The following is a 57,245-nucleotide window of genomic DNA, read 5'->3' on the forward strand; positions in this document are numbered from 1 at the left end:
GTCCGCGGGGCTGCCGGGTTGGTGGACCCCGCCGGCCCCGGGGGGGTCCCCGCGGCGGGGCGCGCGGGGGCCCGGGCACGGTTACACCCGGGCCCGGGGCCGCCGGTTTCAAACAGTGTTTGAAACCGGCCTGGGTCGCGCTATTGTCATGATCAGTAAATCGCACACGGCTCGGAGGGGGGTGGTGACGATGGACATCGTTCTGTTCAACGTGACCACGGCGGCACTGATGGTGCTGATGTTCAAGGGCGGTCTCGCCCTGGTCGGCCAGCACACGCTGACCGCGCGGCGGATCCCCTGGGCGGCGGTCGCGCTGACCGCGATCGCGCTCGGTGGCGTCGCCCTCCAGCTCTGCTGGTCGGGGGCGATGGGAGCGTTCGACGCCGACCCGGCGAAGTCCGGCTGGTGGCGCGTGGTCACCTCGGTCTTCCTGCAGAACGGCGGCATCGGCGGCGCGGCCTGGAACATCGCCACCCTCGCCGTCGTCGCGGCCTTCGCCGACTGGTTCTGGGGCGCGCCGCTGACGCTCGGCCTGTTCGCCGCGGGCATCCTGCTGCCCGAGCAGATCGACAAGCTGTGGGGCCAGACCTCGCACAGCACCGACCCGCGCAACTTCGCCGGCAGCTCGGGCGCCACCTACTTCCTCGGCGCGACGCTGGCCGCGGCCCTGCTGCTGCACGGCGGGGCCGACCAGCGCCTCGGCCGGGCCGGGGGCGAGGGCGACCGGGCCGCGGCCGGCAAGGCCGTCCGCATCGACCGGCTGCTCGCCCTCGGTGTGCCCGCGCTCGGGCTGGCGATGTGGTTCGCCCAGGAGAACGGCCACGGGCTGGTCTCCGCCTACGGCTTCGTCCTGGGGGCGCTCGCCTGGGCCGCGTTCCGCACGGTGCTCCACCCGGACCGCGACCTGCGGCAGGCGCCGCGCAGGACCGTCGGCGCGCTGACCGGCCTCATCGGCCGCCGGGCCGGGAACGCGGGTTAGCCGCCGACGCCGCCCCCGCGCGCCGGGCCACCGTCACCACGAGCGAGAGGGCATGTCGGAAGACCTGCGCCGGGACGTGTCGAAGCTCGTCGACCAGCAGGTGGCCAGGATCCTCGAAGCGACCGACCGTGACGTGACCCGGACGGTCGGCCTGACCAGCCCGCCCGGCGTCACCATGTCCTACTCCAGCACCGCCTAGAACGTCCTCGGCCGGATCGTCGACGTGGTCACCGGCGGAAGGTGGGACGAGGTGCTCAGGGAACTGCTCCGCACCCCGCTCTTCGGCGTCCGCGCCACCGCCCGGTCGGGGCGGGGCGCGGAGCACCTCCCCGCGGACGAGCAGTCCGGGACCCGGGCCGTACCCGCCGATCGGCGGGTACGGCCCGCGGTGCTGTCGGGCTCGCGCTGCGTGGCCCTACGATCCGGCCCGCTCGCCCCGGCCGGTCTCCGCGCCCGGGCCGAACTTTCGGTTATCCCGGCGCCCCTCGCCGGTCTCCTGTTCAGTGCGGCCGGTTCCCTCGGCTCGCACGGCACCGTGCCGTCGGCCGAAGAGGAGGAGGGAGCGCCCCGTGAGAGGCCGCACCGTCGGCGGCGCCGACCGGGCGTCCCGCTGTCCGCCGCCCAGGCCTGACCGAACCCGCCCCGCACCCGCTCGTCCAAGCGCCGTCCCGGCGCGCACACCCGGAAAGATCCGCCGATGTCCGCTGCCGTTCGTTCGTTCTCCCCTGGTTGGGCACTGGCGTCCTGCGTGCCCGCGCTGCTGGTCGCCGGGCTCGTCGGGCTCGTCGCGTGCGGTCCCTCCGCGCAGGCCGGGCCGGCGGTGGCGTCCGGCACCTCGGGCACCTCGGGCGCAGCCGGGAAATCCGGGATGTTCGGGATGTCCGGAATGGACCACGGAGCGATGACCGCCGGGTCCGCCGCGATGCCGGGGATGCCCGGGACGCCCGCGACCGCACGGGGCCTCGCAGCCGAACAGGACGGCTACCGCCTGGACGTCAGCAGCGCCGAGCTGCCCGCCGGCCGGGCGACGGCCTGCTCGTTCACCATCACCGGCCCGGACGGCGGGCCGGTCACCGACTTCGCCGAGCACCAGAGCAAGAAGCTGCACTTCTACGCGATCCGCTCCGACCTCACCGGCTTCCAGCACCTGCACCCGACGATGGCCGCCGACGGCACCTGGACCGCCGACCTGTCCGCCCTCGCCCCCGGCGACTGGCGGCTGTACACGTCGTTCCTGCCGAACACCGGCCCGCGCGCCGGCGAACTCGTGCTCAGCCGCACCGTGACCGTGCCCGGCGCGGCCTCGGCGGTGCCGTTGCCCGCTCCGGCGGGCAGCACCACCGTGGACGGCTACACCGTCGACCTCCGGAGCGAGCCGATGGCCGGTGCGCACCGGCTGACCGCCACCATCAGCCGGGACGGCCGGCCGGTCACCGACCTCCAGCCGTACCTGGACAGCTACGCCCACCTCACCGCCTTCCACCAGGGCGACCGGGCGCTGGCCCACCTCCACCCGACGGACCGGGTCGACGGCGAGCACGGCGGTCCGACGCTGACCTTCATGGCCCTGCTCGGGGCGCCCGGGAACTGGCGAGTCTTCCTGCAGTTCCAGACCGCCGGGCACCTGCACACCGCGGAGCTGACGCTGAACGTCGCCGAGCCCGAGGAGTAGCGGGCCGCTGCCCCGCAGCCACCGGCTGGAGGCCCGAACGGGCGGCCGCGGACGGGGTCGCCCCGCTCGCACGTCTGTCGGGTCCCTCGCCCCGGCCCGGTCGACGGAGCGTCCGTGCGGGGCGGCTCCGGTGGTTGGGCCGATCGGATGGCGGTTCGTCCGCGCTGCGCCGCCGCGCGAGTGGTGCTGGCTACGGTGAGCGCATGCGACGAGGTGTGCGGATGTGGCCGGCGGTCCTGGGGGTGTGTGCGGCGCTGCTGGCGCCGGGGCCGGTGTCCGCGACACCCGCGACGCCCGCGCCGACCGGCGGTTCGGCGTCGGCGGGGCCGGACTGCGAGCGCCTGGCCTGTGTGGCGCTGACCTTCGACGACGGGCCCTCCGCGGCGACGGCGGAGCTGCTCGACGATCTGGCCGCCGCCCGGGTTAAGGCGACGTTCTTCGCCGTCGGGGATCAAGTGCGCTGGTGGCCCGACCGGTTGAGGCGTGAGGCGGCGGAGGGCCATGTGATCGGAAACCACAGCATGACCCATCCGCGTCTCGGGGCGTCGACGCCCGCGCAGGTGCGCGCCGAACTGGCGGGCGGCGAGCAGGCGATCGCCGAAGTCCTCGGTAAGCGGCCGGAGTTGGTGCGACCACCGTACGGCTCCTTCAGTGCCGAGGTCCGCCGGTTCGGGCACCCGCTGGTGCTGTGGGACATCGACACGCGGGACTGGGACCACCACGATCCGGCGCAGGTCCTCGCCCGGGTCGAGGCCGGTGTGCGACCGGGGTCGGTCATCCTGATGCACGACACCGAGAACCAGCGCGAGACGCTCGCCGTGGTACCCGAGCTCGTCCGCCAGCTGCGCGGGGCCGGCTACACCCTGGTCACCGTGCCCGAACTCTTCGCCCCGGCCACGCTCGTGCCCGGCGGCGCCTACCGCGACCGGGCCTCCGCCGTCCGCCCCGTCGAGCACCCGCAGCCCTGGGACACCGCACCGGCGAGCAAGGAGCAGGACTCCGCCGACGCGGTCGCCGGCACCCTCGTCTGGCAGCACCCCACCGGCGCGCCGGACGGCGCGGCCGAGGCGGAGACCGTGGAGAGCGGCCTGCGTCCCGGCGAGTGCCGCACCCTCGTGTCGCCCGGTCCGCCCGCGTACGCCGTGCGCAATCTCACCGGTCACGACATTGAGCTGCACGACCGGCCGGACTGCACCCGTCGGACCGGGACCGTCACCCCGGGCGAGGAGATCGTCGGCGAGCTGTACAGCGTCCGGGTCCTCTGAGCCCGATGGGCCACGACTCCTTCTCCCGGCGGCTGGTGGCGATCGCGACCGGCCGGTGGGCGGCCACGGCCGGGCCCGCCGCCCCGGCGCCACCGGGCCGTCCTTCGCGCTCCGGAGGTGCGGCCCGGCGCCGGGGCGCGGCCGTGCTGACCGCCCTGGCCACCGTGGCCTGCGTGGTCTGTCCGGCCGCCGCCCGCGCCGACGGCGGGCCCGCGCGGGAGCGTCTCCTGCAGCGGCAATTCACCTCGGCCGCCCGGGAGTTCGGCGTGCCGGTCGGAGTACTCCTGGCACTCGCCTACCAGGAGAGCCGCTGGGAGTCCCACCAGGGCAGGCCGAGTACCACCGGGAACCACGGCGTGCTGGGGCTGACCGACGTCGACGTCGCCGCCGTCAACGCCGTCAACGCCGTCAACGCCGACCACCCGGCCCGGCGCGGCGCGGCGGGCACCGCGAAACCCCGGGTCACGGACTCCCCGGCGCTCCACACGCTCCGTGCGGCGGCCGCCCTGATCCACCGCCCGGCCGAGGAGGTGAAGCGGGACACGCTGCAGAACCTCCGCGGCGGCGCGGCCCTGTTGGCGGGATACCGGAACGCGCTGCCGGGACCGGTCCGCGACGGCGCCGGCGGCTGGTACGAAGCGGTGACGCGCTTCGGGCGCGGGGCGGATGAGGACGAGCCGGGCCGTCGGTTCGCGGACCGGGTTTTCGAGACCCTGCGCGTGGGCGCGGAGCGGACCACCTCCGAGGGGGCACGGGTGAGGCTCGCCGCCGAACCGGACCTCGTGCCGCCCGCCGCCCGGCCGCACCGGCCCGCCGAGCAGCCTTCGGCGCGGCCTTCGCGCCGGGCCGACGGGCCGGTCGCCGAGTGCCCGGACGAGCTCGGGTGCGACTTCGTGCCCGCCGCGTACGCCCTGGCCGACCCCGCGGACCCGACGTCATGGGGGAACTACAACCCGGCCGACCGCCCCGCCGACGGCCTGCGGATCCGCACCCTCGTGCTGCACGACACCGAGGGCGGCTTCGACGGGGCGATCGAGTACTTCCAGGACCCCCGGGCCCGGGCCAGCGCGCACTACCTCGTCCGTGCCTCCGACGGCCACGTCACCCAGCTGGTGGCCACGCACGACATCGCCTGGCACTCCGGCAACAAGACCGTCAACATGCACAGCATCGGGATCGAGCACGAAGGCTTCGCGCTCCCCACCGACCGGCCCACCTGGTACTCCGAGCAGTTGTACCGGTCCTCCGCGGAGCTGGTGCGCCACCTCGCGGCCCGGTTCGCCGTGCCGCTGGACCGCGAGCACGTCATCGGCCACGACGAAGTCCCGGCGCCGACCCAGGCGGCGGTGTCCGACATGCACTGGGACCCGGGCCCGTACTGGGACTGGGAGCACTACTTCGCACTGCTGGGGGCGCCGCCCGGGCCGGCCGACGGTCCGCCGCGGCCGGGTGACCCGGTGGCCGTCGTCGCGCCGCTCGTGGCGACCGGGCCGCTGCCGCCGCAGGCCCGGGAGCTGCAGGCGCGCAACGCCGTCCTGCTTCGTACCGGTCCGGCCGCCGACGCGCCGCTCGTCAACGACGGGTCCACCAGGCCCGACGACTGGAGCGACACCGCCGTCACCGGCGCCCGCTACGTGGTGGCCGGGCGCGAGGGCGACTGGACGGCGATCTGGTACGACGGGCAGAAGGGCTGGTTCCCCGATCCCGCGGGCCTGAGCACCCGCCGCGTGGGAGCGGCCGGCCGTACGCTGCTCACCCCGCGCCCCGGACCGGCCTCGGTCCCGGTGTACGGCCGCGCCTATCCGGAGGCCTCCGCCTACACCGACCACCCGGCCGTCGACCCGCCGCCGGTGGTCGCCCTGCGGGCCACCCTCCCGGCGGGCCAGGTGTACGTCGCGGCGGACGAGTCACCCCGGCCGGCCGACTTCTTCCAGCAGCGGACGATCCGTACCGACACGCCCGACAGCCGGATCCTGGTGGTCGGCCGCGACACCTACTACGCGATCCGCTTCGACCACCGGCTCGCCTTCGTGCGGTCGAGCGACGTGCGCGTCGTCCCGCCCACGGAGTCCGGGTGACGGCCGCCGGTCAGGCAGTCGGGACGGTGAACCGGTACCCGGCGTCGACGAGCCGGGGCAGGTAAGGCCGGACGGCGGCGACGGTCTGCGAGCGGTCGGCCGGCCCGCCCCGGGCGGGCAGGAACTCGGGGGTGAGGCAGCCGTCGTGGTTGAGGACGATCGAACCGGTCCGGGCCTCGGCGAGCACCCGGTCCACGATGACGTCGGCACCGGGGTTCGACCAGTCCTCCGGGTCCACCGACCAGGAGACCGGCCGCAGTCCGAGGTCCGCGCAGACGGCCATGGTGGCCGGGGTGAAGTGGCCGCCGGGGGCCCGGAACAGCGTCGGCCGTCGGCCGGTGACGCCTACGACGAGCTCGGTGGTGCGCTCCTTCATCCGCCCGGATCTGCGGCTCGGACAGGTGTGGTTGCCCAGGACGTGGCCCTCCTCGCGATTCGGCGGGCCAGACGGGGGTCCTTCTCGACGTTGGCGCCGATCACGAAGAAGGTCGCGGTGACGCCGTACTGCCTTAGGACGGTGAGGAGTTCGGCCGTGGCGTAGGGGCCGGGGCCGTCGTCGAAGGTCAGCGCCATGGCCATCGGTCCGGCGTCCACGCACTCCTGCGGCCCGGAGGGGGCGCCCGTGGCCTTGCCCGTGCCCCCGCCCGGGCCCCGCCTGTGGTCGCGGTCTCCGCGCCGGGCGCCCGGGGCGGACGCGGCCCCGCCGCGCCGACGGTGGCGCCCGCGCCGCAGGCCGTGGCGAACGCCAGCTCCTCGGCCGCAGGGCGGCGGCCCTGAGCAGGGGGCGTCGTGCGAGCTGTCCGCGGTGAACCGTCCTGGCCGCAGTATCGGCGTCGGCGCCACGGCGCCGGGCCGCACGACCACCCGGGCGGCGCTTGCGCGGTGAACGGCGGGGCAGGGCGCCCGGATCCACGCCGCACGCGTGGCCGGGCGCCCCGGTGGGGCCTACTGCCACGGGTCGGTGAACGACCGCCCGGGTACCGGCTTGGCGATGAGCGCCACCGCGATGAAGAAGTTCACCTGGCCGATCGCGAACATCAGGGTGGCGAGCGCCCGGGCGTCGTAGTGCTCGGTCGCCCGGCCGTACAGCTCGTCGGAGACCCGCTCGCCGTGGACGGACGGCTGGAGCACCGCTTCCACCAGCGCCAGCGCGGCCCGCTCCGCACCGGTGAAGTACGGCGAGTCCGCCCAGGACACCACCGAGGTGATGCGCTCCTCGGACTCCCCGGCCTTGCGCAGGAAGCCGGTGTGCAGCACGGTCAGGTAGGTGCTGCCGACGATCTGGCCGGCCCGCAGCTGGACCAGGCTGATGGTGGAGCGCGGCACCGAACCGTTGCCGGTGGCCCTGAACAGCGCGGCCGACACCTCCGCCAGCTCGGGCACGAGCTGCGCCGGGTCCTCGGTCATCCGCGGCGCCATCGGGACCTCTGCCGTGATCGATCGCGTTTCCATAAGTGCCTCCTCGGGGCTTTCACACGGTCACTGCTGCTTCGACGGACGGCGGCGGGAAGATGTGACAGCGGCCGGACGCCAAGTTCGCCGGAGCCGTGCGGCTCCCGGGCGGCGTCGCCAGGCGCTGCTGCCTCTTCCCGCGACCGGACAGCGGACCTTCCGGTGACCGCTCCCCTCAGGTGGGGGTGCGCCAGCGGCCGGTGACGAAGATCTCCGGTCTGACCCGACGGGTCACTTCGACCGCGGGTGCGCTGGGCCGGGCTCCACGCACTCCCCCCGCGCGCCGAAGTGCGCCCTGCTCCGACGGCTTGTACCGAGATAGGTTCGCGCTCAACCAACCCGTTGGGCGGGCTTTCCCGCCCCGATCGAAGGGCTCTCGGTTGCGTCAGCGCTTGAGACTTCCCCTCCTCGCCTCCGCGGTACTGGCTGCGGCCCTGCTTCCGGTCGGCTCCGCCGGTGCCGTTCCGGCCGCACCCATCACGGCGCAGGCGCCACCGGCGGTGGCGGTGAACTGCCGCGGCACCGTCGACGTGGGGACCTACTGCGGCTATGACCTCAGCAATGCCTACACGAGCCGCGGCGACTCCGGCGCGCGGGTGAAGGAGCTTCAGGCGCTGCTGATCTTCCACGGCTACTCGGTGGGCTCCACCGGGGTGGACGGCCAGTTCGGAGCCGCCACGGAGTCCGCGGTGAAGCGGTTCCAGAGTGCGGAACGGATCACCGTCGACGGCATCGTCGGTCCGGCCACCTGGGGGTACCTCCGGGCCTAGGTGATCGGTCCACCGCAGGGGCCGGCCCGATGAGCCGCGCGCTGGTCCGGCCCCTTCGTAACCCGGCCGATCTACCCGGTGAGGGGTCAGCCGATGACCTGGTCGAGCTCGAGGTCGCGGAGGACGGCGTCGTCCAGCCTGACGCCGGTGGCCTCGGTCAGCCCATGAGGCGGGGCGCCGGTGAGGACCAGACCCAGTCGTGCGCCGGTCAGGTCTGCCGCTCGGAGGTCGGCTCCGGTCAGATCGCAGCCCGCCAGGGAGACCCCGCGAAGGGAGTCGCCGCGCAGGTCGGCCCCGCGAAGGTCGCACAGCTTGAAGCTGCAGCCGTCCAGGGTGGCTCGGCGCAGATCGGCCCCACGGAACGAGCACCGTGTGAACCGCAACTGCCGCAACGAGACCGATGCGAGGTCACCGTCGTCGAAGGAGACCCGTTGGAGAGCCGCGTACCGACGGTGCGACGCGAGGTCTTCCTTTGTCGTCACCACTCTGTCCATGGCGGACATCGTGTCAGCCCTGGAACGCGACTGTCGTCGGCAGTCGCGGGCCCCGGCGGTGCCGACCGGGCCAGAAGGACGCGCGCGGGTCTGACAGGGGAGTCCGGTGCTGTTCCGGGTCGACGGGACCCTCCGATGAACTCGACGGGGTGCGGCTCCCGTTGGTACCGGTGAGGGCCCGGCGGGTGGGCGCCGGGTGGGCTGTGGCCCGGGTGGACCGGTGCGCCGACGAGGCCCGGTCCCGACCAGTCAGGAGCAGACGCATGAACAAGATCAAGGCCGCGGTCGTGGCCGCCGCCGCCCTCGCCGGAGTCGGGCTGGGCGCGGCTCCCGCGTCGGCGGGTGACATCGGTGTCCCCGGGCACTGCAGCGACCGGCAGTTCGGCGGCACCTACCTGTGCGGCGGCGCCTACGGCGACGGCGTGACGTACTTCGGTTTCCGGGACGGCACCAGCGAGATCTTCGTGATCGGGACCGACCACGCCGTGTGGACGCGCTGGACGACCAACAGCTCCGGCAAGCTGAGCTCCTGGACCTCCCTGGGCGGCTCCTTCACGAGCAAGGTCGAGATCACCCGACAGACCCTCGGCGGCGCCTTCACCATCACCGCGCGCGGCGACGACAACCGCCTGTGGTCCCGCGACCGCGACCAGAACGGGAAGTGGAACGGCTGGCACAACTAGGAACGGCCGGCACCGGCACGTCCTGATCGTGGTGGGGGAGACCCGGAGAGCCGGTTCACGGCCGCTCCAGGCCTCCCCTTCGTGCGTCAGTTGCCGGTGCGGACGCGGTCGGTGCTCACGGTCCGGGTCGTCGGAGACCCAAGGACCAGGACGTGACGGAAATGTGTTCGCGTGTGAGGGGTGGTGTCGCGATACGATCCCCCGGCCGACCACCGCGCAGCCGCGTCGGGGTCGTCCGTATCCAGATCCTGAGGTGACCGTTGAAGATCCGTCGTTCGCTCGCTACCGCCGTCCTCCTGGCCACGGCCGCCGCGCCCGTCGCCCTGGGCAGCACCCCGGCGTTCGCCGACAGCGCCCCGGCGGGGCAGGAGCAGACGGACCCGGCGGGGACGAAGACGGACGACGAGAACCGGGCGGCGATCGAGAAGCTGCTCGTCTACCCGAACAGCTACCTGCTGACGGCGCCGAGCGGCTACCTGCGCGAGCACGCGGCGGCGGCCCTCGCGGGCACCCCCGAGGACCGGGCGCGCTTCCTCGCGTCGGAGGTGGACCGCATCCGCCGGGACGACGCGCGGATCGCGATCCTGCGGATCATGAGCGCCGGCGGTCCGGTCGTGCAGAAGGCCGCCAACGCCGTGCTCGACCTGGACGACATCGAGGTGTTCCGCGCCTTCCTGAACCAGGGTCAGTACGAGGCCCGGGCCGAGGACGAGAAGCGTGCCGAGGTGCAGCGGATCCTCGACGACCCGAAGAGTGGGCCGGGTGTGCGCGAGGGCGCCCGGAAGGCGCTCGCGGGGACGGCCGGGGATGTCGAGCAGTTCCTCACGGTGGGCCTCAAGAAGGCCGGTGAGGACGACGACCGGGTCCTGCTCGGCCAGATCATGGCCGTCGGTGGCCCGGCGGTGCGGGCCGCCGCCGGCGCCGCGCTCGACGGCACCATCGACGACGTCCGTGCCTTCCTCAAGGTCGGCCAGTTCGTCGCCCGGGCCGAGGACGAGAACCGCGCCGAGGTCCGGCGGATCCTCGACGACGCGGGTACCGGCCGTCATGTCCGGGAGGCGGCCGAGAAGGCGCTCGCCGGCAGCGCGGCGGACGTCGAGCGCTTCCTGAAGGCGCAGCTGGAGCCGCTGCGGGAGAGCGACGACCGGATCCGCGTCTCCCAGCTCGTCGAGACCGGGACGCCCGAGGTCCGGAAGGCCGGCCTCGCCGCGCTCGAAGGCACCGCCGCGGACGTCCGGGCCTTCCTGGCCGAGGGCCGGTTCACGGCTCGTGCCAAGGACGAGGCCGCCGCGAAGGCCGCCGCCGAGGCTGCCGCGAAGCCCGCCGCCGGGGCGGTGCAGAGCACGTCCGGCACCACCCAGCCGGTCCCCGCGGTGGCCCCCGCCGCGGTCAAGTCCGGTACGACGGCCGCGACGGCCGCGACGGCCGCGACGGCCACCTCGGCCACCGTCCCCACCGGGGCCGTCCGGGGCACCGGTACCGGCACGCTGGCCGCCACCGGCTCGACCGCTCCGCTCGGGGAGCTCACCGCCGCCGCCGGCGCGGCCGTCCTCCTGGGCGCCGGCGCGGTCGTCGCCTCGCGCCGCCGCTCGCAGGCCTGATCCACCCCCTCGCCGACCGGTGCGCCGCCCGCACCGGTCGGCGAGGTGTTTCCCGGGCCCCGGCCGGGCCGGCCGAACCGGCTGCGCGGACCTACCCCTGGGCGGTGGGGCGGACGACGATGTCGCCCACATCGACCCCGTCCGGCTGCTCGATGGCGAAGGCGATGGCGCGGGCCACCGCGTCCGGCGGGAGGGCGATCTCCATCAGCTTGTCGATCTGGGGCTTCACCGACGGGTCCATGTGCTCCGCGAAGTCCGTGCGGACGGCGCCGGGCGAGACGACGGTGACGCGCAGGCTGTCACCGGCCTCCTGGCGCAGGCCCTCCGAGACGGTCCGTACGGCGTTCTTCGTCGCCGCGTACACCGACTGGAGCGGCACGATGCGCAGGCCGGCGGTGGAGACGGTGTTGACGAAGTGTCCGGAGCCCTGCTCCCGGAAGACCGGCAGGGCCGCGGCGATCCCGTACAGGACGCCCTTGAGGTTGACGTCGATCATCTGCTCCCAGTCCTCGACGCGCAGGTCGTCCAGGCGGGAGATCAGCCCGACCCCGGCGTTGCCGACGAGGACGTCGAGCCTGCCGTAGCGGTCGCGGGCCAGCTGGACGAGGCCGGTGAGGTCGCCCTGCCGCGTCACGTCCGTGCGGATCCAGGCGGCCTCGCCGCCGGCCTGTTCGATACGGGCGGCCAGGGCCTCCAGGCGCTCTGTGCGCCGTGCCCCGAGGACGACCTTCGCGCCGCGCGCGGCCAGCAGGAGTGCGGTCGCCTCGCCGATGCCGCTGCCGGCGCCGGTGATCGCCACGACCTTGCCTTCGATTCCCGACATACGGGACCGTCCTTCCGAACAGGGGAGTAGGGGGCGGGGGCAGGCCGGGCCGTGCCCTAGAGTTGAAAGTGGAGGGTCCGCCACTTCGCCCAGACTAAGCGGAGGGCCCTCCACTTAGCAACGGAGGAGGGAGAGGCCGCCGATGACCCGAGCTTCAGGGCGCCCGCTGAGGGCCGACGCGCAGCGGAACCGGGACAGGATCCTGGCCACCGCGGTGCGCATGTTCACCGAGGAGGGGCTCGACGCGACCTTCGAGCGGATCGCCGCCGAGGCGGGTGTCGGAACCGGCACCCTGTACCGCAACTTCCCGACCAGGGAGGCGCTGGTCGAGGCGGCGTACCGCAACGAGGTGGCCCGGCTCTGCGACGCCGTCCCCGGACTCCTCGCGACCATGCCGCCCGCCGAGGCCCTGCGTGCGTGGACCCGCCGCTTCATCGACTACGCCACCGCCAAGTTCGGTATGGCCGACGCCCTGCGGGCGGTCGTCGCTTCGGGCAGTGACCCCTATGCCGACAGCCGCGAGATGATCCAGGGCGCCCTCGCCGCCCTGATGGACGCCGGTAACGCGGCCGGAACGATCCGGTCCGACATCAGCGCGAGCGACGTGTTCGCCGCGCTCGCCGGCATCGCCCTCACCTCGGCCGGGCCGGACCAGCGCGAGCAGGCCGAACGCCTCCTCGACCTCACCCTGGACGGACTGACGGCGGCCCCGACCCGGCTGTCCGGCGACTGACGACGGCCTCCCGGGCGGTACCGGGTCGGGTGCGGAACCTCAACGGGAACAACCCGACCAGGCCGGACCCGTTCGTCGCCGACAGCCCCGGCCGGCAGGTCGCCTTCCTCTTCCCGACAGCTGGAACTTCGCGTTCCGTAGCGGCTGGTGCCGCTCGGGGCGCCCGCGGGCACCACCTCTCCACAACGACGTGCGTGACCCGGCGTGCGCGGTGCCGTGCGCCCCCGGCAGAGGGGAGCGGCGGACAGCACGGCGGCGCCGCCTACAGGCGGACCGGCAGGGCGACGAGGCCGCGCACCAGCCGGGAGTGGCGCCAGGAGAGTCGGTCGGGCGGGACGGCCAGCCGCAGGGTCGGGAATCGCTCCAGGAGGACCCGCAGGACGACCTCGATCTCGGCGTGGGCGAGCGGTGCCCCGACGCAGCGGTGGATCCCGTGCCCGAAGGCCAGGTGGCCGGCCGCGTCGGGCCGTTCGAGGTCGAGCCGGTCGGGGTCGGCGAACCGCGCGGGGTCGCGGTTGGCCGCGCCGGGGCAGACGAACACCGGGGAGCCGGCGGGGACTTCGCGGTCGCCCAGGCGCACCGCCTCGGGAGCCCAGCGCCAGGTGGCGATGCTCACCGGCGCGTCGTAGCGCAGCAGTTCGTCGACCGCGGCCGGGATGCGGTGCGGGTCGGCCACGAGGCGCCGCAGGTCGTCCGGGTGCCGGAGCAGCGCGAGGACGGCGTTGCCGATCGCCGCGGTGGTGGTCTCGTGCCCGGCCACCAGCAGCAGCACGGCCAGCGACAGCAACTCCTCCTCGCCGAGGCGGTCGGCGTCGCTGTCGCGGACCGCGATCAGCTCGGAGAGCAGCGAACCGTCCGGCCCGGACCGCTTGGTGGCGATCAGCTCCGCCAGGTAGTCGGCCAGCGCGTGCGAGGCCGAGTCGATCCGCTCGTGGTCGCCGGTCGCGAACAGGTCGGTGGACCAGCCGCGGACGGCCGGGCGGTCCTCCGGCGGGACGCCCAGGAGTTGGCAGATGACGGTGACCGGGAGGGGCCCGGCGAGGTCCTCGACGAGGTCGACCTCGCCACCGGGCGCCCAGCGGTCGACGAGTTCTTCGGCGAGTGAGCGGACGTACGGGCGGAGTCCGTCGACCACGGCGGTGGTGAACGCCCTGGTGACCAGGCGGCGGAGCCGGGTGTGCTCCGGGGGATCGGTGGCGAGCATGGTGCGGGCGACGGCCGGGTGCAGGGACCGCTCGGACGGCTTGTCGGCGAAGTACGCGCCGGTGTCCTTCGACAGCGGGGCGGTGAGGGCCTGGCGGGCCGCGTGGTAGCCGGTGACGACGGTCGCGGTGCCGGGGCCGGCGCCCTCCATCGGGACGCGCAGGACCGGGGCGGCCTCGCGCAGGGCGGCGTAGGCGGGGTAGCGGTCGCGGTAGAACGCCGGATCGGCGAAGGGGGAGGCCATGTCGGTCCCTGGGCTGTGTCGAGCGGGCCGCCGCCGGGCGGCGGCGACGGAGCGGACGGTGTCGGAGGTGGCGCACTGCTGGGCTACCGGTCGTGGCCGGGCGGCCACGGCTCGGATGCTACCCGCGCGGGCGCCGCCGCCGGTCGGCCGCCGGTCGGGACGGCCCGGACGCGGGGCCCCGTGGAATGCACAGCCGTCGGACCGGTCTCGTAGAGTGGCGGAAGCGGCGGGGGCCGTGCGACACGGGGGATTGCGAGGCGCCTTGAACGCTGTGGGGACGCGGATCGCCGACCGGTACCGGCTGGAGGCACTGCTCGGGCGCGGCGGGATGGGCGAGGTCTGGCGGGCCCACGATCCCCGGCTGGACCGCGGGGTCGCGATCAAGTTCCTCGCCCCGCAGTCGGCGGCCGGCGCGGTGGCCGCGCAGCGGTTCCATCGCGAGGCGCAGGTCACCGCGCGGTTCCAGCACCCGGGCATCACCCAGATCTTCGACAGCGGCGAACAGGGCGGCCGGCTCTACCTGGTGATGGAACTGCTCCGGGGCCGCGACCTCGGCGAGGTCCTGCACGGGCGGCCGTCGGGGCTGCCCGTCGACGAGGCGGTGGAGCTGACCGCGCAACTCGCGGGCGCCCTGTCCTACGCGCACCGGCTGGGCATCGTCCACCGGGACATCAAACCCGCCAACCTCGTGCTGCTCCCCGACGGCACGCTCAAGGTGTGCGACTTCGGACTCGCCGGGTACGTCCGGGCCGACTCGGGTCTCACCCGGGAGGGCAGCGTGATGGGCACGCCGGAGTACATGGCCCCCGAGCAGTGGCGGAGTCCCAGGGTCGACGGACGGGCCGATCTCTACGCGCTGGGCTGTGTGCTCTTCGCGCTGCTCACCGGACGGCCGCCGTTCCCGGCGCGCGGCGGCCTCTGGACCCTGATGGTCCAGCACCTCCAGACCCCGGCCCCGCGTCTCGCCCCGCTGCGGCCGGAGGTCCCCGACGAGCTCGACGAGCTGGTCGCGGAGCTGCTCGCCAAGGATCCGGCGGACCGCCCGGCCGACGCGGGAGCCGTCGTGGCGCGGCTCCGGGGGGTCGGCCGCCGCCCGTCCGCGCCGGAGCCGCGGACGCCCGCCGTTCCGGCCACTGTTCCCACCGCAGTACCCACCGCCGTTCCCGCCGTGGTGCACTCCGGCGGTCTCGGGCTGGAGCTGCACCGCAACGAGTTCCTCGCCCCGGGTGCCACCGAGGCGCACACGATCCTGACGGTGACCGGCCCGAGCGGGGCCGCCGACCGTGCGGCGGCCGGCGCGCCCCGCGCGCTCGTCCTCCTGGTCGGACTGTCGCCGGAGCTGCCCGAGGCGGACTTCCGGGCGGTCGGTGCGGCGGTCGCGGCCGTCATCGACGGCCTGGACGAGGACGCCTCCTTCGCCGTCGTCGCGGGGTCGGCGTACGCGCGGATGCTCTACCCCGACACCCAGCGGCTGGTCCGGGCGACCGCGGCCGCCAAGGCCGGGGCGCGGGCGGCGCTGGCCGGGCTGGAGCCGGTCGGCGCGGCGGCGTTCGGCCGCTGGATCCGGCTGGCCGACCGCCTGTTCGCCGGCCACGCCGACGCGGCGCGCACCGCGATCCTGCTGACCGACCTGGAGGCGGCGGCCGAGAGCGCCGACGACCTGGCCGCCGCCCTCGCCTCCTGCGCGGGCCGCTTCCCGTGCCACGCCCGGGGCATCGGCGAGCGGTGGTCGGTGGCCCAGGTGCGGTCCGTCACCTCCGCGTTGGGCGGCACCCTCGACATCGTGCCCGCCCCCGCGTCGCCCACGGGGACACCGGGCCTCCACCGGGAGCTGGCCTCCCTGGTGGACCGGACCCGCCGGGCCGGGCTGCGCGACCTCGCCCTGCGGATCACCACGTACGACGACGGCGGGGTGCGTTACCTCAAGCAGGTCTCCCCGCGGTTCGAGGACCTGTCGGAGCGCGGGCAGCCCGTCGGCCCCGGGGTCACCGAGTACCCCGTCGACATCGCCGACGACGAGTCGCTCGACTTCCACCTCTGTGTCGGACTACGGCCCGGGCGGGAGGGGGAGGAGGTCGTCGCGGCCGAGCTGGAGATCGTCCAGCTCCCCCCGACGGGTGACGGCCGGACCCTCGTCCGGGCCCGGATGCCGGTCCACCGGGGCGGAGATCCCGCCCGGCCGGCCGCCGCACCGGTCGCGGTGGACCGGGAGGCGCTCCTGCGCGCCATCGAGGAGGGGCTCCGGGCCGACGGCCGTTCGCGGCCGGCCGAAGGCTGATCAGCGGGCCCGGGCGGCGCGACCCGGCGGCCGCGACGGGTCAGCCGGCCTCGGCCGGGAGCCGGCCCGCCGCGACCGCCTCGACCAGCGCCCGGTGGTCCCGCTCGTTCCGGTCCGCGTACGCCTCCGCGAACTCCACCAGGGCCCGGTCGAAGGCATCCCGCTTCCCCAAGTAGGCGGCGATGGCGATGCGGTCGCCCGACCGGGCGTGCGCCCGGGCCAGCGTGGCGCCGCACAGTTCGCCGAAGGCCCGCATGCCGCGCGGCACCATCCGCTCGGCCACGACGATGCCCTTCCAGTCGCGGAGCTGACGGATGTAGAAGTCCCGCCGCCTGCCGTCGATGCCCTCGACCCGCTCCCAGCCCAGGAAGATGTCGCTGGTGGCCTGCATCAGCCGCTGGCCGGAGACCACCCGCTCGCCCTGGTTGTCGTACCGGCTCGCGCCGACGTACGGCGCCAGCACCGATTCGCCGGCCTCCTTGGCCTGGAGGAACAGCGGGTCCTCGCCGTCCCGGCCGAGCAGCAGGAAGATCCAGCACCGGGTGCCGACGCTGCCGACACCGACGACCTTGCGGGCCGCGTCCACCAGCCGGAACGCCGAGAGCAGGGTGCGCCGGTCGGCGGGCATGGTGCTCGCGTAACGCCGCACCAGGCCGTGGAACAGCTCCATCAGCGCGGTCCGCTCCACCTCCGGCAGGAGGTCGGCGATCGGGACGAGCAGCGGCGGGTCGGCGGCGATCCGGACCAGGCCGTCCGTCACCTCGGTGAGCTTGCCGAAGGCCTGGAGGCTGTCGCGGGTGCGGGCCTTCGACATCGCCTCGTCGAGCCCCCGGCGGGCCCGTTTGGAGACCCGGCCCACCGCCAGCTCCCGCAGCCGCTGCGAGTCCAGCTGGGCGTACCAGACATCCAGGTTGCGCATCCCCGCGAACCGCCGCATCGCCTCCCGGTACGAGCGGACCGCAGTGGCGACGATGTCGGCGCGCTGCGCCCCGTCGAAGCCGTTCGCCCGGCCCGCGATCACCAGGCTCGACGCCAGCCGTTTCACGTCCCACTCCCACGGGCCGGGCAGCGTCTCGTCGAAGTCGTTGATGTCGAAGACCAGCCGCCGCTCCGGCGAGGCGAGCAGCCGGAAGTTCAGCATGTGGGCGTCGCCGCAGAGCTGGACCCGGATGCCCGAGTCGGGGGTGCCCGCGAGGTCGGACGCCATGACCGCGGCCGCGCCCCGGTAGAAACGGAACGGGGACTCGGCCATCCGGGCGTACCGGATCGGCACCAGCTCCGGCACGCGCAGCGCCGACTGGGCCGCCAGGATCGTCAGCGGGTCGGGCCGCTCCGGGCCCGGCCGGTACTCGGCGTGGGCGGAACGCGGTGTCGACCGGCGTGCCGCACGGCCGGCCGCCGCCCGCTCCTCGGGGGTCGCGCGCCGCACGGGACGCGCCTGGTCCTGGCCCATCCGGTCCTCCTGTCCGACCGCGGCCGCGCTCCCGGCCGCCCACCTGCGGAGGATCGCCGGCCGGCCCCCCGGGGGGAGGGAGGCAGGCGTCGGCGGCCCTGCTCCGATCATGGCCGCCCCGGGCCGATCCGGCTCGCGGTGAGCCGGCTCGGGCCGAGCGTGGCAGGCCGCGACCCTGCCGGCCGGGGGTCAGAGGCGGACGATGACGAGCGCCGTGTCGTCGGTCGCGCCGCCGGGCGGGAGCAGCTCGGTGAGGACGAGGTCGGCGAGGGCGTCGGGATCGAGCCCGCGGTGGCGGACGAGCGCGTCGGCGAGCCGGTTCAGGCCGGTGTCGATGTCCTCGCGCCGCCGTTCGACGAGGCCGTCGGTGTAGAGGACGAGCGTGTCGCCGTGGGTGAAGCCGGCGACGGCCTGGGGCCGGGCCTGGTGCTCGGGGCGGGCGCCGAGCGGCGGGTCGGTGGCCCGGTCGAGGAACTCGACGGTGCCCTCGCCGTGCAGCAGGACGGGCGGCGGGTGGCCCGCGCTGCTGTAGGTGACGGTGTGGGCGTCGCAGTCGATGAAGGCCGTGGCGACGGTGGTGGATTCGGCGCCGTCGACGAAGCGGGCGTAGAGGCCCAGGACCTCCAGCGCCTGGGCGGGCCCGACGGCGACCCGGGAGGCCGCGCTGAGGGCGCTGCGCAGCTGGCCCATGACGCCCGCCGCGGCGAGGCCGTGGCCCACCACGTCGCCGACGGCGACCGCCACGCGGTTGCCCGGCAGCTCGACGAGGTCGTACCAGTCGCCGCACACGTTCAGCGCCCCGACGGCGGGCCGGTAGCGGACCGCGGCGAGGTGGTGCTCAAGCGGTCGGGGGCCCGGGAGCATGGCCTCCTGGAGCGCGAGCGCGACCTCCCGTTCGCGGTCGTGGGCCTCGCGCAGGCGCTCGTTGACCTCCTGGAGTTCGCGTGCGCGGGTGTAGAGCTCCGCCTCCAGGACACGGGCGCGGTTGCCCTCGGGCAGACCGTGGGCCCGGATGAGTTCGGTGATCTCCTCCACCCGGTGGACGAGCAGCACCACTTCGCCGCCCGGGGCCAGGACGGGAGCGTTGACCGGGCTCCAGTAGCGCTCCTCCCACTCGCCGGCGCTGCCGGCGGACTGGACGTCGTAGCGCTGGAGGGCCATGGTGTCGCGTTCGCCGGTCGCCAGGACCCGCTGCAGGGAGACCCCGAGGTTGCGGCTGCCGGTGGCGTCCGGATCGTTCGGATTGTCGGGGAAGACGTCGAAGAGGTACCGGCCGACGAGCTGCTCGCGGGTACGGCCGGACATCCGTACGAAGTCCTCGTTGACGTCGACGTACACCAGGTCCGGGGTGAGGAGGGCGACCATGCCGGGCAGGGCCTGGAACACCGCGCGGTAGTCGACGGCCGGGAGGCTCATGGGTCCGCACGGGGGCCGGGCGCGGAGCCATCAGCCTCCCGGCCCACCCGTCCGAGGAGGGCTCCGAGGGACCCGCCGCGGCCGTGGCAGCCCGTGACGGGCCGGCTCCGCCGGTCGAGTTCCTGGTCCATCGCATGCCTCCGACAGCTGTGGCACTCCCCCTGCCACCATCAGTGATCCGGGCGCGCCACGCCAGCCGGGCCGGGCGGCCCCTATGGCGGCCGCCCGCGGTCGGGGCAACGCTGGAAGGGAAGGCCGGGCGGGGAACCGCCCGGCACCCACGCCCGACGGGGGCGACCAGGTCGCTGACGACCACGGAGCGTGACCCCTGGCACCGAGGAGTCGATGTGGACCAGAACCCCGGACCTGACGCCGCCCAGGGGGTGGATCCGGCCGTCGTCGCCCGGCGGATCGATGACCGCCGTCGACAGCTCGGGCTGACCGAGGAGGCGCTGGCCCGGCAGACCGCGATGGCGCCCCGCTACCTCCGGCACCTGATGGAGGCCGGCCCCGCCTTCGACCCGGCCGCCTTCGTCAGGATCGCCGCCGTGCTGCGGACCACCTACGGCGAGCTGCTGTCCGGCCGCGCCGACGCCCCGCCGGGGCAGGGCGGCGCCGGCGCGCGCCCGCTGCTCCTGCACCTGACCGAACCCGAGTGCTGGGACCGCGTCGGCACCCACGGCATCGGCCGGATCGGCCTGCCCACCCGGCCGGCGCCGGCGGTCTTCCCGGTCAACTACACCGTGGACGCCCGCACGATCGTCTACCACACGTCCGCGCACGGCACTTCGGCCCCGCCCGACGGCTCGCCCGTCTCGTTCCAGGTGGACCACATCGACGAGAGCCTCAGCCGGGGCTGGAGCGTGCTGATCCTCGGCCGGGCCCAGTACGTCGAGGACCCCGACGAGATCGCCCGGCTCAAGGAGCTGCCGGGGAGCACCCCCTGGGCCGGCGGCGGCCGCGACCTGTGGGTGCGCATCCGCCCGGACGAGACCAACGGCCGCCGGATCACCTCCGGGTAGGGCCGCCACGCCGCTGCGCCCGAGGCGCGGGTCGGGGGAGGGGCGGTGACGGCCGGGGCGGGCGGTGGCCGGGACAAGGGTGGCGACAATCCCCCGGAAGTACAGAGAATGCGAACCCCCCACATGGATCTCGGCGTGCGCTGGAAGCTGCACGGTGACGGGCGTACGCCCGCACCGGGAGCGGTCGTCGCTCCGGACGAACGACTCTCCTGGCCCCGGACGGCGGGGCCCGGCGCCCAGCACGTGGTGGGCATGTTCGGCGCGAGCTTCGTTGCGCCGGCGAATGCATGACGAGCCGGAGCGGATGCTACGCCGCCGGTGATCGGTGTCAAGCACGGTCGGCAGGGCAGGGCGGACGAGGTCGCGCTTCGTCGCTCGATCGCGTCCGCCGCACCGAACTACCGCCCGTCGGATCGCTCGACCGCCTACGCCGCCCGCGCGGGAATGATCTCGTACCACGTGTGACTGCCGCAGGTACTTGTCACTGCCGCAGTGTCGCGTCCTGAACAGGTGTCAACCCGGGCTGGTTCTGGATGTGCTCCGTTGCCGAGGTTGCCTGTCACTTGGGTAGATGATCTGGCAGCGCACCCGCTGTCGCCGCCGAGGAGTAGGGGCGCGGGCCGCAGGCTGCGGCCAACGCGACAGTGCCGTGGGAGAGGATCCGATCGGTCCTCTCCCGCGGCACTGTCCGTCGCAGGGATCGACTCGGGGACCGGCAGGACGTCCCCGATGAAGGCGGCCGATCTCGGCAAGAACGGCCGCGTGGTCCCTTGAGGGCCGCCCGTGCAAGGGTGGCTGGACCGGCCAGGGCGGTCAGGGTTTTGCCAGGGCGGTTCGCAGGGCGTCGAGGGCGGCGGCGCGGAAAGCGGTCATTGAAGGTGCTTTGCCGTCGAGCAAGGCATCAGCAAGGTGGTACATGCCTGGTTCGAGCCGCAGCTCGCACGCGACGCCGGCCTCGCTCAGGCGTCGGGCGTAGTCGACGTCTTCGTCGTGGAACAGGTCGAGGTCGCCCACGCCGATCCACGCGGGCGGCAGCCCGTCGAGGTTCCTGCGCCTCGCCGCCGCGATATAGGGGCGATCGTCGCGGTCCTGTGGCGGGTGGCCGAGGTAGGAGGTCCAGGCGAAGCGGTTGGAGGCCGGGGTCCACATGTGGATGGCGCTGCTGGGAGGGTCGACACGTAGAGCCGTGCGGTCGTCGAGCATGGGGTAGATGAGGAGTTGGAACCGGACCGGCACTCCTGAATCGTGGGCGCGCTGGACGACGGCGGCGGCGAGTCCGCCTCCGGCGCTTTCGCCGCCGACGGCGATGCGAGTGGGGTCGATGCCGAGGGCGGCGGCACTGGCGTGAAGCCAGCGGAGCGCACCGAAGCAGTCGTCCAGAGCTGCGGGGTACGGATTCTCGGGTGCGAGGCGGTAGTCGACGCTGACGACCAGAGCGCCGAGTTCGTCGGCGACGCGGCTGCACCAGGTGTTCTCCTGCCGAGCGGCACCCATGACGGTTCCTCCGCCGTGGATCCAGAGCAGTGCTGCGCGCGGCGCTTGGCCTGATGCCTGGTAGGTGAGCACCTCGACGGAGGGGCCGTCGGTCGTGGCCGGCAGTGTGCGCCGCTCGACGCGGACGCCGGGCCTCAACGCGGCGCCCGCCAAGGGCACGACGCGGCGGGCGACGGCCAGAGTGACCGGGTTGCCGAAGTTCAGCGGGAGGAGGAGCGCTGGGTGCCGTAGCTCGCGGGGGACTGCCGCCAGAGCGCGGCGACGTGCGCTGATCGCCGCGGCGGCGCCGAGGGTCGCTGCGGCGCCCAGTCCGCTGAGAACGCGTCGGAGTGTCATGTACTGAGCACCTTTCGTTCGGGGCGGTCACGGTTCCCGGCTTCCAGGGACGGTGCCTCGCCGGCCGGCCGCGGTTTCCAGGTCGGGCAGTGGCTGCCGGCAGACCTCGTGGGCCTGGTTGCCGGGAAGGCCAGACATCCGCAGCGGATCCTCGGTGACCTGGTCGACTGCTTTCGGCGTCGTCGCGTTCGGGGTTGTCGTGCAGGAGTCGGCCCGGGGCAGGGTGCCGCGCCCGCGACGAGGGCGTCCGCTTGACACGACCACCTTATCGGTAACAGTGTATCCATTATCAGTCCCTGATGGCACGACGGGATCCCGCAGCACGCTGATCGCCCGTCCGGTCGACCGGCGATGTGCTCGCGGCAACCTGACCGAGCCCGACCCATCCACGAACAGTCTCGTGACGACCTGCGCGCCATCGGGCCGTCGCTCTTGACACCCCCGCCCGCCACGACGCCGACACCCGGGAATCACTTCATGATCCTCACCATCACCCTCGCCTGCATCGTCCTGATCTTCGGAGCAAGCGGAGTGCTCAACGCACTCGCCTTGCCGAAGGCGCGCGAGCTGGCCGCCGAGACCGGCTTCTCCGTCGCCGCCTACCGCCGCATCGGCGTACTGCAACTGGCAGGAGTCGCCGGCGTGGCGCTCGGCCCAGCCGTGCCGTCGCTCGGCGCCCTCGCGGGGGTCGGGCTTCTCATGCTGCTCGCCGGAGCCGTGGTCGTACACCTGCGCAACGGCGACCCGTTTGCCAAACTCGTGCCCGCCGCCGTGTGCGTGGTGCTTGTCGCCTCATACCTTGCGGCCTTGTTCGCCTGAAACGCCACGGATCGGGTCCGCACCTCCACGGATGGGCAGCTCCGGGCGGTTCTGCCCTGAAGGCCGCCGACGAGGGCTTCGGGTCGCCATGTCCCGGAGGGCGGATCCAGGGCCGGTCGGCAGGCATCCGAATACACCACTGGACCAAGACCAGATAAACGGATATGTTGCAGCCAATATTAGAGTGGGCAGGAACCGCAGCCACCTGGGCTCGATGGCGCTCAAGCCGCGACCGTACGGTCCGCCCGACTTCACCGCGCCCCTTCCTCCACAGTGCCGACTCCCACGGGGTAGACGATGCCCGTCCTGATCGTGATAGCGATCTACGCTGTCCGGATCGCGCGCGCTCCCTTGGACGCGCGCCTGAAGAAGCGCCACGTCGGGCCCCTGTCGGTCACGACCGGAGCGGTCATGCTCTACCTGGCCTGGGACTGGCTCAGGCCCGAGGGCCTCAGCACGGTCTATTGCGTCGGCGAGTTCGCCGGCGTCCTGTCCGCCTACCTGATGTCCTGCACCCTGGTGCTGGCCACCCGCCTGATGTGGTTGGAGCAGTGGTTCGGCGGCCTGGACCGCATGTACCGCCAGCACAAGCGGTACGCCGTATGGTCCATGCTCCTGCTTACCCCCCACCTGCTCCTCCACTTCTTCTCCGGGTTCGACGGGAGCCAGTACGGCTACGCCCACCAGACGGCGTCGGTAGGGATGGGCCATCTCCTCGGCGCCGTCTCCGCCATCGGCCTGCTGCTGCTCGTCCTCATCTCACTCGGCCAGGTCGGCCGCATCCTCCGACTGCCCTACCAGCGCTGGCTGTTCCTGCACCGCCTCACCGGCCTGCTGCTCCTGTCGGCACTGGTGCACGGCTGGTTCCTCGACCTCGTCATCAACGGATCCACGCCCCTCCTGGCGATCTACGTCACCGTGGCCGCCATCGGCATGACCGCCTACGCCTACGACGAACTGGTGCTACGGCGCAGGGAGCCCCGGGCGGACTACACCATCCACCGCGTCGAGCGGCCGACACCCGACATCCTCGACCTCACCCTCACGCCCACCGGCAAGACGGCGCTTCCCGTGACCGGAGGCCAGTTCGTCTACCTGCGCGTCGGCGGCTGGCACGAACACCCCTTCAGCGTCGCAGGAACGCAGGCCGACGGCTCGGTACGCCTCACCATCCGCGCCCTGGGCCGCGGCACACGCGCCCTCTACACGGACGTGAGCGAAGGACACCCCGCAACCCTCAAGGGCCCTTACGGCATGTTCGACCACACCCTCGGCGGACCCCGGCAGATATGGATCGCGGGGGGCATCGGCATCGCGCCGTTCCTCGGCTGGCTCACCCACCCCGGTGCGGCGCCGGCCCAAACCGACCTCTTCTACTGCGCCCCCACCGCCGAAGACGCCCCGTTCCTCCCGGAACTCACCGCAGCGGCAGCACACCGCCCCGAGTTCCGGCTCCACCCGACGTTCAGCCGCAGCCACGGCCGTCTGACCGCCGAAAGAATCCAGGCCGAGGCCGGACCGATCACCCCCGACACGCACGTCTTCCTCTGCGGCCCCGCCTCAATGATCGAAAACCTCACCCGCGCCCTCCACCGCCAGGGCGTCCCCCGCCGGCACCTCCACGCCGAGCACTTCGCCTTCCGCTGACGAACCGCCGACCACGCGGGTCACGACAGCTGTGGGCCTGACCGTCCGGCGACCGGTTGCCCCCGGACGCCTGTGCGCCGGCCGAGACGACTCCGTAGGCGGGCGGCTCAGGTTCACGTCGTCCTGGCTGGTCAGGCGTCGTCGCGCAGGTGGGCAAGCCCGCCGAGAAGGAGTTCGAGTCCGAAGGAGGACTCGTCCTCGATCGGAACGGGCATCGACCCGGCGACGGTGACCGTTGCCGGGAACAAGGCTGGATCGACGCTCTGAAAGACGGCGGACAGCTGTGCGCCGTCGAGTTGCCCGCCGCCGCCATGACCGTTGACCTGTATGGCGAATCCGAGGACGTAGCGGGCGAGGGTGGCAAAAGCGTGCGCGGCCAGTCGCGGCGGGAAGCCGCTGTCGAGCAGCGCCGCGACACAGTGCTCCCGCAGCGCCATGGCGTTCGGCCCCAGGGGTATCTCGTCGACCAACGCCCTGATCGCCATGGAGGCGCCGGTCTGCCCGGGCTTCGATGCGCTGTGGGACCGGGCGGGTCGATGTCTTCCGGGCCATGTCCGACGTTGATCCGTCCCGCTGCCTGCGCGGCCAGTACGCGGGCTACCTCGGTGTCCCCGGGGTCAAGCCCGACTCGACGACCGAGACCTACGTCGAGCTCGCCCTGGGAGTGGACGACTGGCGCTGGAGCGGGGTGCCGTTCTTCGTCCGGGCGGGCAAGGCGCAGGGCGCGCGGGCCACCGAGGTGCGGGTGGTCTTCGAGCGCCCGCCGCGGCTGGTCTTCCTGGACCGGCCCGAGCACCCCGTCCCGAACGAGCTGGTCCGGCGGATCGACCCGGGCCCGGGCCTGCGGCTGCGGATGGTCTCCAAGAAGGCGTCCGGGCACTCGGCCGAGCCGGTGCACCTGGGCCGGTCCTTCGCCGCCGAACTCGGCAAGCCCCGCGAGCCGTACGAGCGGGACCGCTCAGCTGCGGCGCCTGTCCGACGTCCGCGCCGACACCTGACGGCGCCGCCCAGGCCCGGGCACGCTTCCGAGCCCTCGCCAGCGGCTGAGCCGGGCACGCGGTCCTCTTCGACACGAGCGGCTGGGACTCAACACCCCTGCCACGCAGCCGGTGCTGTCAGTCCTGCGCCGTCGGCCGCGGGCCGGCGGCCAGCCCCGCAGGACGGCCCGTGTGGGCTCGGGGCAGGAACAGTGCCAGAAGCACACCCAGTGCAGTTGGGGCCATCAAGGTGTAGAAGGTCCACCGAACCGGCATGCCGGAGGCGATGATCCAGCCGAGCAGCAGAGGCCCCAGGACACTGCCCAGGCGGGAGATGGCGAAGTACGACCCCACCGCCGAGGCGCGGACCGGCGCGGGGAACCAGGTGCCGACAAAGGCGTTCACGATTGCTGCGGTTCCCGTACCGCCGACGCCGGCCAGGGCCACCGCCGCGTAGACGGCCAGTGAGGGCGGGGCGGAACTGAGGACCCCCAGCGCGATCACTCCTACCCCGAGACCTGCGAGCAGGACGGGGCGAGGCCCGAGGCGGTCGGCGAACAGCGACATGGTGACGCTGCCGACAACGGCGCCTGCCGACATCGTCGCGAGGAAGGCCAGGGAGGAGGTGACGCCGTACCCGGCGAGCACCATGATCTGCGGCAGCCAGGTGTGGAGCCCGTAGATGAACACCTGCACGGCGATCCCCACCGCGCCGAAGATCATGAGGTTCGCGAACAGCGGCCGCCGGACCAGGGACCGCGGACCCGCCGGGCGCCGGCTCTCCGCCTCCAGCTGGTAGTCGCTGCCCCGCGGCGCCGGAACGGGGAGGCCGAAGCGGCGCGCCACCTCCTCGGCTTCCCTGAGGCGCCCCTTGGCCACAAGGAAGTCCACCGACTCGGGGAGCGTCACGGCCGCGATCGGCATGAGGAGCAGCGGCAGACCCGCGACCGCGTACATCGGGCGGAACCCCCACTCCGGCATGACGGCCATTCCGAGCACGGCCGATGCGATCGCGCCCACGGCGAAGCCCGCGTTGCCGACCGCGTTGAACAGGTATCGGCGGGAGGGGGGCGCGAACTCGACCGCCAGGGCGATGCAGACGGGCATCACGCCGCCGAGCCCGAGGCCGCCCAGGAAGCGGAGTGCGCCGAAGACCCCGCTCGTCGGCGCGGCGGCGCAGGCGAGCATGCACGCGGAGAACCACGTGGTGCACAGGATCAGCATGCGCTTGCGCCCCAGCAGGTCCGTCGCGACACCCCCCACGAGCGCCCCGAGCAGCAGGCCGACCAGGCCGAGGCTCGCGATCAGCCCGACATCCGCCTCGCCGAGGCCCCACGACCGGTACTTCAGCAGTGCGGGAACGGTCGCGCCGAAGACGGTGACGTCGTACCCGTCGAAGAAGATGATCAGACAGCAGAAGGCTGGCACGAAGGCTCTGAGCCCCGCGCCGAGTTCGAGTCGCGACCGTGTCACTGCCGTTCTCCTCATCCAGTGGGCGTGGTGTCGCAAGGAGCGGACGGAGACGACGCGCACCGGACGGGCGTGGTCGTTCCCGCGCAATGCCGCCAGGCATCCCGCCGGGCCGCCGAGGCGCGCTGCCCCGGAGGCTGGGGCCGGGGCCTGGCCTGCGGATTCTGCTGGCCCCTGCCTTGCGTCGAGGGCATCGCGCAGACTTCCACCGGCGCCCTGCCGGCGTCCAGGTCGAAAACCGCGCGCAGGGCATAGGCAGGACCAATACGTGCTGGTCAGCACTTGGATTGCCGCATGGGGAAGCGCCGGCGTCCACAGGTCGGCGCAGCTCGGGTCGAGGCGACGGGGCGGGGGCGCCGGGGCCGCCGCACTCTCCCTGCCTGGAGCTGGCGGCGGCCGGGCGGCGCGATGCCTCACCGCGGCGCGATGCGGGGTCCGCGCCCCGCGAATCGGCGCCGCCGGCACCCTGGCGGCCCATGAGCCGCGGTGGCCGGGGGAGCTCTCGACTGTTCGCAGACCCCTCTGCGCCAGTCGCCCTCCCGACGCGCGCTTGCCTCACCTGCAATAAACGGCTACGGTGTATCCGAAAGACATTGGTTACATCGTAGCCATTATTGGCGCTGGGGGAGTCACTCCACGGTCCCGGCCGGCGCCCGCGACAGATGCGACCCGGCTGCCGCCGGACCCTCATCGACATACGCATCCGCGGGGCCCGACCCGCAGCGCCCCGATACCCCAGTGCAGCGCGGCAGTTGGCCGCGCTGCCCGAGAAAGTCCCCGAGGTCGATCACCATGACAGACCACCGCGACATCGACGTCCTCATCGCCGGCGCCGGCCCGACCGGCTCCACTCTGGCGGCCGACCTGGTCCGCCGGGGCGTGCGCGTCCGTGTCATCAACAAGGCCCCGCACGCATTCGAGGGGTCGCGCGCCAAGGGAGTCCAGCCGCGCACCCAGGAAGTGCTCGAGGACTTCGGCGTTCTCCACGAGGCGCTCGCGGAGGGCGGTCCCTACCCGCTGGCCGGGATCCACCTCGGGCCGATGACCGCCCCGTGGCGGATGCAGCAGCGGAGCAAGCCGACACCCGACGTCCCGTACCCGAACATCCTCCTCCTGCCGCAGCACCGCACGGATGCCATCCTGCACCGGCTCCTCGAGCGTCAGGGGGTGGACATCGAGTACGGGGTGGGCCTGGAGAGCTTCGAGCAGGACGCCACCGGAGTGACCTCCACCCTGTCCACCGGCCAGCAGGTGCGCAGCAAGTACCTGGTGGGCGCGGACGGCGGCGCGAGCACCGTCCGGATAGAGACCGGCCTGGACTTCGCAGGCGAGACCGACGACTCGGACAAGACGCTCATCATCGACTGCACCATCGACGGGCTCTCGCGCGACCGGTGGCACATGTGGCCGCGGGCGCAGGCCGGGGCGTGCCCGTTGCCGCACTCCGACCAGTTCCAGGTGATGGTCCGGCTGACGCCGGGCGACGTGCCCGACCTCGACCACGGCGCCCTGACGGACCGGTTCTACTCGCTCACCGGCCTCAAGCTGCGGGACATCACCTGGACGTCGGTGTTCCGGCCGAACGTCCGCCTGGTGGAGCACTACCGGCTCGGCCGGGTGTTCCTGGCGGGCGACGCGGCGCACGTGCACACTCCCGCGGGCGCCCAGGGCCTGAACACGGGTGTGCAGGACGCCTACAACCTGGGATGGAAGCTCGGCCAGGTGCTCGCCGGCGCGCCGGAGTCCCTGCTCGACAGTTACGAGGCCGAACGGCTTCCCATCGCCGCCGCGGTCCTCGGCAAGTCCAGCGAGCTCTACAAGAGCCTCAGCAACCACAAGGTCGGCGGCCTGAAGCGCGGCGACGAGGAGCGGCAGCTCAGGCTCACCTACCGCGGCGGCCCGCTGGCCCCCGCCGGCACTCCCGCCACCAAGACCCTGCACGCGGGCGACCGGGCGCCGGACGCACCGTGCACAGCGCCCGGGACCAGCCGCCTGTTCGAGGCTCTGCAGGGCCCGCATTTCACCGTCCTGGCCTTCGGCCCGGCTGCGGCGAAGGCCCTGCCCGACCTGGCGTGGCCGACCGCGGGCGCGGAGCTGCACCGCCATGCCGTGCGCAGCGGCCGCGGGATCGACGAGGGCTACCTCTCCGACACCGGCGGCGAGCTGGCCGGCATCTACGGGGTCGAGGGCGACGCCCTGGTCCTGATCCGGCCCGACGGGTACATCGCCAGCGTCATCACCAGCGACTGGGCCGACTCGTTCGCCACCGCGATCGAGGGCATCACCCCGCGGTGACCATGAGCGTTCTCGAGGAGCGAGGACGGCGGGCTCCGGCGGCGGCCGGGAGAAAGCCCGCGACCGCCGTCGGCGGGGGCAGGGCGCACTGCTGCCCGGCCCCCGCCGACGGCGGTACGGACGCGTTCCGCCTGCGTGGCGAGACGCCCTCGGGGCCTATTGCACCCGGGCAACATTACGGATACGTTGTATTCATAAATCTGTTCATCGGCGCCGCCGGGAACCAGGCCCCCTCCTGCGGGTCCCCGCTGCGTCGGCCCCGAGAGCCTCGGCGGTGCGGCCGGATGATGCCCCGGCCGACACGCAAGGCTCCGTCCAGCCGGGCCCGGGCGCCGGCCGGTCCGTCGGTGAGCAGGTTTCGGGCGCTCGCGCGCCACAGCCCCGCCCACCGCCGGCGCCCCGCCGGAGCCGGTGCACCCCTGGCCAGGCGCACGGTTCAACGCTCCGACCGGGTCGTGCCGCTGGGGGCCCGCCCGAGGCGCGCGGGGCGAACCCCTAGCCCCAGGCGAGCCGCTGCGAGCCGAGGGCGCCAACTCAAAGAGGAGTAATCAGGGATGTCATCACAGCAAGGGATCGCCGAGGGTCGGGCCCTGGTCGTGACCCACAGCTTCTTCGGCAGCCGCGTTGAGACCGAGGAGACGACGTCGACGCTGTCGGGCGAGTCCCAGGCCGCACTGCGCCAGTTCTCGCTGGAGCGCGCGATGGGCTACGGCGTCGATTACGCCGACGCCGTCGAGCTGCGCGCGCGCGTGGTGGACGGGCAGGACTGGTGCGCGGCCGCAACCGAGCTCGCCCAGACGTGCCTGGGCCACGCCGACCGGGCGGTCGGCGCGGCAGGCCGAATCACGACCGTCGCCTACCTGCGGCGCGCGTCGGCACTCATGCGCATGAGCCAGATGATGATGCTGTCCGACACCGCCGACCGTCGGGCGATCTTCGAGCGGGCCGCCGAACTCTACGCCCAGGCCGCGGAACTGGCCGGCGACCGCGAGCGGGTGGCGATCCGGACCGAACTGGGAACCCTGGCCGGATGGCTTGTCCCCGCCCGCGGCGGGTCGATCGGCTCGGCCGTCGTCGTCGGCGGCGTCGAAGGCTGGGCCATGGACTTCGACAGCATCGGCGAAGCCCTCGCCGCGCGCGGCGTCGACACCCTGATGCTCGACGCGCCCGGGCAGGGCGAGACGCGGCTGACGCACCGGCACTACCTCACCCCCCAGTGGCGCATCGCGTACCGGCGTGCCGTCGACTACCTGGAGGACCGGACGCCGGACAGGCCGATCGGTGTGGTCGGCAACAGCATGGGCGGCAGCTTCGCCATGGCAGTCGCCGCCGAGGACAACCGCATCGCCGCGTGTGTCGACAACGGCGGCATCCACGCGCCCTGGCTCGTGCCGCCCACCATGGGCACCTTCTTCTCCAAAATGGTGGCCGCCTGCGGCACGGTCGATGCGGACCTGGCGGCGACGGCCTGGGCGACCGTCACCCCGCTCGCCGACGGCCCCAACGCCGGCTACCCGCTGCTGGTGGTCCAGGGCGGGGCGGACCCGATGGTGTCCACGCCCCTGGCGGAGCTGCTTCTCCAGGGCGCCCCGACCGAGGACAAGCAGATGGTCGTCTTCTCCGATGGCAACCACTGCGTCTACAACCACAAGCACGACCGCGACATGCTCATCGCGGACTGGATGCGAGAGCGCCTCGCCGGCCGCGGCACTCGGCACGAGACGGCGAACTGACAAGGAAGAGGCGCACCACCCATGACAATCATCGACGCACAGATCCACCTCTGGGCCGGCCCCATCGCACCGCCCCATCACTGGCGGGCTCCCTACACGATCGAGTCCGCCCTGCGCGACATGGACCAGGCCGGCGTGGACCGCGCGGTCAACTGCCCGGCCATCTGGGACCCGGAGGCGAACGACTACGCGGTGCAGGCGGCACTCGCGCATCCCGACCGCTTCGCGACCATGGGCTGGTTCCCGCTCGACGGCACCGCGGATGCCTCCGTCGTCGATGCGTGGCTGGACAAACCGGGAATGCTCGGGCTCCGGTTCATGCTGGCGGCACCCGAGATGGCCGACCGGATCGCCTCCGGAGGCCTCGACTGGCTGTGGGCTGCCGCGGACCGCCGCCAGATCGCCGTGGCCCTCATGGTGCTTCCCCCGTATCTGCCGGCGGTCGCGGACATCGCCGCCAGGTTCCCGCGGATGCGCCTGATGATCGACCACCTGGCCACCAATCCGTTCGAGAAGCTGCCGGACGCGGCCGCACACCTCGACGGCCTGCTCGCCCTGGCACGGCACCCCAACATCGCCGTGAAGGCGACCGGCGTACCGGGCATGGCCACCGACGGGTACCCGTTCGCGAGCACCCACGCCGTGCTGCGGCAGGTCTTCGACGCCTTCGGCGCCGAGCGGATGTTCTGGGGCACCGACATCACGCGTCTTCCCTGCTCGTGGCAGGAGTCGGTGACGATGTTCACCGAGGAGCTGCCGTGGCTGCGCGGCCGCGACCTCGACCTGGTCATGGGCGAAGCCGTGGCCGACTGGATCGGCTGGCGCTGACCACCCCGCCAAGCGGGCACCCTTCCCGCCCCAGCTGCCCCCGGAGCCGGCAACGCCTCCGGGGGCAGCTGCACCTTCACCTCTGGCCGAAGGGCGGCCGAAACGGCCGAGGCCGCCAGCCGCCGTCACCCCGGGCAGGGTCAGCCTCCGGCACGCTCGCCAGTCGGCGCGGCCGCCGCGAGCCGGGCCCGCTCAAGCCCGTCGAGCAACAGGCCCAGGCCGAAGCGGAACTCCTCGTCGAGTGGCACGGATGTCAGCTCCTCGGCCGCGCCCGTCGTCGCCGGGTACACCTGCGGGTCCAGGGAGTTGTAGTAGTCCCGCAGGTGTGTCTGCTCCTCGGGGCGCGGCGCGGCGGGACCGTGCTGCTGTATGGCGAACCCGATCACGTAGTGGCCGATCGCCGTGAACGCGCGGGCCGCCAGGGCCACGGGGAATCCGTGGTGCATGAACAGCGTGATGAGGCTTTCCCTCGCGCGCAGCCCGTTGGGGCCGACCGGGACCTGAGCCGCGAGCAGCGAGATCGCGTTGGGGTGCCGGCGCAGGGTGTCGTAGAAGGCCTCCGCGGCGACGGTGACAGCCGCCCGCCAGTCAAGGCCGGTGAGGTCCTCGGCCGGGACGCGGACCTCGCCCAGGATCCTGTCGGTGACCAGGGCCAGAAGCTCGTCCTTGCCGTTGAAGTGCCGGTAGAGCGTGGCGGTGCCCGAGTTCAGTTCGTCGGCCAGCATCCGCAGGGTCAGGGCCTGGATGCCGACCTCGTCGATGAGCTTGAGGGCAGTGTCCACCATCCGGCCGGCATCCATCGGGGGACGCCCGCGCTTGTACTCGGGAGGCGGGGTCCGGCTCGCCCACCACGCGGGACTTCCCGGAACGGGCTGGACCTCCGAAGCCATGAGGCGGCCACCCTTTCGGTCACGAACAGGAAGTTTCGGCATTATCGTATCCGTTTTCGACGGCGGCACGGGAAGCCTGACCGCCATCGCCCCCGACGACCCGCCGCCGGCGGCCTCCGCATCGGAGCGACAGGCGCCGCGGCCGAGCGCCGGGGCCGGCTCACCGGCCGCCACAGGCGCCCGCTCTCCAGCCCCGGCCGACGGGCTTCGCGCGGCGCGGCCACGCCGGGGGCGGCACTCCGCTGTGAGGCAGTGCGATGGCGAACGACACAGGTCGCACCGGCCTTCGGATGGACCCCCGCGTATGGGCCATGCCCTCGATCGTTGTCACCCTGGTCATGGCGGCACTGGCCGCGATGTACCTGGGCGGGATGGTCAGCTCGCCGGACAACATCAAGAACTTGAGCGCCCGGCCCGGCTCCCGCAGGCCGGCCGCGGCACTCCTCCACCCGTGGCGGGGCACCGCGCTCCGGTGGTCAGTGCAGGGTTTGGGCGCGGTGCTGAGCCAGGACGTCGAGTCCGAAGTCGGACACCGGGTCGCGCCAGACCGAGTGGGCGTGGTTCGCCTGCCGCTGCGTGTTGTCGTACTCGACGAGGATGCGCGGACCGTGGATCCGGTAGTAGTGCGCCTGCCCCGGCTCGAGGCTGCCCGCCCAGCCGAAATGCACCGCGTCCAGGGCGCCGTCGACGGCGAAGTGGGCGTCGTACGCGGCAGCGAGGTCGCCCGGGGCGCGGCCCGTGTAGTGGGACAGCAGGCGCCGCAGGCCACGCCGCTGGTCCTCGGTCAGGTCGCGGGCGCTGATGCCCCGCGGGGGAAACGTGATCGCCACCCGCGTGTGGTCGTCGTCGGTGTATCCGCTCGCGTCCTCGGCGCGGCGGTCGATCGCATCGACCAGCCGTGCGAGGGCAGGGTCATCGAACCGGCCGCGCCACAGATCCTGCATGTGAATCATGGTGTCGCCGTCGCCGACCTGCGGCCGGTTGCCCGACACGATGTCCGACACCGCCGACTGGTGCAGAAGGGCCGTGGAGAGCTGCTTTCGTGTGAGTGTCGCAGCCAGCGCCCGCGCCTCGTCCTCGATTCCGCCGAGGGGAAGGAGGGAGCCGCCCAGCAGGGCGGTCCTTGCGGGGTCGGCCCCGATGAAGCACGGCGTCGTCGAAACGAGCCGGCCTGCCGCGACGAGGTTGTTGAGGGAGATGTGGTGACCCCCGAACCGCCAAGCCCACACTGGGCCACCTGGTCGCCCGAACACCCTCAGCCAGTACAGGCCCGGATCGCGTCCGCGTTCGCGGCCCCAGTCCGTCCGCCAGCCCTCCACCTGGTCGAGGACGTTCTCCAGGCCGAGCACGGTGGCGACGGTGGCGTACCCGGCCTCCGACAGTCCGGTCGCCACCAGTTGCATGGCGAGCCTCTGCTGCGCCGGGTCCTGCGCGCTCAGGGCGAGGCCGCCGTGGTCGGTCGGGGTGTAGAACCACCTGAGCCTCTCGGCCTCGGCATCGGGGTTGAGCGGGGAGTCGTCCAGAGCGAGGCGCAGCTGGTCGGGGTTCAGCGCGCCGAGCCAGGTCGTAGCCGCGGCGGCCATCGCTGATGCCGCGCTCCTCCTCCCCGGAGCGGCGGACGGCTTTGGGCCGTCCTCGTGCTCGGCGCTCACCCGGGCTCACCCCCGTCCTCGGAGACGTCGAGCATGACCTTGAGGGCGCCGTCCCGGCGTTCGGCGTACGTGTCGAAGGCCTCGCTGACGTCCTTCAGCGCGAAGTGGTGCGTGACCAGTTCCTCGGTCCGCAGGCGTCCGCGGGCCGCGAGGGCGATGGCGCGGGCCAGCGACCCGGCGCCCTCGCCGCGCACGGTGTCGATCGAGATGCCGTTCATCACGGCGTGGTTGAGGTCGGCGCGGACCGGCTCCTCGAAGAATCCGACCAGGACGACCCTGCCGGACCGCTTGGCCATGCGCAGCGCGTCGTCGACTGCGCTGGGAGCACCGGAGCACTCCAGGACGACGTCGGCGCCGACTCCTCGGGTCGCTTCTCGCACCGCGGTCACGGCGTCCTGGCGCCGGGAGTTGACCACCAGGTCCGCGCCGAACCGAGCGCCCACCGCCAGCCGGGCCTCGCGTGTGCCGACGAGGGCGATGCTGCGGGCTCCGAGTTCACTCGCGACCTGGGTGGCGAGCAGCCCGATCGGACCCGGCCCGACGATGGCGACGTCGGCGCCGACCAGCAGGGAGTCGAGGGTGTCGTAGGCGTGCATGACGGTGCCGACGGTCGACAGGACGACGGCCGCGTCGAAGCCCACGGAATCGGGGAGGCGGTGGAGGGCGGAGACGTGGTTGAGCGCGTACTCGGCGAATCCGCCGTTCACCGTCATGCCCTGCGCCCGGTGCCCTGTGTGGCGCCGGCCGTAGTTCAGGCAGTCGGTGTAGCGGCCCGAAAGGCAGTTGGTGCAGCGCATGCAGCCGCGGTGCGCCTCCGTGACGACGCGGTCCCCGACCCGGAGTTCGTCGACGGTCTCGCCCACGGCGACGACGACCCCCGCGTACTCGTGCCCGGGCACAAAAGTGCCGGGCTGCGGCCCGCCGTCGGGGAAGAAGCGCCGGCTGCGGATCTTGAGGTCGGTGCCGCACAGGGACGCGCGCCGCACATGGACCAGGACGTCCTCCGGCCCCGGCCGGGGCAGGGGAAGCGTGGTCGTTGCGATGGTGCCCGGCTCGCCCAGCACAACCGCCTGCATGGTCTCCGGCAACGGCATTCCAGTCTCCCCACGAACGGGCCGACGCGGCGCGACGGATCGGGGAGGCGCTGTACGCGCCCCGAAAACATCCTTGCCACATTCACGCCGCCCGCTCCCCGGACGTTCCATAGGAGTTCCCTATGGGCAGCGGCAGGAAGTCCTATTTGCAAAACACCGACCCGTCCTGAAAGTGTCATGCGAACAATTGCACCGCCTCTCTTTCAGGCACCCGCCGCACCGAGGAGCGACACCGTGGACCTGGGAATTTCAGGAAAGACAGCACTCGTCCTAGGAGGTGGCGGGGGAATCGGCGGCGCCGTGGCCCGGGCCCTCGCGGGTGAGAGCGCGAACGTCGCCGTCGCCGATATCGACCTCGGCGCGGCGGCCAGGACCGCGAAGGCCGTCGAAGCGGCGGGGGCACGTGCCCTCGCGATCGAGTGGGACCTCGGCGACCTGCAATCCATCGACCGGCACGTGAGGCGGGTGGAGGAGACGCTCGGCCCCGTCGACATCCTCGTCAACAACACCGGTGGCCCGCCACCATCCCCCGTTCTCGGACAGGACCACGCGGTGTGGCTCAGCCACTTCGGGTCCATGGTGCTGTCGGTCATGGCGATCACCGATCGCGTCGCCCCGTCGATGAAGAGCCGGGGCTGGGGCCGGATCATCACCAGCACGAGCTCGGGAGTGATCTCCCCGATTCCGGGACTCGGGCTGTCGAACACACTCCGCGCCAGTCTCCTCGGCTGGTCGAAAACACTCGCTCGGGAAATCGCCGCCGACGGAATCACCTGCAACGTCGTCGTCCCTGGACGGATCAGCACCGCGCGGGTGAATTTCCTGGACGAGGCAAAAGCCGCGCGTGAGGGGGAAACAGCCGAACAGGCCGTCGAGGAAAGCCTCGCGTCCATTCCCGCAGGCCGCTACGGCGAGCCGCAGGAGTACGCCGCCACCGTCGCCTTCCTCGCCGGCGTCCCCGCCGCCTACATCACCGGCTCCGTCGTCCGCGTCGACGGCGGCCTCATCAGCGGCATCTGACCGACAGCCCCAACGACGAAGGTTGCCGCATGGCATTGCTGACTCGAACCACCAAGGGCGTGTTCGCCATCGCACCGACCCCTTTCGACGACTCCGGTGCCGTCGACCTCGACTCGCTCAGCCGCCTCACCGAGTTCTACGCCGCCGCCGGCGTCACCGGACTGACGCTGCTCGGCCAGATGGGCGAAGCACCGAAGCTGTCCCACACCGAGGGCGTCGACATCGTCAAACACGTCCTGAAACGGACCGAACTACCCGTCGTCGTCGGGGTGTCCGCACCCGGCTACGCCGCCATGAGGGCACTGTCCGCGGAGGTGATGGCCGCCGGCGCGGCCGGCGTGATGATCGCGCCCCCGAACACCCTGCGCACCGACGACCGGATCGTCGCCTACTACGAGGGCGCAGCAGCGGCCATCGGCGGCGACGTGCCCTTCGTGATCCAGGACTACCCGCTGTCGTTCTCCGTGGAGATCTCACCCGCCGTCATCGCGCGGATCGCCGGCGACCTGCCGGGATGCGTGATGCTCAAGCACGAGGACTGGCCCGGCCTAGAAAAGATCAGCAGCCTGCGCCACAAGGAAGCGAGCGGCCAGATGCCCCGCCTGTCCATCCTCTGCGGAAACGGCGGCCTCTTCCTCGACTTCGAAACCGAACGCGGAGCGGACGGCGCCATGACCGGCTACTGCGTCCCCGAAATGCTCGTGGACGTCGTCCGGCACACCGCGGCAGGCGACCGCGACGCGGCCCACGACGCCTTCGACGCGCACCTGCCGCTCCTACGGTACGAGCAGCAGCCCGGCACCGGCCTCGCGGTGCGCAAGTACGTGATGAAGCGGCGCGGCCTGCTGCGCTGCGACGCCCAGCGGAGCCCAGGAGCTAGCCTGTCAGCCAGAGCCCGAAGCGAGGTCGACTACCTGCTCGCGCGCCTGGCCCGCAAGGACCCACGGCTCACCCTCGCGCCCTGACCGGACCGCAGCGCCGGCAGCGCACCGCGGCGTCCCCGAACGACGGAAGAACTACGACCGATGCAGCTGCGCCAGCTGGAATACTTCATCGTCATCTGCGAGGCCGGATCGTTCAGCGCCGCAGCCGGTCGGCTCTACGTCACACAGCCGTCCCTGTCCCAGCAGGTACGGGCCCTGGAGAAGGAACTCGGAGCGGCGCTGCTCGAGCGGGGCCGGTACGGCATCACCCTGACACCCGCAGGAAGGATCTTCCTTCCCCAGGCGCAGCGCGCCGTTCAGGCGGTTCGCGATGCCGGGGACTCGGTACGACAGGTGGTCGAGGGTCGCAGCGGGGACGTCCACGTGCTCACGGTCAGATCCGTGGCCTCGGGCATCCTGCCCGCGCCGGCGTCCCGCTGGCACTCCCTGTTCCCCTCCACGGTGCTGCGGCTGCACGACTTCTCCCACCGGCGCGAGCTGGAGAACGCAGTGCGCAACGGCCAGGGAGACCTCGCCGTGGGACCGCGGCCCACCGCGTGGGAAGGTCCGGTGGTCTCTCTCGGATTCGAGGAGATGGTGGTCGTCGGACCCGACGAACACGCACCGGGCGAGTCCGCGGAGCCGACCGAGCTGCAGGAGGCCGACTGGGTGCTCTACGAGTCCGAGCAGGGCATGAGCGAGGTGGTGGACTGGGTCACGGCCCGTCTCGGGTTCACCCCGCGGGCCGTCGCAAGGACCGGTCAGGTATCCGCCGCGCTCCTGTTCGCGGTCGAGGGCATCGGCCTCACCATCACCCCGGAGAACGCGGTGCCGCTCCGCTGGGCCGGACACGCGCGCCGAATCGGGCCGGGCTTCTTTCGCGAGCTGGTCGCCTACAGCAGAAACCACCCCCCGCAGCTCGCGGAGCGCTACAGGGACATGCTCGACTCCCTCGAACTGCCGCTGGTCCCGGAAGGAGAGCTGCCCGACGGCGCCGTCCACCTCTGATCCGCGCAGCGCCGATACCGCCGATGCGTTCCCCGTGGTGCAGCGGCCGGGCCAGGTGGTGGCGCTGGACACCACCGTCCTGCCGGTGAAGGTCCGCGAGGACGTCTTCGGCGAGGCGGTGTCCGTTCACCTGACACTCGCGCTGGACGTGTACACGCATTCGATCGTGGCGTTCCGTCTCACCCTCGTCCCCGACACCTCGGGCGAATCTGTGGCCTTCGCGGCAACCTTTTCGTCCTCGGCGGCCACTCAGTGGTGTCCGGCCAAGTGGTCCGGTCAGAGACACCGGCTGAAAGAGAGCACCGACATGTTCCCTCGCCCCTCCGCGGCGCCGGAGGCGTCGCCCGGCGGCCGCGCCCGCCGCGCTCGCCGTGGTCGCGCCTTGTCCCGCTCGGCCATTCCGGGGCAGCGGACGCACCGCAGCCGTAAGTTGTACCAGCGCCGGGGTTTCTGGGCGGCCGTCGGTCTGGCGGTCGTTGGCGGCTCGGTGGTCGTGGTCAACACGGCCTCGGCGGGAATCGTGTCCGTGGACACGAGCTCCTGGTACGTGCTGGTCAACCACAACACCGGCCAGGTGCTGGACGACTACGGCTACGGCGCGCACGACGGCGCCGCGGTGGTGCAGTGGAGCCGCACCGGCGAGGCGAACCAGCAGTGGAAGTTCATCGACGCGGGTGACGGGAACTACCGGCTGCAGAACCGGTACTCCGGCAAGGTGCTGGACGACTACGGCTGGTCGAAGACCGAAGGCTCCCAGGTGGGGCAGTGGCACGACATGAACGGCGCCAACCAGCAGTTCCACCTGGAGAAGTCGTCGGACGGCTACGTGCGTCTGATCAACACCTTCAGCGGCAAGGCCGTCGAGGTCCCGCTCGGCTCCAAGCCCGACGGGGGCCAGATCGCCCAGTACCACGACTGGAACGGCGCCAACCAGCAGTGGCAGCTCGTCCCGGCCGGCAGCATCAGCGGCACCGGGAACACGGGGAGCTCCGGCAGCAGCGCCGCGCCCACCTTGCCCGCCAAGCCCACCACCCCTGTCACGCCGGGCGGCAGTGCTCCGACGAGCCAGGCCACGAGCGGTACCCGCCCGACGTCGGCGCCGCCGGCGTCCCCAGCGGCCGGCGGCGGCTCGGCGAAGAGCTTCATGGGCAGCAGCACGATCCTCGTCGGCGGCTCGATGTCCGACGCCTCGGCGAGCGCCGCGCCGTTCGACGCGCAGTACGCCTACGTGCACAGCCAGCCCGCGCCCTCGTCGGACTACTACACGGCGGCCCGCTGCCAGGACGGGTGGTCGGGCTGGTGGGGCTGCTGGACCGGCAGCACCACGGCGCCCGGCACGTACGTGACCTACCGGGACGCCAAGGCGGCCCAGGAGACCTACCAGGGCAAGCCGCGCCCGCAGAAGTTCCTCTGGACCTGGTACTCGCTGCGCGACCTCGGTGACGCGGCGGGCCAGGGCGACGGTCCGGGCGAGGTCCAGGCCATCAACAGGGCCGACCTGCTCACCCGGTACCTGAACGACTACCGCTTCTTCCTCCAGAAGATCGGCACCTCGCACGACATGATCGACCTCGAGCCCGACTTCTGGGGCTACGTCCGGTCGCTCGGTGACCCGCGCCAGGTCGCCGCGCAGGTCAAGGCCGCGAACCCGACGGACTGCGGCTCGCAGGAGAACAGCGCCGCCGGCCTGGCCCAGTGCCTGATCTCGATGGCGCACAAGTACGCGCCGAACACCGCCGTGGGAATGCACCTGTCGTGCTTCGACTGGCAGCAGAACACCCCGCAGTGCGTCAAGGACTACGCCCACCTCGGCGCACAGAACGCCGACTTCCTGGCCACCGACGTGTCGGACCGCGACGCGGGCTGGTACGCGCAGCCCGCCCACGGCGGCCTCAACAAGTTCTGGACCGACCAGACGGCCGCCGCCCAACTGGCGTTCTACAAGACGATGGCCGAGTCCGTGGGCAAGCCGGTGGTCCTGTGGCAGATCCCCCTGGGCAACATGGCGCAGAACAACACCCTCAACCACTACAAGGACGACAAGGTCGACTGGTTCTTCGCGCACATGGACCAGGTGGCCAACGCGCACATCGCCGGTCTGCTGTTCGGCTCGGGGCAGCAGGAACAGACCACGCCCGAGACCGACGGCGGAAACCTGATCAACAAGACGATCGCGTACCACAACTCGGGCGGTACAGCGCTCAAGTAGGCGAATCTACGACTGTGGCCCCACCTCTTCGGTGGGGCCACAGTCGTTCTCCTGGCCGGCCCGCGGACTTCTCGGCCGGCGTCGGCCGCTGCGCGCAGCCGGTCCCATCGCCGCCACAAGGCGAGCAGCGCATCGGCCGCCAGGTCGTCGGCCGCATCCGCTTCGCCGGTCAGAAGGTGGGCGAAACGGGCAAGTTCGGCGTAATGGCGTTCGAAGAATCCATGGAAGTCCGCGGACGCATCATCGAAGAGCATGTCCGTCGGCAACCTCTCAGTGCGTTGTTGGCGCTCACATCCGACAGCGGGGGAGCGGCAGCGTACCAATCGGTAGCCGGTTCCGGTTCATCAAGTGGCTCTGTCCACGCACGTCATCGTCGCCGATTCCGCCGGGCATGAGGGAGGCGTGACGCGACCGGCGGCGTGCAGTGCGCCGGCAGCCGGCAAGCCCGGCAAGCCCTGCCCACGGACGACTTCACCGTCGCCGTGCGGGAGGAGATCGGCGCGCTGGTCTACCGCTGGGTCCTCAAGCCGGGCCGTACGGTGCCGCCCGGACAGCACGTCCTCGGCGGCGGGTACGACCACGCCACCAGCGGACGGGACGCCGAGGATGACACCGACCGCGCCGACGCCGGGACCGCCGCAGGCGCCCTCGCGGCCCGGGCCGGCCTCGCCCCGACGGGATGAGGGCCGCGCCCATCCGCTCGACAAAAGAACTCCTTTCCCGAACGGCAACCTTCTTGGGCGCGGCGGCAACTGACGGGTAACCGGGGCCGAGACCAGGGCCCCCTTCGCCAGAAGGACAAGCCTTTGCCAGATCAGAACCGCTCTCATCGCCGCCGTCCGCCCACCCGCCGCGTGATCGCCGTCGCCGTGGCGCTCGCCGCCGTGGGCGCGGCCGTACCGCTGGTGGCCCAGGCCGCGTTCACGTCGAATCCCAGCGCACCGACCACGCTGGGTGCGGCGGCGGCCGGCAGCGGCCGCTACTTCGGTACGGCGGTGGCCGCGGGAAGGCTCGGGGACCCGACGTACTCGGGCATTCTCGACCGGGAGTTCAACATGATCACCCCGGAGAACGAGATGAAGTGGGACAGCACCGAGCCGTCCCGCGGGTCGTTCAACTTCGGGCCCGGCGACTCGATCGTCAGCCACGCCTCCGCCCATGGCCAGAAGATGCGCGGCCATACCCTGGTCTGGCACTCCCAGCTGCCGGGCTGGGTCCGCTCGACCACCGACGCGAACACGCTGCGCAGCGTGATGAACAACCACATCACCCAGGAGATGTCTCACTACAAGGGCAAGATCTACGCCTGGGACGTGGTCAACGAGGCCTTCGCCGACGGCGGCAGCGGTCAGCACCGCAGCTCGGTGTTCCAGGACGTGCTGGGCAACGGCTTCATCGAGGAGGCCTTCCGCACCGCCCGGGGCGTCGACCCCTCGGCCAAGCTCTGCTACAACGACTACAACATCGAGAACTGGACGGACGCCAAGACCCAGGGCGTCTACTCCATGGTCAAGGACTTCAAGGCCCGCGGCGTGCCCATCGACTGCGTCGGCTTCCAGAGCCACTTCGGTGCCGGCGGCCCCCCGGCCAGTTTCCAGACCACCCTGTCCAGCTTCGCCGCGCTCGGCGTGGACGTCCAGATCACCGAACTCGACATTGCCCAGGCGTCCACCACCGCCTACACCAACGCTGTCAAGGACTGCCTCAACGTCGCGCGCTGCACCGGCATCACCCTGTGGGGCATCCGCGACAGCGACTCCTGGCGCGGCGGCGAGAACCCGCTGTTGTTCGACGGCAACGACAACAAGAAACCCGCCTACGGCTCGGTGCTCACCACCCTGGGCAGCGCCGGCGGCGGAAAGCCGGGCGGCGGCAGCGGCGGCAGCGGCGGCACGCCGGGCGCGGGCATCACCTCCGGCACGGTCTACACGCTCTCCGCCGTCGGCGCCGCCGGACGCGTGCTCGACGAGTACGCGGGACAGAACGGCAACGGCACCCCGCTCCAGGTCTGGGACGCCAGCGGCGCCGCCAACCAGCAGTGGCGGGCCGACCGGAACGGCGACGGCTCCTACACCCTGACCAACATCGCCAGCGGTCGGGTCCTGGAGGAGCCGGGCAACCAGACGGGCAACGGAACGCGGATGCAGGTCTGGGACTCCACCGGCGCCGCCAACCAGCACTGGAAGGCCGCCCGGAACAGCGACGGCTCGTACACCCTCACCAACGTCGCCAGCGGCCGGGCCCTGGAGACGCCCGGCAACCAGACCGCCAACGGCACCGCCGTCCAGATCTGGGACTCCTGGGGCGCCGCCAACCAGCACTGGAACTTCAGCTCGCCCGCGCCGACGACGGGCGGCAAGTGCGCTCTGCCGTCGACGTACCACTGGTCGTCGACGGGTGCGCTGGCGCAGCCGGCGAACGGGTGGGCGTCGGTGAAGGACTTCACCGACGTGGTGTACCAGGGCAAGCACCTGGTCTACGCGTCGGACGTGTCGGGGTCGTCGTACGGCTCGATGGCGTTCGCCCCCTTCACCAACTGGTCGGACATGGCCTCGGCCCCCCAGACCGGGATGAACCAGAACGCGGTGGCGCCCACGCTGTTCTACTTCGCGCCCAAGAACACCTGGGTGCTCGCGTACCAGTGGGGTCAGTGGCCCTTCGTCTACCGCACCTCCAGCGACCCGACCAACCCCAACGGCTGGTCCGCGCCGCAGCCGCTGTTCACCGGCAGCATCCCCGGCTCCGGCACCGGCCCGATCGACCAGACCCTGATCGCCGACGGCCAGAACATGTACCTGTTCTTCGCCGGCGACAACGGCAGCATCTACCGGGCGAGCATGCCGATCGGGAACTTCCCGGGCAACTTCGGCTCGTCGTACACGACGGTCATGAGCGACACGGCGAACAACCTGTTCGAGGCGCCGCAGGTCTACAAGGTCCAGGGCCAGAACCAGTACCTCATGATCGTCGAGGCCCGGGGCGCGAACGAGCAGCGCTACTTCCGCTCGTTCACCGCCACCAGCCTGAACGGCTCCTGGACCCCGCAGGCCGCCACCGAGAGCAACCCCTTCGCCGGCAAGGCCAACAGCGGCGCCACCTGGACCAACGACATCAGCCACGGCGACCTCGTCCGCGACAACCCCGACCAGACCATGACCATCGACCCCTGCAACCTGCAGCTCCTCTACCAGGGCAAGTCCCCCACCGCGAAAGGCCCCTACGACCAACTGCCCTGGCGGCCCGGCGTCCTCACCCTCCAGCGCTGACCCTGCCTGATCCACGGTGACCGCGATCAGGTGCGGCCTGCCGACGCGTGGACGAGCGGTTCACGCCGCGGGCAACTCCACCCGCTGACCGACCCTCACCGCCCAGCGGAACCCCAGCCGTGCGTCGGCTGGGGTTCCCCCTCCTTCGCGGGTGGCCGAAGCGTCCAGCCGCAGCACGGCGTACTCGTTCGTGCCGTCATGGCCTTCTACATCAGGAGGGCCTGCCGCCCGCCCCGGGGAGGGATGGGCGGGCGGCAGGCGGTCGGGGGTGTTGCTCAGCGGTGGCAGTGGGCCCAGCGCTCGCCGGAGGACGTCGGGCGGGGCTGGGTGTTGACGTAGCCCTGGGCGCGTTCGCGTTGGGCCGGACTCGGTGTGGTCGTGGACGTACCAGATGTAGTGGCCGTAGTAGCGGTGCCGAAGTGGATCTCGTACCAGCCGGTGGCCTCCTGCTTGGCGGTGCCGCGCTCGATCCACCCGACCCGCCCGGAGGTGATGGTCACCGCGTCGGTTTCGCCGAAGGTGTTCGAGGTCTTCCACGTGTGGTTGTAAGTCGCCTGGATGGAGGCTTCGAAGACCTGCGAGAACTTGTAGCTCGCGGTGACGGAGACGTCGACCGAGTTCGCGGAGCCGGTCGTCTCCGCCCAGTTGACCGACTGGGTAGACGCCGAAGGCGGTGGCGCCGAGCGGGAGGGTCCGGGGTGCCGAGCGGTGCTGCCGGAGGCATGCCAGACCGAGAGCGGCAGTCGCGGGTAGGGCCGGTGGGCTTTGGGGGCGAGCGGCGGGATGGCGCGGCGGAGCAGTACGGCGAGGAGGGCGGCGGCGGCCGCGACCGCGAGGTAGGTGGTGCGCCACCCGGCCGCGTCCGCGACGAGTCCGCTGATGCTGCGGGAGGTGAGCAACCCCTACTCCGACAACCAGCGCGTCACCGACCTCGACGGCACTTCTGGGAGCTGAACTCCGGCGAGACCGCACTCTTCCACCTGCGCCGCACCGCGACCGCCTCCGGGTGGCCACCGACAGCCCACACCCCTGGCAGCTGCGCATCGGCGGCCCGGACGGCGCCCCTGCACACCCGGCCGGCCGGCACCACCGAGGCCGAGCTGCCGTACCCGGCCTGACCGGCCGGCCCCAGTACGCGGAGCCCCGCACGCCCCCGCACGGGCGTTCGGGCCCCGCCGCCTTCCTGCGCGATGTCTTGACGGTGCATCGGCAGGTGGACATAGTGATGGCCGGTTCCGGTGTGGCCAGGGAGTCCTGCTCCGCTCCTGTGACCCTCTCTTCGACAGAATTGTTAACGCTAACAATCTCTTTCGGTGGCGACGACGGACGGAGCCGCACCGGACCGGACCGCTCATCTCACACCCCACCCTGTGAACGGAGTACTTCATGATCAAATCGTCGATCCGCAGGTTCAGGCGCGCCCTCCTCGCGGTCGGTGCGACCGCCGCGCTCTCCGCCGGCCTGCTCACCGCCACGGCCGGGACTTCGCAGGCGGCCACCCAGGGCCCGTGCGACATCTACCTCGCCGGTGGCACGCCGTGCGTGGCGGCGCACAGCACCACCCGGGCCCTGTACGGGGCGTACAACGGCCCGCTGTACCAGGTCAGGCGCGCGGTCGACAACGCGACCAGGGACATCGGCCTGCTGAGTGCCGGCGGCTACGCCGACGCCGCCGCGCAGGACTCCTTCTGCGCCGGCACCAGCTGCGTCATCACCGTCCTCTACGACCAGTCCGGGAAGGGCAACCACCTCACCCAGGCGCCTGCCGGCGGGGCGGCCGGCGGGCCGGACAACCTCGCCAACGCCTTCGAGGCGCCGGTCACCGTCGCCGGCCACAAGGCGTACGGCGTCTACGTCGCCCCCGGGACCGGCTACCGCAACAACAACACCAACGGCATCGCCACCGGCGACCAGCCCGAGGGCATGTACGCCATCTTCGACGGCACGCACTTCAACGACGGCTGCTGCTTCGACTACGGCAACGCCGAGACCAACAACCTGGACACCGGCAACGGCCACATGGAGGCCCTCTACTTCGGCAACAACAAGGCCTGGGGCTCGGGCAGCGGCAACGGCCCCTGGGTCATGGCCGACCTGGAGAACGGCCTGTTCTCCGGGGTCAACCGCGGAGCCAACGCCAATGACCCCAGCGTCAACAACCGATTCCTGACCGCCATGCTCAAGGGCGGCCCGAACCAGTGGGCCCTCCGAGGAGGCGACGCCCGGTCGGGCGGTCTCGCCACCTTCTACAACGGCGCACGCCCCAACGCCACCGGCTACAACCCGATGCACAAGGAAGGCGCGATCATCCTCGGCATCGGCGGTGACAACAGCAAGTGGGCCCAAGGCACCTTCTACGAAGGGGTCATGACCCAGGGCTACCCGTCGGACGCCACCGAGAACGCGGTCCAGGCCAACATCACCGCCGCCGGCTACGACAGCCGCTCGACCGGTACCGGCACGCTGACCCCGGGCTCCCGGATCTCCCTGCGGGCCACCACCGCGCCCTGCTGCACCTCGCACTACCTCCGCCACGACGACGCCGACAACAAGGTCGTCATCTCCGGGACCGACTCCTCCAGCTCGGCCACCGACAAGGCCGACGCCACCTGGATCGTCCGCGCCGGCCTGGCCAACAGCTCCTGCCTCTCCTTCGAGTCCGTCAACAAGTCCGGGCAGTTCCTGCACCACTACAACTACGAGCTCTACCTGGACACCGACAACGGGGCCGGCGCCTTCGCCCAGGACGCCACCTTCTGCCCCACCACGGGCAACAGTGGGGTCGGCACCTCCTTCCAGTCCGTCAACTTCCCGACGAAGTACCTCCGCCACTACCACTACACGGCCTACATAGCGAGCAACGGCGGCACCAACAGCTGGGACAGCGGCACCAGCTGGGCCGCCGACACCAGCTGGCTGGTCGCCCAGCCCTGGAGCTGAACCACCGGGGCAGCACCACCGCGCACCGGCCCGCCACCGTCTCGCCGGCGGTGGCGGGCCCGGCTCGCGTGACGGAGGAGTCCCGGAAAGCGGCCGTGACACCACCCGACCGACCCCATGAACAGAGGAGCCAGCCTTCTCCTACAGCATCCGCGGGCGCCCTGGAACGGCACACCGCCGGACCGAACAGCACTTCGAGGGCCCGAACCTGCCGATCGGCAGATAGGGCTCGATCAAACTCCACTGCCCGTCGGTGAGTTGTCTGCGCGTCACAGTCAACATTCCTACCGGGTTCTGCCCCGGAGTAGGGGGCAGAACCCGAAGATTGATCACAACATCACACAGGCCCTAGCGTCGCGGTGTGACGAAGACGTCGTTCACGACGTACCCGTCCAGTCCGTGCAGCTCGCCGTAGGCGATCAGGTCGCTGCTCCGGTTGATGAACCCGCGTCCCGAATAGTTGAGCGAAGTGTTGCAGAGGACGCTGAATCCGGTGAGTTCGCCGAAGGCGGTCAGCAGTGCACCCATGGCCGGGTTCGCGGTCGGGTCGACGGTCTGGGTGCGGGCCGTTCCGTCGACGTGGGTCACCGCGCGCAGGTCGGCGGATTCGACCCGGCTGAAGTACAGCATGTAGGGGTCGGAGAGGCCACCGCCGAACCAGCGGCCCGCTTCCTGCTCCAGGCAGATCGGGGCGATGGGGCGGTAGCTTTCGCGCTGTTTGATCCTGTTGAGCCTGGCCGTGGTCGCCTCGGTGAAGGGAGCGGCCAGGATCGACCGGTTCCCGAGGGCGCGGGGGCCGATCTCCCAGCGGCCCCGCGCCCAGCCGATGATCTTCCCGTCGCGGAGGTGGCGGGCGACCTCGCCGTGGTCCAGCGGGCGGATCTCGTAGCGCTGCGGGTCGAACTCGATGTCCTCCACGAATTCGCCGCCCGCGTAGACATCCCACTCCAGGTCGGCCGACCCGGTGTAGAAGTGCTGGGCGTCGATGGCGGTGCCGATCGCGGATCCGCTGTCGTTGGGACACGGCGGAACGAAGACTGCGGGGAAGAGCCCGCACTCGCGCCAGCGCCGGTTCCACTCGCAGTTGAGCCCGCAGCCCCCGGAGATGAGCAGCGGGATTCCCTCGGTCAGGTACTCCCGGGCGTACGCGTGGAAGCGGTCGAAGATGGCGTCCGAGAGCCGGGCCGCCAGGTTCTTGTAAGCGCTCGATTCCACACCGACGTTGTGGAAGGGGGAATCGGTCATCCGGTCCTTCAGGCTTCCGGTGATGACCTCCTTCTGGCCGAGGACGAAGTCGATCACGTCCTGTTCCGCCCGGGTCGCCGGCCGGTTCTCGGCGAATCCGGCCAGGGCCATCTGCTTCCCCGCGTCCTGGAACCGGACGAACTCCTGGTGCGGACTGAACTTCGGGTCGGCGAGCGCGAAGCCGTAGGAGTACTTGTTGCCGGGGTAGTTGAGCACCTCCTTGAGATGGGTCACCTTCCCGTGCTGGTCGATCCGGTAGAACGAGCCGATGTTCCCCTCCCACACCAGGCTGTAGAAGGGCTGGTCCCGGCGGAGTGCCGACATGCCGTAGGACGTCATGATGTGGGAGCGCTCATGGGTGGACGAGAAGACGCGCACGGCCTTGCCGAAGAACCGGCCGGCCTCGTCCGTGATCGCGGATGCGCCCACACCGAAGTACCCGGCGCGCGAAGCCTGGTCGGTGCACTGGGTGCCCTTGATCCAGCCGCTCACGGCGACGACGTCGGGCTGCCTGTCCAGCCGGTCCGCCGCCGTCGCGAACAGTTCGGCCGTCGGATTGCTGTAGCGGAGGAACGAGTCCTTCTCCGCTTCCAGGGAGAAGAGCAGCCTGCCGTCGTCGACGGCCGCGATCGCCCCGTCATGGCCTTCCTTGAGGGAAAGAATCAGCATGATGGTCCGTTTCTCGGTGGGTTCCGCGTCCGACGGTTCGGGGCGGGCTCAGGGTCCGGGCGGCCCGGGTGCTGCGGGCGGCGCGGAGAGGGCCTTCAGGGCGAGTCGGTGCAACCGCGGGTTGGCGGACAGGGCGCCGGTGCCGTTCCGGGGCGAGGTGCCCAGGAGGTCGGTACAGAGGCCGCCGGCCTCCTCCACGAGAACCTGTACCGCGGCGATGTCCCAGGGGTTGACGACCGGTTCGGCCGCGATGTCGAGCGTTCCCTCGGCGACCATGCAGTGCTGGAGGAAGTCGCCGAAGGCACGGTCCTCCCAGCAGGCTTCGGCCAGCCGCAGATAGGCCGCACGTGAGTGGAAGACGTCCCAGGTCCGGGTGCTGGTGGTGGAGAGGTATGCCTGGTCGAGGCGGGTGCGGCCGGAGACCCCCAGGCGCACGGGGGTGGTGCCGGCCGGTCCCCGGCGCAGCCAGGCGCCCCGGTCCGCCGCCGCCCACCAGCGGCTGTGCAGGGCGGGGGCGCTGATCACGCCGACGACGGGGCGATCGTCCTCCAGCAGGGCGATCAACGTGGCCCAGACCGGTACGCCGCGCAGGAAGTTCTTGGTGCCGTCGATGGGGTCGACCAGCCAGGTGCGTCCGGAGGAGACGGAGCCGCCGGTCTCCTCCCCGGCGAACGCGTCATCGGGGCGGGCGGACCGCAGTTCCGCGCGGACGGCCGTCTCGACGGCGGTGTCCGCGTCGGTCACGGGTGTACGGTCCGGCTTCTCCCGGACCCGCAGGTCGAGGGCGTGGAAGCGGCGGACGGTGAGCCCGTCGGCGAGGTCGCCCAGACGGAGGGCCAGTTCGAGGTCGTCCTCCGGTGGCACGGGCGGCGTCACCGGATCACCTCGTCCGCAGTTCGAGCAGGTGGTACTCCATGACGCCCACTTCCTCGATCCGGCGGACCTTGCGCAGCATGTCGATCCGCAGACCGGCCTCACCGGCGAGCACGTCGAGCCGTTCACGGTCCCCGAGGTGGGCGGTGCCCAGCAGCAGCCGGCCGCCGTCGGTCAGGTACTCGTGCGCCCCGGCGAGGTAGCGGGCCTGGCCCCGGTAGCCCGGGTCGAAGACGGCGGTGTGGATGTCGCTGGAGAGGGCGAAGCCGTCCTCCACATAGGTCCAGGGCACGTTCCAGAAGATCGTGTCGAAGCGGCTCAGGGGATCGAGCGCCGAGTACATGTCGCTGTGGAGGACGCGGACCCGGTCGCCCACACCGTGCCGCTCGGCGTTGGCGACGGTATTGGCCACGGCCTTCTCGTTGATGTCCAGTGCGGTGACGGAGGCACAGCCGCTGAGTGCGGCGGTGACGGCGATGACGCCCGTACCGCAGCCGACCTCCAGGAACGAGCCGTCCCGGGGATAGGGCACCACCGAGGCCATCACCTCGGTGGCCGCGCTCAGCGTGCTGGGCCAGACACCCCTGTGCAGGCTCCATTCCCGTCCCAGCAGGGTGAAGGTGTCCGGCAGGTCGTCACCGGCGAGAGCGTGCCGCAGGGCCCTCGCCACGTCCTCCGGCGACTCTTCGACAGTCATGCCCACTCCCTCTTCGGCGGTGCGGTTCCGGTCATCGGGGCAGCTCGGCGGCGTACCGGACCAGCGCTTCGCGGTGACGGCCGATCTTGCGGAATGCCTCGGCGTACTGGTCGATGAGCACCGTGTCGTCGGGCCAGGCGGTGAAGGTCGGCAGGGAGAGCGCGTGCTGCTCGACGTACTCGGCCTGCGAGTCGGCCCCCGGCGTGGTGGCCTTCTTCGGGACTCCGGGGAAGAGAGGGTTCTCGGTGCGGGCGTAGAGCGGCAGGGTGGACAGCCGGGGGCCGGAGGGGGCGCCGACCTCCATGCCCTCGGCGCGCAGCGCCCGGATGAGCACCGAACGCGGAACGCCACCCAGCGCCTGGGGCCGGTAGAGCGGCTTGTAGCCGTACCAGGCGCCCATGTCGACGTGGTCGGCGACATGGACCTGCCGCAGGTACTCCACGTCGGCGAGCTGCTCGCCGAGGTGCCGCAGGCACCGGTGCCGGGCCTCCTTGCGTGCGGGGAAGGCGGCGAGGGCATGCCGGGCGACGATGGCGTTGAACGGCGACATGCGCAGCTTGAGTCCGAAGCCCGTGACCCAGTGGGCCCGCAGGTCCTCGTCGAGGACAGAGTCCCGGGAGCGGTCCCGGTAGTGCCCGAGGAGGGTGGCGCGGTCCTGGACCCCGGGGTCGTTGGTGACGAGGATGCCGCCTTCTCCGGCGTAGACGGCCTTGTTGGCCTGGAGGGAGAAGACGGCGGCGTCGCCGAAGGTGCCGACCGGCCGGCCCTTGTAGCGGCTGCCGTGGGCGTGGGAGCAGTCCTCCAGGACGCGCAGCCCGTGCCGTTCGGCGATCGACAGGATCGCGTCCATGTCGCAGGGGTGGCCCCACTGGTGGACGACGGTGACGACCTTGGTGTGCTCGGTCAGCGCGGACTGGAGTGCCTTGGGGTCCAGGCCGCGGGTGTCGGGGTCGATGTCGGCGAGGACCACGTCACCGCGCAGCGCGAAGACGGGGCTCAGCGCGGCGTGGTAGGTGAGCGCCGGTCCCACGACGTCCACCCCCTCGCGCACGCCGAGGGCGAAGTAGGCGGCGAGGAGCGCACTGGTGCCGGAGTTGAAGGTGACCGCGTAGCGGGCGCCGCCGTCCAGGAAGGCGAGGAAGTCGGCTTCGAGCCGGCCGATGGGGCCGCTGTTGCCCTTGATGGAGATGTCGGTGTTCCGCTGCGCGGCCAGCTCGGACAGCTCCGCCTCGTCCGCGGGGGGCGGCCACACCTCGTGGGGCAGTGGCCGCGAGATGGCGGGTGCGCCCCCGAGAAGGGCGAGCCGTTCGTCGGTGCTCATGTGCTCTCTTCCTGTCCTTGCGGGGTGGGTCAGGCGCATCGGTCGGTGAGTCCGCTCGTCCCGCCCGATCGGGCCCGGTAGATTCCGTCGATCGTGCGTACGGTGGCGAGTTGACGCAGGAGGTGGTCCCGGCGGTAGTCGCGGTCCTCCAGGCGGTCCAGATAGTGGATGAACATGGAGCGCGTGATGTCGGTCCTGGATCCTTCCGGGGCGTAGCGTTCCAACGGGGCCCCTCCGACGGCATGCAGGGTGGCCGTCCCGGGGGCGACGGTCAACGCGCCTTCCGAACCGAGCACGCAGAGCTGTTCGGTCTTCGCGAGGCTGTGGCGCGAGATGCGCAGCGAGCCCGCCAGCCCCCTCGACGGGTAGCTGCACAGGAGGGCGACCAGATCCTCCAGCCGGCGATCCCGCGTCTCCTGGTACTGGTGCACGAAGGCCGAGTGCACCCGGGGGGTTTCGGGGAACATCCCGTTGAGCACATCGACAAGGTGGTAGCCCATGTCGAGGAGCACACCACCCCTTGCCTGCTCCCGGGACGCGCGCCAACCTGTGGTCGGACGAGCCAGGTTGAAGTGGTAGTCGTAGGAGAACCAGTAGGGCCTCCCGATCCGCGCGAGGTTGTCCCGGGCGAACCGGAACACCGGGTCGAAGTTCCGTTGCAGCAGTGTGAAGACGCTGCGGTCGGCCTGCTGCGCGCGATGTATCAGCTGGCGCGCTTCAGGTTCGGTGACCGCGAACGGCTTCTCCTTGATGACGTGCCGGCCGTGCGCCAGCAGCCGCGTACAGACCGGGAAATGCTCGCCGTGAGGCACGGTGACCACTGCGGCGTCGAAGTCGACGGCTTTCAGTGCGTCGTCGAGGCTCCCGTAGTACGGGAATCCCCATTCGTCGGCGAGTGGCCCGGCGGGCGGGGCGGAGTCGACGCCGCCGACGATATCGGCAATCTCCTGTACGATCGGCAGGTACTCCTTTCCTTGATGCCCGGCAAATCCGATCATCAGCACTCGTGGTCGCGGACGGATGTCCTTCAGCCTGTCGCCGGGCATGCAGAATATTCCCCTCGCAGAACACCGCTCGACGATGACGTGGGAAGTCGGGAAAGGGTTGTTCGGCCCGGATCGGACTTACGTGTCCGCAGACGGTTCAGAGAGCCGTGCGGCTCCCCGAAGGGTCGGCGCGCCAAGCGTGTGCCGCGGTCACGACGTCCTTGATGAAGGTGCTGCCGCTGCGCAGTGTGTTCTCGTCGAGCAGCGTGACGTCCTCGGCGGCCAGCCAGGCGAACTCGGTGTGCTTGTTCCGTTCGAGCGCGGGCGAGGAGAGGTCTCCGTCCACCTCGACGAGGTAGTCCGACTCGATGTGTCGTATGCCGTCCCCCGTCCACTCCGTGTGTGCCACCCGGGCGAGAACGCGGCGCAACCGCCACCCCGTCTCTTCCGATATCTCCCTGCGGAGCGCGTCCAGGAGGGACTCCCCTGGTTCCACGGCTCCACCGACCACGTCCCAGCAACCGGGGAAGAGGGAGCGGTCGGCCGAGCGGCGTTGGACGAAGATCCGGCCGGCCGGATCACGGATCAGTGCGCCCACCACCGGTCGGGGCGGGGCTGCCCCGGTCATGAGGGTCCCCCGTCACGCTCGGACGGGCACGGGGGTTCGGAATCAGTATTCCCGTACGAACGGTCGAACGGGCGGGGGGTCGAGCGGTCCGAACGGCGGGGTCGGGGCGGGACGAAGCGGTCTGGATTCGAACTGGAGAATGAACGACCTGAAGCTTGCATCTCCACTCCGCGAGGTTAGCCGAATCCCGGAGAACAGGTGCGATGACGAACTTCTTCGGGGCGCCTTGAGTTCCACTTGACACGGCGAACGGTCGCGTGCTGAGGGATTGCCTCCCGGTGTATGCCGCGGATCCGCCCCGGCGGAATCGCCGGGGCGGGGCCTTGTCCGCGCACGGTCCGGTATCGGCCCGGTCCGCCTGCTGCATGGCGACGGGGCTCCGGCAGCGGATTCTTGAGCGATTCTTTCCTGCCACCGCTGACGGATCGTGATGGAACTGTATTGGCCGGATCGGCCGCCCTTCGCGTCCTGGCGATGCCGTCCTCCGGCCCCGCCGGACCGGCCGGCGCCTCCGTTCACCGGCGGCGCGCGACCACGAAGGCGTAGCCGATCTCCGCGAGGGCACCGAACCGGGGAAGGGAACGGGCGAAGTCGAAGAACTCGTAGTGCGGGTCGTCCACGGAGGGGGTGACACTCGCGAAGGCATCGGCGAACGCCTGGTAGGTGCGCCGGACGTGCTCCCCGATGTCCTGGAACTCCAGAACCTCCAGACCGGCGCGGTCGAGGGCCGTGCGGAGCTCCGCCGGCTCGGGGAGCGCAGGGGACCCGAACGCCCGGCAGGTCCGGCGGACCGTCTCCGCGGCCTCACCGGTCACCGGCGACCGGAGCAGCACGTCGGTGACGACCAGCGTGCTACCGGGCCGCAGAGTCCGGGCGATCTCGGTGAGGGCGGCGGTCCGGTCGGGAATGTGCATCATGGACTCGATCGCCCAGGCACCGTCGAAGGACGCGGACTCGAAAGGCAGTGCGCAGGCGTCCGCGTACCGGAAATCCACCCGGTCGGCGAGCCCGGCGGCATCCGCCCGGGTCCGTGCGAGGGCGATGTCTTCGGCGCTGACCGAGATTCCTGACACCTGGCCACCGGTGGCCCGGGCGATGCGCAGCGCGGGCCGTCCCGTTCCGCAGCCGACGTCCAGCAGACTGCGGCCGGGTGCGGCGGCCAGCCGCCCCGCCACGAGGTCGGTGAGCCGGTCGGTGGCCTGGTCGAGCGACCGTCGGTCCGCCGGGCTGTCCCAGTACCCGACATGAATGTTCCCGTCGACGGCCGCGCCGTCCACGATCTCGGGGTGCTCGTCACGGAGCGGGTCAGGGTCGAGTGAGGACGGGACGCCGTGCTGCGCGGACGGGTTGTCGGTCATCGCGATCTCCCGGGTGCGAGGGGTGGGTCGGCGGGTGACGAGGGCCGGCGGCGTTCGCCGGAAGCGGGCCAAGGTGTTCCCGGGCGAACGCGACGCCGTTCCGCTCTTCCTGAAGGACTTCCCGTGCGACCGGTGGTGGGAACCGCTTCTCGGTGACCGGTTACCGCAGGACAGTGATGGCGGTGGGGAGGTGGCCGTCGTGGACGTGCCAGTGGCCGTCCAGGGTGGGGAGCGGGGAGGGACGAGGAGGACGGCGGTGATCGACGGCGTAGACGCCCCTCCCCGGCACACCACGGCGCCCCCGCCCTCATCAGGGCAAGGGCGCCGCCTATGCGTACGCGCGCGGTTCAGGCGTCGACGACGCCGTCAGGCTTCGGCCGCTCCCGGATCATCTGGGATCAGGGGTTGGCCTGCCGGACCCACCTCTGGCTGTTGCCGCTGGTCGGCTGGGGCTGCAGGCCCGTATAGCCGGTCTTGCCGTTGACGACGCCGAACTGCTGGGCGTAGTAGAGGCCGGTCTGCTCGCTCGCCGGGTTGATCGCCATCGGGAAGGTGATGTTGGTCAGATGCCCTGAGGGAGCGTTGGGGACCGACCAGTCGAGGGATACGTTGCCGCCGAGGCCGAAGTCGACAGCCGACGCCGGCGTCGGGACGAGCAGCAAGAGCGCCGCGGCCGCCGCTGCGGCGCCGCAGCGCCGCAGTGTCGAGGGGAGGGGCATGCGAGGTCCTTCCTGCCGCCCGTTGGCGAGGGGCCGTCGGCGGCATGACTGGAAGTGCTGGTGCGAACTGGCGGGAGGAGCGCTTCGGGCGGAGCGATGACGCGGGCCGGAGCTTCCAAGGCCCGTATACGTCCTACCGCGATGCGATGCACACAGTACCCACATGGTCACCATCGGTGATGAGCTGTTTGTTCAAATCAGCCACCTCCCATCCGTAAATGACGGAAATGCCCACTATGGCCGCCATCGGGGAGGGAGATGCGATAAGGCGGGCAACCGCGACACCCGTACGGCCTGACGGCCGGAGCCGGTTCGGGGCAGCCGCTGGTCCGCGGACGACCTGGGCGAGACCGGCGGTAGGAGCGCGCTGGGTTTCACCGGCTGCTCGCCGTACTTGTCACCGGCATCCGATGCTCGTTCTGCCTGTCACCGATGTCGGGGGACGCGGTCGGCTGTTGAGGGGGTCCAGACAGTCCAGATCCACCTGATCGGGTGAACTGAAGCCCAAGGCGCTGCGCCGACGCGCCACGTGGGCGTCTGCGTCACGCGCCCGCCGCACGTGAACAGAGCCTTCTCCCTGAGCGGAGCATCGTTCACGCCCTCAGCACCTGCAGAGAGCCTCGCTCTGCAGGTGGCTGTGGCTCAGATCTGGTTGTTCCACATGCGGAACACCGTGCACTTGCCGTGGCCGTCGAAGGTGACGGTCCACAGGTTGGCGAAGGTTCCCAACTCCTTGTAGCGCCCGGTGCCTTCGATGGCCGCCGTGTCCCCGTTGATGGTGAGGAGGGACCACTCGAAGTCCCAGCCGCCTTCCTGCCATCCGGCCCGGCCGCGCCACCCCTCGATGATCGCCTCGCGGCCGACCCAGTCGGTCTCGTACGGCCGCTCGTGGTACTCGGCGTCGGGGGTGAAGAGCGGGGTGATGTCCTTGCGGCTGTTGGAGGTCCAGGCCCGCACGTAGCCTTCGACCCAGGCTTCCACCTGCTGTTTCGTCACCATGGTTTGTCTCCGTGCTCGGTCGGCTCAGCCCTGGGCGGTGGGCCGCACGATGATCTCGCTGACGTCGACCTCGGCGGGCTGGCCAACGGCGTAGTCGATCGCCGCGGCGACGGCGTCGGCGGGCATCGCGATCTTCAGCATGTCCTCGGTGGCCTCTCGCACCGCCGTGTCGCTGATGCCCTCGGCCAGTTCGCTCCTGGTCAGTCCGGGGCTGATTACGGTCACCCGCAGGTCGCGGCTCTCCTGCCGCAGACCCTCGGACAGTGCCCGGACCGCGAACTTGGTGGCGCTGTAGACGGCGGCGGTCGGGTCGACGCGGTGCCCGGAGACGGAGGCGATGTTGACGACGTGGCCGGAACCCTGGGCCCGCATGAGGGGCAGGACGGCGGCGATGCCGTGCAGCACCCCGCGTACGTTGACGTCGATCATGCGGTTCCACTCGTCGACCTTGAGCGCGTCAAGCGACGAGAGGGGCATCACCCCGGCGTTGTTGACCAGGACGTCGACCCGGCCGTACCGGTCCTGCGCGGCCCGCACGAAGGCCCGCACGCTCTCCAGGTCGGTCACGTCCAACTCCCGGTGGTCGGCTTCGCCGCCGGCGGCCCGGAGGTCTTCGGCGAGGGCGGCGACGCGGTCAGTGCGGCGGGCGCCGAGCATCACCCGGTGGCCCGAGGCGGCCAGCCGCCGGGCCGTCGCCGCACCGATCCCACTGCTCGCGCCTGTGACCAGAACAACCTTGCCTGCGGAGACGGACGGGACGGTCATGAGAACCCCTTCGAAGAGGCCCGGCATGCGCCGGGCCGGGCGGCCCATCCACCCACACCCGATCCTGACGCCGATTCCCCCGGTCGGGCAGGGCGAGGCTTCCTGGGTGCGCCGCACCCAGGAACACCGCGCGTACGATCGGAGCATGAGCGGCTCCGACCTGGGCGAATTCCTGCAAGCGCGGCGCTCGCGCCTCAAGCCCGCCGACGTGGGCCTGG

General features: G+C 71.9%; 48 protein-coding genes and 4 pseudogenes (1 of these 52 running past the window's edge). 26 read left to right on the top strand and 26 right to left on the bottom strand.

What is annotated here, in order from left to right; translation table 11 throughout:
• Positions 1-190 precede the first annotated feature (190 nt).
• The 5 genes from ABT263_RS01580 to ABT263_RS01600 all read left to right on the top strand — a co-directional run bounded on the left by ABT263_RS01580 (position 191) and on the right by ABT263_RS01600 (position 5,994).
• On the top strand, positions 191-979 hold the full coding sequence (locus tag ABT263_RS01580) for a hypothetical protein (RefSeq protein WP_352286403.1): 789 nt from the start codon (positions 191-193) through the stop codon (positions 977-979).
• Positions 980-1,031: 52 nt separating this feature from the next.
• Positions 1,032-1,178, top strand: coding sequence for a hypothetical protein (locus ABT263_RS01585; protein ID WP_352286405.1), 147 nt, complete (start codon positions 1,032-1,034; stop codon positions 1,176-1,178).
• A gap of 498 nt (positions 1,179-1,676) precedes the next feature.
• A complete protein-coding gene (locus tag ABT263_RS01590) occupies positions 1,677-2,651 on the top strand; it encodes a DUF8832 domain-containing protein (RefSeq protein WP_352286407.1) in 975 nt (324 codons plus the stop codon).
• 203 nt (positions 2,652-2,854) lie between these two features.
• Entirely contained in the window at positions 2,855-3,916 is a 1,062-nt protein-coding gene (locus tag ABT263_RS01595; protein WP_352286409.1) for a polysaccharide deacetylase family protein, read from the top strand.
• Between the two features lie 5 nt (positions 3,917-3,921).
• Positions 3,922-5,994, top strand: coding sequence for an N-acetylmuramoyl-L-alanine amidase (locus tag ABT263_RS01600; protein ID WP_352286411.1), 2,073 nt, complete (start codon positions 3,922-3,924; stop codon positions 5,992-5,994).
• 10 nt (positions 5,995-6,004) lie between these two features.
• On the opposite strand, the gene ABT263_RS01605 is transcribed toward ABT263_RS01600, so the two are convergent.
• From ABT263_RS01605 to ABT263_RS01615, 3 genes are all read right to left on the bottom strand, one after another.
• The gene (locus tag ABT263_RS01605; protein WP_352286413.1) at positions 6,005-6,370 is read right to left on the bottom strand and encodes a hypothetical protein; all 366 of its coding nucleotides are present in this window, start codon (positions 6,368-6,370) and stop codon (positions 6,005-6,007) included.
• Positions 6,367-6,588, bottom strand: a complete 222-nt coding sequence (locus ABT263_RS01610) for a polysaccharide deacetylase family protein (protein WP_352286415.1) — start codon at positions 6,586-6,588, stop codon at positions 6,367-6,369. Before ABT263_RS01610 ends, ABT263_RS01605 begins: the two co-directional genes overlap by 4 nt.
• Before the next feature lie 351 nt (positions 6,589-6,939).
• Positions 6,940-7,446, bottom strand: coding sequence for a carboxymuconolactone decarboxylase family protein (locus ABT263_RS01615; protein ID WP_352286417.1), 507 nt, complete (start codon positions 7,444-7,446; stop codon positions 6,940-6,942).
• A gap of 392 nt (positions 7,447-7,838) precedes the next feature.
• Here ABT263_RS01615 and ABT263_RS01620 point away from each other — a divergent pair, with 392 nt between their 5' ends.
• On the top strand, positions 7,839-8,216 hold the full coding sequence (locus tag ABT263_RS01620; RefSeq protein WP_352286419.1) for a peptidoglycan-binding domain-containing protein: 378 nt from the start codon (positions 7,839-7,841) through the stop codon (positions 8,214-8,216).
• An 86-nt stretch (positions 8,217-8,302) separates the two neighbouring features.
• On the opposite strand, the gene ABT263_RS01625 is transcribed toward ABT263_RS01620, so the two are convergent.
• Complete coding sequence (locus ABT263_RS01625; RefSeq protein WP_352286420.1) at positions 8,303-8,710, bottom strand: pentapeptide repeat-containing protein; 408 nt, start codon at positions 8,708-8,710, stop codon at positions 8,303-8,305.
• Between the two features lie 263 nt (positions 8,711-8,973).
• On the opposite strand from ABT263_RS01625, the gene ABT263_RS01630 reads away from it, so the two are divergent.
• Both ABT263_RS01630 and ABT263_RS01635 read left to right on the top strand, forming a co-directional pair.
• Positions 8,974-9,393, top strand: a complete 420-nt coding sequence (locus tag ABT263_RS01630) for a DUF8189 domain-containing protein (protein WP_352286422.1) — start codon at positions 8,974-8,976, stop codon at positions 9,391-9,393.
• Between the two features lie 260 nt (positions 9,394-9,653).
• Entirely contained in the window at positions 9,654-10,994 is a 1,341-nt protein-coding gene (locus tag ABT263_RS01635; protein ID WP_352286424.1) for an ALF repeat-containing protein, read from the top strand.
• A gap of 91 nt (positions 10,995-11,085) precedes the next feature.
• Here ABT263_RS01635 and ABT263_RS01640 read toward each other — a convergent pair whose 3' ends face one another.
• Complete coding sequence (locus tag ABT263_RS01640) at positions 11,086-11,817, bottom strand: SDR family oxidoreductase (RefSeq protein WP_352286426.1); 732 nt, start codon at positions 11,815-11,817, stop codon at positions 11,086-11,088.
• 142 nt (positions 11,818-11,959) lie between these two features.
• On the opposite strand from ABT263_RS01640, the gene ABT263_RS01645 reads away from it, so the two are divergent.
• Positions 11,960-12,550 (top strand): TetR/AcrR family transcriptional regulator, encoded by a 591-nt coding sequence (locus ABT263_RS01645; protein WP_352286428.1) that lies wholly within the window; start codon positions 11,960-11,962, stop codon positions 12,548-12,550.
• Between the two features lie 262 nt (positions 12,551-12,812).
• On the opposite strand, the gene ABT263_RS01650 is transcribed toward ABT263_RS01645, so the two are convergent.
• Positions 12,813-13,997: a cytochrome P450 family protein gene (locus ABT263_RS01650; RefSeq protein WP_352286430.1), complete on the bottom strand. Its 1,185-nt coding sequence runs from the start codon at positions 13,995-13,997 to the stop codon at positions 12,813-12,815.
• A gap of 271 nt (positions 13,998-14,268) precedes the next feature.
• On the opposite strand from ABT263_RS01650, the gene ABT263_RS01655 reads away from it, so the two are divergent.
• Complete coding sequence (locus ABT263_RS01655; RefSeq protein ID WP_352286876.1) at positions 14,269-16,275, top strand: serine/threonine-protein kinase; 2,007 nt, start codon at positions 14,269-14,271, stop codon at positions 16,273-16,275.
• A 40-nt stretch (positions 16,276-16,315) separates the two neighbouring features.
• Here ABT263_RS01655 and ABT263_RS01660 read toward each other — a convergent pair whose 3' ends face one another.
• Both ABT263_RS01660 and ABT263_RS01665 read right to left on the bottom strand, forming a co-directional pair.
• Complete coding sequence (locus ABT263_RS01660; RefSeq protein WP_352286432.1) at positions 16,316-17,728, bottom strand: DUF2252 domain-containing protein; 1,413 nt, start codon at positions 17,726-17,728, stop codon at positions 16,316-16,318.
• Between the two features lie 189 nt (positions 17,729-17,917).
• Complete coding sequence (locus tag ABT263_RS01665) at positions 17,918-19,144, bottom strand: PP2C family protein-serine/threonine phosphatase (RefSeq protein ID WP_352286433.1); 1,227 nt, start codon at positions 19,142-19,144, stop codon at positions 17,918-17,920.
• 347 nt (positions 19,145-19,491) lie between these two features.
• Between ABT263_RS01665 and ABT263_RS01670 the strand changes: the two genes are divergently transcribed.
• Entirely contained in the window at positions 19,492-20,166 is a 675-nt protein-coding gene (locus tag ABT263_RS01670; protein ID WP_352286435.1) for a helix-turn-helix domain-containing protein, read from the top strand.
• 123 nt (positions 20,167-20,289) lie between these two features.
• Positions 20,290-20,445, top strand: a pseudogene (locus tag ABT263_RS01675) (nitrate reductase); the annotation flags it as partial.
• A 534-nt stretch (positions 20,446-20,979) separates the two neighbouring features.
• On the opposite strand, the gene ABT263_RS01680 reads toward ABT263_RS01675, so the two are convergent.
• Positions 20,980-21,996: an alpha/beta hydrolase gene (locus ABT263_RS01680; protein ID WP_352286436.1), complete on the bottom strand. Its 1,017-nt coding sequence runs from the start codon at positions 21,994-21,996 to the stop codon at positions 20,980-20,982.
• A gap of 477 nt (positions 21,997-22,473) precedes the next feature.
• Here ABT263_RS01680 and ABT263_RS01685 point away from each other — a divergent pair, with 477 nt between their 5' ends.
• Both ABT263_RS01685 and ABT263_RS01690 read left to right on the top strand, forming a co-directional pair.
• Positions 22,474-22,815 carry a DoxX family protein gene (locus tag ABT263_RS01685; RefSeq protein ID WP_352286438.1) on the top strand — a complete coding sequence of 114 codons (342 nt, stop codon included), beginning with the start codon at positions 22,474-22,476 and terminating at the stop codon, positions 22,813-22,815.
• A gap of 297 nt (positions 22,816-23,112) precedes the next feature.
• The gene (locus ABT263_RS01690) at positions 23,113-24,462 is read left to right on the top strand and encodes a ferredoxin reductase family protein (protein WP_352286440.1); all 1,350 of its coding nucleotides are present in this window, start codon (positions 23,113-23,115) and stop codon (positions 24,460-24,462) included.
• A gap of 131 nt (positions 24,463-24,593) precedes the next feature.
• Here ABT263_RS01690 and ABT263_RS01695 read toward each other — a convergent pair.
• Positions 24,594-24,944, bottom strand: a pseudogene (locus ABT263_RS01695) (TetR/AcrR family transcriptional regulator C-terminal domain-containing protein); the annotation flags it as partial.
• 29 nt (positions 24,945-24,973) lie between these two features.
• Here ABT263_RS01695 and ABT263_RS01700 point away from each other — a divergent pair.
• Positions 24,974-25,402: pseudogene (locus tag ABT263_RS01700) on the top strand (glucose-6-phosphate dehydrogenase); the annotation flags it as partial.
• A 175-nt stretch (positions 25,403-25,577) separates the two neighbouring features.
• Here the strand turns inward: ABT263_RS01700 and ABT263_RS01705 are convergent.
• The gene (locus ABT263_RS01705; RefSeq protein WP_352286441.1) at positions 25,578-26,972 is read right to left on the bottom strand and encodes an MFS transporter; all 1,395 of its coding nucleotides are present in this window, start codon (positions 26,970-26,972) and stop codon (positions 25,578-25,580) included.
• A 729-nt stretch (positions 26,973-27,701) separates the two neighbouring features.
• Here ABT263_RS01705 and ABT263_RS01710 point away from each other — a divergent pair.
• The 3 genes from ABT263_RS01710 to ABT263_RS01720 all read left to right on the top strand — a co-directional run bounded on the left by ABT263_RS01710 (position 27,702) and on the right by ABT263_RS01720 (position 31,765).
• Complete coding sequence (locus tag ABT263_RS01710; protein WP_352286443.1) at positions 27,702-29,204, top strand: FAD-dependent monooxygenase; 1,503 nt, start codon at positions 27,702-27,704, stop codon at positions 29,202-29,204.
• 596 nt (positions 29,205-29,800) lie between these two features.
• Positions 29,801-30,937: an alpha/beta hydrolase gene (locus ABT263_RS01715; protein ID WP_352286445.1), complete on the top strand. Its 1,137-nt coding sequence runs from the start codon at positions 29,801-29,803 to the stop codon at positions 30,935-30,937.
• A gap of 21 nt (positions 30,938-30,958) precedes the next feature.
• Positions 30,959-31,765, top strand: a complete 807-nt coding sequence (locus ABT263_RS01720) for an amidohydrolase family protein (RefSeq protein ID WP_352286446.1) — start codon at positions 30,959-30,961, stop codon at positions 31,763-31,765.
• A 140-nt stretch (positions 31,766-31,905) separates the two neighbouring features.
• Here ABT263_RS01720 and ABT263_RS01725 read toward each other — a convergent pair whose 3' ends face one another.
• From ABT263_RS01725 to ABT263_RS01735, 3 genes are all read right to left on the bottom strand, one after another.
• Entirely contained in the window at positions 31,906-32,550 is a 645-nt protein-coding gene (locus ABT263_RS01725; RefSeq protein WP_352286448.1) for a TetR/AcrR family transcriptional regulator, read from the bottom strand.
• A gap of 581 nt (positions 32,551-33,131) precedes the next feature.
• A complete protein-coding gene (locus ABT263_RS01730) occupies positions 33,132-34,307 on the bottom strand; it encodes a DUF3500 domain-containing protein (protein ID WP_502885736.1) in 1,176 nt (391 codons plus the stop codon).
• Positions 34,304-35,401, bottom strand: coding sequence for a zinc-dependent alcohol dehydrogenase (locus tag ABT263_RS01735; protein WP_352286452.1), 1,098 nt, complete (start codon positions 35,399-35,401; stop codon positions 34,304-34,306). The genes ABT263_RS01730 and ABT263_RS01735 overlap by 4 nt, the downstream gene beginning before the upstream one ends.
• 234 nt (positions 35,402-35,635) lie before the next feature.
• Between ABT263_RS01735 and ABT263_RS01740 the strand changes: the two genes are divergently transcribed.
• The 4 genes from ABT263_RS01740 to ABT263_RS01755 all read left to right on the top strand — a co-directional run bounded on the left by ABT263_RS01740 (position 35,636) and on the right by ABT263_RS01755 (position 40,561).
• Entirely contained in the window at positions 35,636-36,421 is a 786-nt protein-coding gene (locus ABT263_RS01740) for an SDR family oxidoreductase (RefSeq protein WP_352286454.1), read from the top strand.
• 29 nt (positions 36,422-36,450) lie between these two features.
• A complete protein-coding gene (locus ABT263_RS01745; RefSeq protein ID WP_352286456.1) occupies positions 36,451-37,386 on the top strand; it encodes a dihydrodipicolinate synthase family protein in 936 nt (311 codons plus the stop codon).
• 60 nt (positions 37,387-37,446) lie between these two features.
• Positions 37,447-38,352 carry a LysR family transcriptional regulator gene (locus ABT263_RS01750; protein ID WP_352286458.1) on the top strand — a complete coding sequence of 302 codons (906 nt, stop codon included), beginning with the start codon at positions 37,447-37,449 and terminating at the stop codon, positions 38,350-38,352.
• Positions 38,353-38,878: 526 nt separating this feature from the next.
• A complete protein-coding gene (locus ABT263_RS01755; RefSeq protein WP_352286460.1) occupies positions 38,879-40,561 on the top strand; it encodes an RICIN domain-containing protein in 1,683 nt (560 codons plus the stop codon).
• Positions 40,562-40,647: 86 nt separating this feature from the next.
• Here ABT263_RS01755 and ABT263_RS01760 read toward each other — a convergent pair.
• A pseudogene (locus ABT263_RS01760) lies at positions 40,648-40,815 on the bottom strand (sigma factor); the annotation flags it as partial.
• 165 nt (positions 40,816-40,980) lie between these two features.
• Between ABT263_RS01760 and ABT263_RS01765 the strand changes: the two are divergent.
• Complete coding sequence (locus tag ABT263_RS01765; protein WP_352286461.1) at positions 40,981-41,244, top strand: hypothetical protein; 264 nt, start codon at positions 40,981-40,983, stop codon at positions 41,242-41,244.
• A 171-nt stretch (positions 41,245-41,415) separates the two neighbouring features.
• Entirely contained in the window at positions 41,416-43,827 is a 2,412-nt protein-coding gene (locus tag ABT263_RS01770) for a non-reducing end alpha-L-arabinofuranosidase family hydrolase (protein WP_352286879.1), read from the top strand.
• A gap of 275 nt (positions 43,828-44,102) precedes the next feature.
• On the opposite strand, the gene ABT263_RS01775 is transcribed toward ABT263_RS01770, so the two are convergent.
• Positions 44,103-44,726 (bottom strand): hypothetical protein, encoded by a 624-nt coding sequence (locus tag ABT263_RS01775; RefSeq protein ID WP_352286462.1) that lies wholly within the window; start codon positions 44,724-44,726, stop codon positions 44,103-44,105.
• A 487-nt stretch (positions 44,727-45,213) separates the two neighbouring features.
• Here ABT263_RS01775 and ABT263_RS01780 point away from each other — a divergent pair, with 487 nt between their 5' ends.
• Positions 45,214-46,767, top strand: a complete 1,554-nt coding sequence (locus tag ABT263_RS01780; protein ID WP_352286464.1) for an alpha-L-arabinofuranosidase B — start codon at positions 45,214-45,216, stop codon at positions 46,765-46,767.
• 348 nt (positions 46,768-47,115) lie between these two features.
• Here the strand turns inward: ABT263_RS01780 and ABT263_RS01785 are convergent, their stop codons facing one another.
• The 10 genes from ABT263_RS01785 to ABT263_RS01830 form a co-directional block, all read right to left on the bottom strand.
• Complete coding sequence (locus ABT263_RS01785) at positions 47,116-48,681, bottom strand: carbamoyltransferase C-terminal domain-containing protein (protein ID WP_352286465.1); 1,566 nt, start codon at positions 48,679-48,681, stop codon at positions 47,116-47,118.
• Between the two features lie 48 nt (positions 48,682-48,729).
• Entirely contained in the window at positions 48,730-49,557 is an 828-nt protein-coding gene (hisN, locus tag ABT263_RS01790; protein ID WP_352286467.1) for a histidinol-phosphatase, read from the bottom strand.
• A gap of 4 nt (positions 49,558-49,561) precedes the next feature.
• The gene (locus ABT263_RS01795) at positions 49,562-50,251 is read right to left on the bottom strand and encodes a methyltransferase (protein ID WP_352286468.1); all 690 of its coding nucleotides are present in this window, start codon (positions 50,249-50,251) and stop codon (positions 49,562-49,564) included.
• 31 nt (positions 50,252-50,282) lie between these two features.
• Positions 50,283-51,572: a DegT/DnrJ/EryC1/StrS aminotransferase family protein gene (locus ABT263_RS01800; protein WP_352286470.1), complete on the bottom strand. Its 1,290-nt coding sequence runs from the start codon at positions 51,570-51,572 to the stop codon at positions 50,283-50,285.
• 29 nt (positions 51,573-51,601) lie between these two features.
• On the bottom strand, positions 51,602-52,618 hold the full coding sequence (locus ABT263_RS01805) for a Gfo/Idh/MocA family protein (protein WP_352286471.1): 1,017 nt from the start codon (positions 52,616-52,618) through the stop codon (positions 51,602-51,604).
• Between the two features lie 97 nt (positions 52,619-52,715).
• Positions 52,716-53,186, bottom strand: coding sequence for an NUDIX hydrolase (locus ABT263_RS01810; protein ID WP_352286473.1), 471 nt, complete (start codon positions 53,184-53,186; stop codon positions 52,716-52,718).
• A gap of 515 nt (positions 53,187-53,701) precedes the next feature.
• The gene (locus tag ABT263_RS01815) at positions 53,702-54,544 is read right to left on the bottom strand and encodes an SAM-dependent methyltransferase (RefSeq protein ID WP_352286475.1); all 843 of its coding nucleotides are present in this window, start codon (positions 54,542-54,544) and stop codon (positions 53,702-53,704) included.
• Between the two features lie 398 nt (positions 54,545-54,942).
• Entirely contained in the window at positions 54,943-55,263 is a 321-nt protein-coding gene (locus tag ABT263_RS01820) for a hypothetical protein (protein ID WP_352286477.1), read from the bottom strand.
• Positions 55,264-55,905: 642 nt separating this feature from the next.
• Complete coding sequence (locus ABT263_RS01825; protein WP_352286479.1) at positions 55,906-56,262, bottom strand: nuclear transport factor 2 family protein; 357 nt, start codon at positions 56,260-56,262, stop codon at positions 55,906-55,908.
• Between the two features lie 24 nt (positions 56,263-56,286).
• Positions 56,287-57,027: an SDR family oxidoreductase gene (locus tag ABT263_RS01830; RefSeq protein ID WP_352286481.1), complete on the bottom strand. Its 741-nt coding sequence runs from the start codon at positions 57,025-57,027 to the stop codon at positions 56,287-56,289.
• Positions 57,028-57,172: 145 nt separating this feature from the next.
• Between ABT263_RS01830 and ABT263_RS01835 the strand changes: the two genes are divergently transcribed.
• A protein-coding gene (locus tag ABT263_RS01835; RefSeq protein WP_352286483.1) for a helix-turn-helix domain-containing protein crosses the window boundary here: on the top strand, positions 57,173-57,245 show its 5' portion. 767 nt of this gene lie beyond the right edge of the window; 73 of the gene's 840 nt are visible here — the first part of the coding sequence; its start codon is at positions 57,173-57,175; the stop codon falls past the right edge of the window.

The sequence above is a fragment of the Kitasatospora sp. NPDC001603 genome, from assembly GCF_040298365.1.
Classification (GTDB): domain Bacteria; phylum Actinomycetota; class Actinomycetes; order Streptomycetales; family Streptomycetaceae; genus Kitasatospora.

Excerpts from the sequence above, each read along its gene's own strand:
- ABT263_RS01735 (WP_352286452.1), bottom strand. The coding sequence starts at position 35,401 with ATGCCGTTGCCGGAGACCATGCAGGCGGTTGTGCTGGGCGAGCCGGGC.
- ABT263_RS01665 (WP_352286433.1), bottom strand. The coding sequence starts at position 19,144 with ATGAGCCTCCCGGCCGTCGACTACCGCGCGGTGTTCCAGGCCCTGCCC.
- ABT263_RS01805 (WP_352286471.1), bottom strand. The coding sequence starts at position 52,618 with ATGCCCGGCGACAGGCTGAAGGACATCCGTCCGCGACCACGAGTGCTG.
- ABT263_RS01785 (WP_352286465.1), bottom strand. The coding sequence starts at position 48,681 with ATGCTGATTCTTTCCCTCAAGGAAGGCCATGACGGGGCGATCGCGGCC.
- ABT263_RS01645 (WP_352286428.1), top strand. The coding sequence starts at position 11,960 with ATGACCCGAGCTTCAGGGCGCCCGCTGAGGGCCGACGCGCAGCGGAAC.
- ABT263_RS01690 (WP_352286440.1), top strand. The coding sequence starts at position 23,113 with ATGCCCGTCCTGATCGTGATAGCGATCTACGCTGTCCGGATCGCGCGC.
- ABT263_RS01815 (WP_352286475.1), bottom strand. The coding sequence starts at position 54,544 with ATGACCGACAACCCGTCCGCGCAGCACGGCGTCCCGTCCTCACTCGAC.
- ABT263_RS01600 (WP_352286411.1), top strand. The coding sequence starts at position 3,922 with ATGGGCCACGACTCCTTCTCCCGGCGGCTGGTGGCGATCGCGACCGGC.
- ABT263_RS01625 (WP_352286420.1), bottom strand. The coding sequence starts at position 8,710 with ATGGACAGAGTGGTGACGACAAAGGAAGACCTCGCGTCGCACCGTCGG.
- ABT263_RS01590 (WP_352286407.1), top strand. The coding sequence starts at position 1,677 with ATGTCCGCTGCCGTTCGTTCGTTCTCCCCTGGTTGGGCACTGGCGTCC.
- ABT263_RS01650 (WP_352286430.1), bottom strand. The coding sequence starts at position 13,997 with ATGGCCTCCCCCTTCGCCGATCCGGCGTTCTACCGCGACCGCTACCCC.
- ABT263_RS01595 (WP_352286409.1), top strand. The coding sequence starts at position 2,855 with ATGCGACGAGGTGTGCGGATGTGGCCGGCGGTCCTGGGGGTGTGTGCG.
- ABT263_RS01745 (WP_352286456.1), top strand. The coding sequence starts at position 36,451 with ATGGCATTGCTGACTCGAACCACCAAGGGCGTGTTCGCCATCGCACCG.
- ABT263_RS01800 (WP_352286470.1), bottom strand. The coding sequence starts at position 51,572 with ATGAGCACCGACGAACGGCTCGCCCTTCTCGGGGGCGCACCCGCCATC.
- ABT263_RS01585 (WP_352286405.1), top strand. The coding sequence starts at position 1,032 with ATGTCGGAAGACCTGCGCCGGGACGTGTCGAAGCTCGTCGACCAGCAG.
- ABT263_RS01780 (WP_352286464.1), top strand. The coding sequence starts at position 45,214 with ATGATCAAATCGTCGATCCGCAGGTTCAGGCGCGCCCTCCTCGCGGTC.
- ABT263_RS01820 (WP_352286477.1), bottom strand. The coding sequence starts at position 55,263 with ATGCCCCTCCCCTCGACACTGCGGCGCTGCGGCGCCGCAGCGGCGGCC.
- ABT263_RS01750 (WP_352286458.1), top strand. The coding sequence starts at position 37,447 with ATGCAGCTGCGCCAGCTGGAATACTTCATCGTCATCTGCGAGGCCGGA.
- ABT263_RS01710 (WP_352286443.1), top strand. The coding sequence starts at position 27,702 with ATGACAGACCACCGCGACATCGACGTCCTCATCGCCGGCGCCGGCCCG.
- ABT263_RS01630 (WP_352286422.1), top strand. The coding sequence starts at position 8,974 with ATGAACAAGATCAAGGCCGCGGTCGTGGCCGCCGCCGCCCTCGCCGGA.
- ABT263_RS01795 (WP_352286468.1), bottom strand. The coding sequence starts at position 50,251 with ATGACTGTCGAAGAGTCGCCGGAGGACGTGGCGAGGGCCCTGCGGCAC.
- ABT263_RS01725 (WP_352286448.1), bottom strand. The coding sequence starts at position 32,550 with ATGGTGGACACTGCCCTCAAGCTCATCGACGAGGTCGGCATCCAGGCC.
- ABT263_RS01720 (WP_352286446.1), top strand. The coding sequence starts at position 30,959 with ATGACAATCATCGACGCACAGATCCACCTCTGGGCCGGCCCCATCGCA.
- ABT263_RS01605 (WP_352286413.1), bottom strand. The coding sequence starts at position 6,370 with ATGAAGGAGCGCACCACCGAGCTCGTCGTAGGCGTCACCGGCCGACGG.
- ABT263_RS01830 (WP_352286481.1), bottom strand. The coding sequence starts at position 57,027 with ATGACCGTCCCGTCCGTCTCCGCAGGCAAGGTTGTTCTGGTCACAGGC.
- ABT263_RS01810 (WP_352286473.1), bottom strand. The coding sequence starts at position 53,186 with ATGACCGGGGCAGCCCCGCCCCGACCGGTGGTGGGCGCACTGATCCGT.
- ABT263_RS01680 (WP_352286436.1), bottom strand. The coding sequence starts at position 21,996 with ATGACACTCCGACGCGTTCTCAGCGGACTGGGCGCCGCAGCGACCCTC.
- ABT263_RS01685 (WP_352286438.1), top strand. The coding sequence starts at position 22,474 with ATGATCCTCACCATCACCCTCGCCTGCATCGTCCTGATCTTCGGAGCA.
- ABT263_RS01660 (WP_352286432.1), bottom strand. The coding sequence starts at position 17,728 with ATGGGCCAGGACCAGGCGCGTCCCGTGCGGCGCGCGACCCCCGAGGAG.
- ABT263_RS01615 (WP_352286417.1), bottom strand. The coding sequence starts at position 7,446 with ATGGAAACGCGATCGATCACGGCAGAGGTCCCGATGGCGCCGCGGATG.
- ABT263_RS01580 (WP_352286403.1), top strand. The coding sequence starts at position 191 with ATGGACATCGTTCTGTTCAACGTGACCACGGCGGCACTGATGGTGCTG.
- ABT263_RS01825 (WP_352286479.1), bottom strand. The coding sequence starts at position 56,262 with ATGGTGACGAAACAGCAGGTGGAAGCCTGGGTCGAAGGCTACGTGCGG.
- ABT263_RS01640 (WP_352286426.1), bottom strand. The coding sequence starts at position 11,817 with ATGTCGGGAATCGAAGGCAAGGTCGTGGCGATCACCGGCGCCGGCAGC.